This is a genomic window from Streptomyces sp. NBC_01142 (assembly GCF_026341125.1).
Taxonomy (GTDB): Bacteria; Actinomycetota; Actinomycetes; order Streptomycetales; family Streptomycetaceae; genus Streptomyces.
In genome coordinates this window covers 1-57,671 of record NZ_JAPEOR010000007.1, presented here as the reverse complement: position 1 = coordinate 57,671, position 57,671 = coordinate 1, and the positions used below count along the sequence as shown (strand labels likewise).

Genomic DNA, 57,671 nt, shown 5'->3' with positions numbered 1-57,671 from the left:
CGACGTGTTTCCCTGCTGCGGATGTGCGCCTCACTGTGCCGGGTGACACCTCCGGTATGCCGGGTCTGGTGCTGGACATGGCCCGGCTGGGGAGTGCTGAGCTGGCCCGTGATGATCTGGTTCGTGCGCTGCGGCCGCTGGTCACCGGGTATCGGTCGTGGCTGGCGGAGCAGGAGCGCCGCATCGATGACGATCCGGAGATTGGGGGGTATGCCGCTGCGGCCCGGCCGGCGTTTACCCGAGCGGAGGAAATAGCGGACCGGTTGGATCGCGCGATCGATCTGTTGCGGGACGATGGCATCGCGCGGGAGGCATTCCGTTTCGCCAACCAGGCGATGGCGTTGCAGCGTGTGCGCGGCGAAGTGGTGCGCGCCCGACTGAACGCGCCGGAGCTGTCGCTGGGCGGGTTGCTGCGCGAGAAGGACGTGCCGGCCAACCGCAGCTGGCGCCCGTTCCAGTTGGCGTTTGTCCTGTTGTGCCTGCCGGGGCTGACCGATCCGGGGCACCGGGATGCGTACCGCTCGGTGGACGACGGCGAGGTGCAGTTGCTGTTCTTCCCCACCGGCGGTGGCAAGACCGAGGCGTACCTGGGGCTGACTGCGTACACCTTCGCCATCCGTCGTCTCCAGGGCATCGTGGGGCAAGGTGATGAGGCGCGTGACGGCACGAACGGCGTCGCCGTCCTGATGCGCTACACCCTGAGGCTGCTGACGGCTCAGCAGTTTCAGCGGGCGGCGGCCCTGGTGTGTGCGTGTGAGTGGCTGCGGCAGGAACGTCTGGCGGCCGGGGATGGTCGCTGGGGCACGACGCCGTTCCGTGTCGGGCTGTGGGTGGGCAGCGCTGTCACGCCGAACAGCTATGGGGAGGCCAAGCGGCAAGTCGAGGATGCCCAGGACCGCGAGAATGCGCTGGGCGGCCCGCTGCAGCTCGTCGCCTGCCCCTGGTGCGGGTCGAAGCTGACCGGCACCAGTCTGAAGACCGACGATCTTAAGCGCCGGGTCCGGGTGTTCTGCAGTGACCCGGAGGGCGACTGCCTTTACACCGAACGGGGCTCGAACGGCGAAGGCCTGCCGGTGCTGACGGTCGATGAGGAGATCTACCGGCTGACCCCGTCGCTGGTGATCAGTACTGTTGACAAGCTCGCCCAGCTGCCGTGGAAGGACGCGGTGGCGCCGCTGTTCGGCCTCGTGGACAGCAAGTGCGAGCGGCACGGATGGCGCACGCCGACGTTCCGGGAGTTCTGCAAGAGTAGGCACCCGGCTGCGGGCGGGCTGCCCGCAGCCTCGCCGCAGCCCGCGATGCGGCTACGGCCTCCAGACCTGGTGATCCAGGACGAGCTGCACCTGATCAGTGACGCGTTGGGCAGCCTGGTCGGCCTGTACGAGACGGTGGTGGACCGGTTGTGCAGTCGCCCGGTCGGCGGTGTGCCGGTGCGGCCCGTGCTGGTTGCCTCCACCGCGACGGTGCGCCGGGCCCGGGACCAGGTCGAGCAGGTCTTCGCGCGCGGCCTGACCATCTTCCCGCCTCAGCTGCTGGATGCGGGGGACACGTTCTTCTCTCGTTCGGTGACCCCAGGGCCGGACACGCCGAGCCGCCGCTACCGGGGCGTGTGCGCGACCGGCGAGCGGCTGAAGTCGATCGAGATCCGCCTCGTCACCGCCCTGCTGGAGCACGGTCAGACACTGTTCGACCGCTACGGCGCCGCCGCCGACCCCTACCTCACGGTGGTCGACTACTTCACCTCCACCCGCGAACTCGCCGGCATGAAGAGGCTGGTGGACGACGACGTCGCCGACCGCCTCGCGAGCCGACAGGTCCGCACCCGCCGCCGACGCCCCAACGTCGCCGAACTGACCAGCCGCATGCCCAGCAGCCGCATCGGCAGCACCCTCGCCGAGCTGGAGCGGACCTTCGACCCGCGCTTCGACTCCTCCGACGCACTGGAGGAGTTCCGCCGCAACGCCGCCGAGGCCCGCGCCAAACTCGCCGGCCGCGCCCAGCCGCTCGACGTGCTGCTCGCCACCAGCATGCTGCAGGTCGGCGTCGACGTACCCCGCCTCGGCCTGATGGTCGTCACCGGACAGCCCAAGAACAGCGCCGAGTACATCCAGGCGACCTCCCGGGTGGGACGCGATCCCCGGCGGCCCGGCCTGGTCGTCACCCTCTACCAGTGGAGCCGCCCCCGGGACCTCGCCCACTACGAGTCCTTCGGCTACGACCACGCCACCTTCGGCATGCGCGTCGAAGGCCTGACGACCACGCCGTTCAGCGACCGAGCCCTGGACCGCGGGCTCAGCGGCATACTGGCCGCCGCCGTCCGCCACTCCTCGTACGCATCCCTGCCGAACATCGCAGCAAACAACGTTCCGCTCTCCGGGACTGCGGTAACCGAACTTCTCAACGCCCTGGAACAGCGCGCCGCCAAGGTGCTGCACGACGCCCCGCAGGCCGCCACTGTCCGCCAGGCCGCACAGTACCGGCTCGACTCCTGGGCCAAGAAGCGCACCGCCCTCAAGGCCGGGCGCCTCGGCTACGAGGAAGCCGCCGACGTCTCCGGGCTGCTGCGCAGCCCCGACGAGGAGGGCTGGGACCTGTGGTCCGCGCCGATGAGCCTGCGCGAGGTCGAACCGGAAATCGTCCTGCAGCTTGACCGGCGGGACGGCAGTCTCGATTCCGCGCCTGCTTGGCACTACGACCGCCCGCCCAAGGGAGGCTCCACGTGAAACTGAATGCTGGCGCCGTCCCGACCGGACGGCGTAATCCCAGCCGGATCGGCCAGGTTCGCCCCAGTCACCTGGTCACCACCGCCGGTGTCGGCTCGATTGTCGACCTGCCCACCATGAGCGTCATCGTGCGCAGTCTGGACGCCTGGAGCCCGGAGCGGCAGGAGACTATCCAGGAGCCACGGCTGCTGGCCGAGGTCCAGCGGGTCCTCGGTCAGCAGGTCCGGGCACTGCGCAAGGCCCCCTGGGACCCGTCCGAAACCGACGACCCCTACACCCGGGTCGGGGTACCTGTGACCCCGTTCCCCGGGTGGGTGCGCTGCCCTCGCTGCCACCGCCTCGGTCCGCTCGACCCGCCCGGCCAGTTCGATCTCGTGCACCGCTACGGGCGTCGGCCCGACCTCGCCAAGTGGGTGCACAGCCAGTGCCAGAGGCAGACGACCACTCGCGAGGTCAACAAGCGCGCCTGCGTGCCGGCCCGCTTCATCGTCGCCTGCGACAACGGGCACCTTGACGACTTCCCATACGTCGAGTTTGTCCACGTCAATGCCACCCAGCCGTGCGGTGGCGCCAAACTCGTCATGCTCGACAGTGCCAGCACGCTCGGGCCGCAGGTGACCGTGAGGTGCGCCGAGTGCGGTGCCTCGCGCAGCCTCCAAGAGGCCGCCGGCAAGACCGGGCACGAAAAGCTCCCTCTCTGCCGCGGACGCCACCCCCACCAGCAGCGGTTTGAGGCGTGCGGCTCCCCCTTGCGCCTGATGGTCCTCGGCGCGTCCAACCTGTGGTTCAGCGTTACGGCGAGCGCCCTGCATCTGCCGCAAGCGGAGTCCGTGGAGGACCTGGTCAGGGCCCACTGGAAGGTCTTCGGCCCGGCGCCTTCCCAGGAGTTCATGCAGATGATGGTCGATGGCATGAACGACCTGAGGAACCTGCGTTCCGTGCCGTCCGACGAACTGTGGGCCCTTATCGAGAAGATCCGCGCGGCCGGTGGCCCGCAGCCCGAAGAAACCTCCGGCGACCTGCTGGAGGACGAGTGGCGACTGCTCGCCAAGCCCACCACCACGCGGCAGGACGCCGACTTCCGAGCCACCCCGACCGCCACCCCCGTCGGCTACGACGACTTGCTTGAGCAGGTCGTCCAGGTCACCCGGCTCCGCGAGGTACAGGCCCTCGTCGCGTTCACCCGCATCGCCGCCCCTGACCGCCGCGACCTCATCCCCCACAACCGCGTCTCCCTCTCGCGCGGAGCCACCCAGTGGGTCCCAGCAGTCGAGCAGCGCGGCGAAGGGATCTTCCTGCAGCTGCGTGAGGACGCTGTGTCCCGCTGGGTAGGCAAGGTCGCCAACCACCCCCGGCTCATCGCCTTGCAAGCCGCCCACCAGCGGTGGTGCCAGAACCGGGACCAGCCGTACGTGCCCGGATTCCCCATCGCCCGGTTCGTCCTCCTGCACACCTTCAGCCACCTGCTGATGCGCCAGGTCGCTCTGGAATGCGGCTACTCCTCATCCAGCATCCGCGAACGGCTGTACATCGGGCGCCCAACCAAGCCGGCCGCCGGCGTCCTGCTCTCCACCGCCGCCAGCGACAGCGAAGGCACCCTCGGCGGCTTGGTCGCCCTCGGCAGCGCCCGCTACCTCAAGCGACTGCTGGACCAGGCATTCGAGGACGCCAGCCGCTGCTCCAGCGACCCGCTCTGCGCCGAACACGTCCCCGAGTTCCCATCCGACACGCTGCACTCTGCAGCCTGCCATGCCTGCCTGTTCGCGTCGGAAACCAGCTGCGAGACCAACAACAGGTGGCTGGATCGGGCGTTCCTCGTCGACATCACCCGTGATGGCCTGGCCTTCCAGCTATGACACCACCCGGATCACTCGAGGACCTCGCTGCCGAACTCGCCGAGCGGCTCCCGTACGACGACGCCAGGCAGCTCGCGCATGCCTGCCGGACGGGGTCGAAGGGGTCTGCGGGCGCTGGAGGCTCAGGTCGCCGGTATAGCCGTCCGCGCTGCCTGCCGCAGGCTCCGCTCCTACCTGCCCGGCGACACCGAAGGCCCCTACGCCGCAGGCCTGCTGCTCGGCGCCGCGCAGGCCAGACGTAGACAGCTAGTTGGGCACCGCGTGGATGTCGTGTGGACAGGGCCGGCCTCCAGCATCCAGACCTCCCGTCTGACCTCCGCCGTCGTCGGCGAACTAGTCGACTCCGCGAAGAGGGAGATCCTGCTGGTCAGCTACGCCAGCTACCCTCCAAAATCGCTCAGTACCGCTCTCACCGCAGCTGCCGCCCGCGGTGTCGAGGTGACGCTCCTGCTGGAGCAGCAGGCGGACAACCCCAAGTTCCAAGGGCGCACCGGCTTCTTCGACCTGCCCGCCACTCGGCTGAGCTGGCCGGTCCAGTACCGCGAAAGCGGCGCCTCACTACACGCCAAGATCATCGTGGTGGACCGTCAAACAGCCCTCATCGGCAGCGCCAACCTCACCAGCTACGCCTTCGAGAAGAACCTTGAGTGCGGCATCCTCCTGCGCGACCCCGCACACGCCAGTGCCATCGCCCGACATCTCGACTCTCTCCGCGAGACCGGGATCCTCACAGCATCAGGGGGGCAACAGACCTCTGCTTGAGGGAGATCCCGGGCCTTATCCCTGTCTTTGCATCTCATGGCTCCTTCTACCTGCCCGCAGGAGAGCAGGACCAGCCAGGCGAAGCAGGCCGCAAAGACCGTGACTTGGCCATGACCGGTCCCGGATCAGCGAATGACAGACACCCAGGGTGCCTCACCAGATGGGAACTGGCCCAGGGCCTCGCCTTATCTGTGATCATGCAGTGCCGAGGGCATTTCTGGTTAGGCCTGCCGATGAGACGGCCGATGAATACCCTCGAAGTCGGAGAGCTAGAAGGACGGTGCATGGACAACGGTGTTGGCCGCGACAGCGCGGAACGGGTAGCGCTGTCTGTGGGCTTGTCCGTGACTGCACAGCGCGAGGATGGCGTACCTGCGCTGGGTGCACTGGATCCGCTGGACCAGGCGCCCGCACGCGCCGCGTCGGTGTCCGAGGCGCTCGTCAGGTTCGGCTACACCGAGACGTGGCGGCCCGATGAGACCACAGACCTTAGTGAGAAAGTCCGCAATGCTGTCCGGTCCACCAGCACGCAGGCGCTCGTGGTTCACATTGTTGCGCACGGCAGGCTGGCCGAGACCGGCGAACGGGAACTACACGTCGTAGCGAGCGATGGAACAAACCTCGACGACCCGGTCTCCTCGTGGATCAGCCTGATCGAATCACACCCCGACAAGCCGCGGCCCCGGACGCTGTTCATTCTCGATCTGTGCAACTCCGGTGCCGCTGCGACACTGTCTTGGCAGCAGCAGATGCAGGTCGGTGAGCGCCGTGCCTGGGTGATCGCCGCCTCCGGGCGCGAAGACAAAGCATTCGGCTACCGGCTGAGCCGCGCCACGGCCATGGTTCTAGGGCACTACCTCGACGGCACTTTGGCAGTGGACTCGTCATACCAGCACATTCCGCTGCCGACTGTCGCGCACGAGATCGCCCGAGAAGTGGCGAAGCTCAGCGAAACGGAGGGCTTCGCTCAGCAGGTGGACGTCAGTCGCGTGCCGTTCACGGCTCGCATCGATCACCTGCCGTTTTTCCCCAATCCCGGCTATACCAGGCAGGAGAGCCTGTTGCCGGAAGTCGATGCTGGCATCGCCTCCATGCTCGACGAGGCCTTCGACGCGCGGCACTTCATGCTTCGTGGCGCCAGTGCGGAACCTTTGGACCGCGGCGACTCAGGTCAGGGGTATTTCCGCGGAAGAGACGCGGAAGTCCGGGCGTTGACCGCGTGGTTCAACGGCCAAGGGTCCGGTTTTCGTCTCCTGACCGGCAAACCCGGAGTGGGCAAATCGGCGCTTTTGGGTGTTCTTGTCTGCGCGGCCCATCCAACCTTGCGCGGCGCCACGCAAAATCTGTGGCACTCCCTGCCGGCCAAGCCGGGCCGTAACGAGCGGCTTGCTGTGGTCCATGCCCGACGCCGTGACCTTACGCAGGTCAGCGACTCCCTCGCCCGCCAGATGGGAGCAGCCGAGAAGGACCGCCCCGCTGACGGCTGGGACGCGCAAAGTCTGCTCGAGCTCGCGCAATCGGCTTCTGACGCCCCCTACACCGTGGTGATTGATGCCCTCGATGAGGCTGAAAGACCCGAGGACGTTACTCAAGCCCTGTTGCTACCGCTGGTCCGTGAGGCCCTCAAGGACTCTCCCCGGATACGGCTGCTTGTGGGAACCCGCTCGGATCGGCGCTTCGCCACCCTGACACAGTTTGCTGACGCCTCCGGAGGCTGGCTCGACCTCAACCATGTCCAGCCACACGACCTCTACGAGTCGCTGCAGGAGTACGTGGGGGCCCTGCTTGCGATCGACACCTCCTACGCAGCAGCGGAGGCTGGAGAGGCCGCAAGGGCTCTTGCTGAAGGCATCGCAACACGTCTGACAGGTGTCAACGCTCCATCCCAGGATGCTGCCGGTGAGGCCGAGCCGCTGGCGTGGGGAGAGTTCCTGGCTGCAGGCCTCTACGTGCGTCACGTTCTCTCCCTGCCCACCGAGTGCAACCCGGCACTCGCCCGAGAACTCGGGCTTGCAGCCCCTGTGGACCTGGCGGAGCTCCTCGAACTTGATCTCGTCGGCCGCGGTGACCAACCACACCTACGCCCTGTCCTGGCGGCCCTCGCCTACGCGGAAGGCCGCGGTATACCGGAACGAGCCCTCGCCCACGTTGCCCCCGCCTTCATGCAACGTGAATCCAGTGGCGGCCCCCTACCGACCGACAGCCTCCGCGAAGCCCTTGAGCAAGCCCGCTTCTACCTGCGCCGCGACATCGACGTCGACGGCACCACTTTGTACCGGCTCTTCCACGAAGGACTCGCAGAACGGCTTCGGGCCGGACCCTACAGCCGCCAAGGGCAGGAGCAAACCGGATGAGCACTGCCGCACCGCAGCCCTTCGCCGCAACCGTTTACGAACGGCTCCTTGAGTCCATTCCGAAAGCTGAAGACGGCAGTCGCGCCTGGCAGGTAGCCGACCCATACGTGCTGCGCCATGCGGCCCAACACGCCATCCATGCCGGCAGGGCTGGAGAACTGCTCCAAGATCCTGCCTTTCTTATCAATGCGGAGCCCGACACCGTCAGTGCCATTCTTCGCAAGGCAACTACCCGAAGCGAGCGGCTCAGCGCCGCGGTCTATCGCACGTCCTACTCGCTCCTCCGTACGCTTGCTCCCCAGGAGCGCCAGCACATCCTCATCCTGAACGCCGCCCGTTTCCAGGCCCGAGAGCTCGCTGCGGACCTTGCCCGTGGCGCCGGCTGGCGCCCGTTGTGGGCAACCGGCTCGCAGGTATCGGCATCAAACACCGCCGTCCTCATCGGCCACACCGATACGGTGAATGCGGTAGCCACCACCCAGATGAACGGCAGCCCCATCGCCATCACCGGCAGCGACGACACCACCGTCCGCGTCTGGGACCTCACCACCAGTCGCACCACCGCCATCCTCACCGGCCACACCGATACGGTGAACGCGGTAGCCACCACCCAGATGAACGGCAGCCCCATCGCCATCACCGGCAGCGACGACACCACCGTCCGCGTCTGGGACCTCACCACCAGTCGCACCACCGCCATCCTCACCGGCCACACCGACTGGGTACGTGCCGTGGCAGCCACACAAGTAGCTGGCACACCCGTTGCTATCAGCAGCAGCGACGACCACACGGTGCGCGTGTGGGACCTCACCACCGGCCAACCCACCGTCACCCTCACCGGCCACAACGGCTGGGTGAACGCAGTAGCAACCGCGGAGATGGATGACCGTCCCATCGTCGTCACCGGCAGCGACGACCACACGGTGCGCGTGTGGGACCTCACCACCGGCCAACCCACCGTCACCCTCACCGGCCACAACGGCTGGGTGAACGCAGTAGCAACCGCACAGGTAAACGGCAGTCTGGTCGCCATCACCACCAGCAACGACCATGCCATCCGCGTGTGGGACCTGACCACCGGTCAGCCGATCGGCGATCCCCTCACCGGCCACACCGACTGGGTCCGGGCGGTGGCGGTCACTTCGATAGACGACGAACCGGTCGCTGTCACCACCGGCAACGATCGCACCTTGGTGCTGTGGGACCTCACGACAGATCAGCCGATCGGCGATCCCCTCACGGGCCATACCGACGATGTGAATGCGGTGGCAACCACACAGGTGAACGGCCACCCAGTCGCTGTCACCGCCAGCAGCGATCGCACAGTTCGAACCTGGGATCTGGCCTCTGGGCAAACCACCGCCGTCCTCCCCAGCCACACCAGCCGGGTACGCGCCGTGGCGACCGCGCACGTGGACGGCCAGCCCATCGCCATCACCGGCAGCGACGACCACACCGTGCGCGTGTGGGACCTTGCGAGCGGCCAGACCATCGGCACCCTCACCGGCCACACCAAGGCGGTACTCGCCGTGGCCACTGCACAGATCGACGGCCAGCCCATCGCCATCACCGCTGGAGATGATCATTCCGGGCGTATCTGGGAGCTTGCCACCGGTGAGCCGATCGGAGAACTTCGCACAGGCCTAACCGACTGGGTGCGCGCGGTGACAACCACACAGGTGGACGGCCAGCCCATCGCCATCACCGGCAGCGACGACCACACTCTCCGCGTCTGGGACCTGGCCACCGGCCAGCCAATCAGTCAGCCCCTCACCGGCCACAAGGGTGCGGTAGTCGCCGTGGCCACCGCACAAATCGACGACCGACCCATCGCCATCACCGGCAGCCACGACCACACCGCCCGCGTCTGGGACCTGGTCACCAGCCGCACCACCGCCATCCTCACCGGCCACGCTGAAGGAGTACGCGCCGTAGCAGCCGCACAGATCGACGACCGGCCCATCGCCATCACCGGCAGCGACGACCACACTCTCCGCGTCTGGGACCTGGCCACCGGCCAGCCAATCAGTCAGCCCCTCACCGGCCACAAGGGTGCGGTAGTCGCCGTGGCCACCGCACAAATCGACGACCGACCCATCGCCATCACCGGCAGCCACGACCACACCCTCCGCGTCTGGGACCTGGCTGCGGCTTCCTGCCTTATGGCTCTGCACCTTCCCCACAAGCCAGTCTGCGCAACGATGACGCCGGACGGGATTGCCGTGGTGGGCATGGGCCACGAGGTCATCGCCCTCACTTTGGCACCCGTCCTTGGGAGAGAGTCATGAACAGCCCCGCGTCCCAGCCCCTCCGCATTGTCGCCGTCCACGGTGTGGGGAACCACGTCCCTCAGGCCACAGCCGATCAAGTCCGCACGAATCAAAGCGCCCTGTGGGCGCAGCATCTCGCCAACGGGCTGCAATTGCCTGCGAATCGCTTCAACCTCGAATTCGCCTACTACGCTCCGCTCCTCAACGCCGGCCCCACCGTGCAGGGAGCGGCCGACGCCGAGGAACTGAGCGACCCACTGGCCAAGGAATTGATGGCAGCGTGGCTAGACGAACTGGGCGCTCCCCAACCCGTTTCTCAAGGCGCTTTGACGCTACCCCTGCGGTATGCCGCCTCATGGGTGGCGGAGAAGTTCAGCCTGGATGGCCGGCTCACCCAGCTGTTCGTCCGGTTGTTCTTCCGCGAAGTCGCAACCTACCTCCGCGCTGATGACGATCAGGTCCGCGTGGCTGCCCGCGAAGAGGTGGCTGCTCGGATAGCTGAGCATCGCCCCCGTGTGGTCATTGCCCACTCCCTGGGCACCGTTGTCACCTACGAGGCCCTCCACGCGCATCCCGAACTCGACGTTGAACTGCTGCTCACCCTCGGCTCTCCGCTTGCCCTGCCCCACGCCGTTTTTCACCGGCTCCTCCCCCGTCCCACCGGTCCGTCCGCACCGCTCGGCGCCCGCCCTGCCGGTGTCACCCGCTGGGTCAACATCGCTGACCCCGGGGATCCCGTAGCCATCCCCCCACGCCTCGCCCGCGCGTTCACCGGCATCACCTTGGACCTCACCGACTCCATCCACACAAGCTATGGATTCCACCACGCCAAGAACTACCTCTCCTGCGCAGCCACCGCAGCAACCCTGGGCCCCTACCTGGGCGCTTGACGGTGCGGGACTGAGGTGGCAAGGCAGCAGGCGCCAACTCGACGCCGGCGCGCATTGAGCACTTGCCGCACGAGGTGCTGCAGTAGCCAACTTGGCGCTTGACCCCAGCCGCAGGGGACGAGACCGGAGTTTTCCCCGTCGAGGATGAACGCCCTTGGTGGTGATGTTGCTGGCGTGGAAGTCGCCGTGTGCGCAGGCCCATTCGGTGATCCGGGGGGAGGTGCCGGTGTATTGCGGTACGGCGCGGTCGATTCACCGCTGACGAACTACGGTCCGGTCCGTGGCGACGGTGCCGACAGCGTCCAGGCCCGTGCGGATGGGTTTGAACCAGGTACCCAATCAGGTCGAGTTCGCCGTGCAGGACCGCGATGCCGAATTGGAGGCGTCCCGGGCCGCCAACCGCGAGCTGACCACGGGCATTGAACCAGCGCGAATGAACCTCTGCGTGATATTCCTGCGCGACTGGGCACGTTCGCTCGTACTTCCTTCTCCTTGAGGAGAGGGACCCCCGCGTCAAGATTCGTCGAGTTCGACCCGCTGCTCTCTTTCGTCCGTCGTCACATTTCCGTCGGCGTCAAGGGTCTCCTCCGTCCAGCGGATGGTTGCTTCCCTGATCCGATGGTCCCCGTCCTTTCGGCGGAGGTACCCCTTGATCTGGTCGGCGGCCACCTCAACGGCGACCCCGACCGGTACCGTCAGCAGGAGCGACAACAGGTCGACTGCTCCTCGCGGCTTGTCCGACGGCTCATTGCGCAGGCCTACTCCGTCGTCTGAGACCGGTGCGTCTCGTGCATGGGCCGCCTCAGCGTCCGCCTTGATGGCAGAGTTGAGGTCGGCGGGCTCAGCGGTCTTTACATCCAGCCAGTAGTCCATCAGTGCTCTCCCAGCTTTGTCCGGTCAGGTGGTCCGGCCGCCGCTCGTGGTTGCCCTGGGGTCGCCCACGACGAACCAGGGGGACCACCAGGTGGAGCGTGCCGGTCGCGGGTGTTCACAGCCGGCGACGACGGCCTTGACGTCTTCGACGCGCAGTCTGGTGCGCATCGTCTGTCGCGCCCAGGCGAGCGCCGGACCGACCGCGAGCGGGTGGCCGGGGGTTCGCCACGGGCGGTCCGGGCTCTTGCCATTCAGAGCCGATACGAACAGGTCCGCGAAAAGCACGCCGGCCGCGTCCGGAACGGGCGCCACGCTGGCGACGGCGGCCCGGGCGCCGGTCACTACGATGAGCTGGCGGACGACTCCGAGAAACTCGTTGTTCTCCTCCCCCGAGAAGTCGCCCGCGCTGCATCCGGTCAGCAGCAGGATGTCGGCACCGAAAGTGCGTCCGGGCACATTGAGCAGGTCGGTGGGACGGGTCCAGGTGCCGTCGCAGGAGAGCAGCAGCCCATGTGGCTCAGCGTGGCACGCAAGGTGCAGCAGACCGGCACTGCATCCACGCTCCAAGAACCTGCCGCAGTCCGCGGTCACGAGACAGCCGGACCCGGCTTCATCGGCGAAGTGGTTCCGCCTGGTCGCCTTCACCTCTTGGTCCACGAAGCTGAGGGCGTCCTCGCCCCCTCCGTCACAGGCCACTCCCAGGTAGGCGGTGTCTTGCCCGGGCCGTGCGGCGCTCGGACGGTTGGTTCGCAGATGGCGCAGGACGCCCGCTGCAGGAACGATCGAGATCGTGTAGCGCTCGCCGAGCGTGAGGTTGGAATCGGTCTGACCTGGGCTCGGCAGCTGGTGCCATGGAAGGCCAAGGAGAAGCGAATCGGGAGAGATGATCAGCGTGTCAGTCTCCTCTGGGACCGACCCGATCAACCGATCCGCATCGGTGAACTCGTCACGGGGCAAGTCCTCGCCGTCGCGGCCGGCGGCGACGGCCTGTGTAGCGAATTCCGATGTGACGCCCGTGGCAAGCCCGGTAGTCACCGTGGCCCGGGTCACGATGGAGCGCAGGGGAGCTCCGTCGTTCCACCGGTAGCCGATGTACGCCTCGCCCGGTTCCAGGCAGGCCTGCAGCTGCTGCGGGGTTACCGGGGAGGTGCTGAGCAGTTCGATCCGCTCTGGGGTGTCGTGGGCAAGACGCTGGAACCGTGTGGCCACCTGTCGGTCAATATCCTCCAGCCCGCGTTCCTTCAGCCTGAGTTCCTGCTCCATCACTTGGACCTTGGCGTCGGAGCGTCTGGTGACCACTGCCGCTTTGATCATTCGTTCGAGATCGGTGTGTTCCTGTGCCAGATCTTTCCTGCGCGTCATCAGCTCCGACAGGGTGCTGTCGTCGGCAGCCAGGCGACTCCAGGTGTCGTCCTGCAGGTGCTGGTCCTGGAACGAGCGTGCCTTGGGTGCCTCACTGAGCAGCCAGACGAGCTCGCTCCACACCGGGTGCTCGCGCATGGTGGCGGCCGACCTGCTCACCTTGCTGGTCAGGACTCGGGCTCCGTTGGCGACGATGATCCGGTCGTTGATCTCCCGGTCCTTGGGTATTCGCAGGCTCGGCCGGGCCTGTTCATAGGTGTGCAAGGCCTCGACGGCGGTGGGCATCCATGCCTCGCCGCCGGTCTGCGTCAGCGCGACGGCAGCCGTCAACTCGACTGCAGCCGCCTCCACCGGGCGGTTCGCGCGCGTGAAGGCCTCTGCCGCACGGCGGAGGGCAGGTATGTTCCGCGGGTCCGGCGGGCCGCCGATCACGCCTGTCCGCAAGGTCTGTCCGGCCGCGAATTCAGCCAGCCCCTTCCCCCACCAGTCGCCGGCGGCGCCGAGGTGCTCGGCGGCTGTGCTGCAGGTGGAGTAGCACTTCTCGCGATACTCCGGGCGGACCAGTCCAAGCCAGTTGTACTCGTACGCAGCCTGATACCAGCACCGTCCCGCCTCCCCGACAAGGCCGTTCGTGGCGAACAGTTCAGCCGCGCGCTCGTACTCCGCCGCGCGCTCCTTCCGCAGGTCAATCAGGGCCGATGTGTCGCCGGACTGTACGAGACCCTCGACGGTTTTCTGGCCGCGGCCCAGACTCTGTGCCCGCTGGTAGCGACACTCCGCCTCCATGCGGGTATTTCCGGAACGCGCGTACTGGTCCGCCAGCTGAAGGAACCGGTCTGCACCCGTTCGGACGCTAGTCATCCAGCGTCGCCTCCAAGCCCTTCAGTGCCTCTCTTTCGAGGTCGTCAGCACCAGGCAGATCACGCACCACGGCCAGCACCTGCTCGTACTCCTCGGCCGCTAGTGCCATTTCCTTCAGAATCCGAAGATTGTGGGCGAGGGCTAGCCGGAAGGTCGCCTCAGTGTGAGGGTCTCCCAGTCGGCTGGCGGCGTCCGCTGCTTGCCGTGCCGGGCCAACGGATCCCACTGGGTCCCCTGCCGCCAGCCGTGCCTGCGTCTGATACCGGAAGGCCACCAACCGGAACGTGAGCAGCCGCAAGCTGTCCTTGTGATCGGTTGCAGCGATGATCTCGTTGCTCAGATTGGTGTGGGACCACCGGTTCAGGTCGGCCAACGCTTCGAGCTTGGCCGCCGAGGCCTCCAGCTCCCCGGCTTTGTCCTGGCAACGAGCGAATTGGCCGATGGCCCGGTCGAACCACGGGAGACTGTCCTCGTGTCGCCCCTCGGTCGTCAGAGCATGCCCGCAGCCTAGAAGCGCTTGGGCCGCCGGGGCCGTGAGCCCCTCCTGCTCCAAGATTTCCGCCGCGCGGCGGAGTTGCTCGAAGGCCGCGCCGCCACGGTCCAGTTGAAACAGATATCTGCCGAGGTCGAACCGGACCGCAGCTTCCTTGCCTCGGTCGCCTGCTTGCGTAAATTTCTCGGCAGCAGCCTCAAGAGTGGAAAGCAATTGATCGGTATGCGCACTGCTGCCGCTCATCTCGATCATCTCCGAAAGCGGCTGTACTGGATCATCGGCTGAATCGCAGCCGGATAAGTTCCCGCCGGAACCCGTCGCAACGCCTTCTCTCCCAGGCTATGCATACCGGTGGAAATCGTGCAGCACGAACGGGGTGGCTGCTCGCTCGGCGGGCACCAGGCTCCGCCGCACCCTCGCCGCCTCCTACTACGGGCGCACCAAGCAGGACAGGCTCACGTCCTCGACTTTGACCGGCAATTGGCACTGGCCGACACGTTCGCCGAAGTCGGCGAGCACCACCGCGTGGTAAGAGTAGGCATCAGCGGCCCCGTACGGATCGCTGCATTCACCGCCGCCCGCGGCTACGAACATCCGCCACACCAGCGGCTGCGCCACCCGAACCCACCTCCGCGCCCTGGCGACCGACCCGCGGCCCTGCAGGTCTACAAGGGCCAGACGCCCTGCTGCCCTGCAACCGCAACCCGTACAGGGCACTGAGCGGCCCCGCCCGCGGCCGCGGCACGTCGATGCGTACACGAGCTGGCCCTAAAGCGGCGGCTACCTTCAGCAGACCCTTCCATTTTCACACCCTCACTCCTCAGACCGCATCCCCGCTCGGCGGCGTTCTCGCGGAGTGTCCATCCGGCAGGACGTCGGGCAGTTGGAACAGACTTCGCACTTACACATGTGTGCCGTTGCGCTGCGTGCCTTGAACCGTGACATCGGCGATCTCCCCGGTCGGGGACTACCGCGCTCTCGATCTCCCCCTAAGACTTGTCCCGTAACTGCTGGTCACGGGTGAGATGATCTTCGGGTGTCTGGTGTGATCACGGCGTCGGAGCCGTCCTGGATAGCCCCGTTCACCGGGCTGAGCCCGCGTTCCTTCGGCAGGTTGGTGACCGCACTGCGCCGCGAAGGTGCAGATCCGGTCCGTAAGGGCCGCCCGTGGGGACTTCCGCTGGAGGACCGGGTTCTGCTCGTCGCGGCCTACTGGCGCACGAACCTGACAATGCGCCAACTCGCTCCGCTCTTCGGTGTATCGAAGTCCGCGGCGGACCGCATCATCGACCACCTCGGCCCGTCGCTGGCGCTCCAGCCCCGCAAACGGTTCCGCAAGGACACCGTGCTCATCGTGGACGGCACCCTGGTGCCCACCCGCGACCACAGCATCGCCGAGCAGTCCAAGAACTACCGGTACTCCACGAACCACCAGGTCGTCATCGACGCCGATACCCGCCTGGTCGTCGTGGTCGGCCGGCCCTTGCCCGGCAACCGCAACGACTGCAGGGCGTGGGAGGAGTCCGGCGCGAAGGCCGCCGTCGGCAAGGCCATGACGATCGCCGACGGCGGCTATCCGGGCACCGGACTCGTCATGCCACACCGTCGGCGCAAAGGTGAAGAACTGCCTGACTGGAAGCAGGCCCACAACAAGTCCCACAAACAGGTTCGCGCCCGCGTGGAGCACGTTTTTGCCCGCATGAAGACCTGGAAGATCCTCCGCGACTGCCGCCTCAAGGGCGATGGCGTCCACCACGCCATGCTCGGAATCGCCCGCCTCCACAACCTCAACCTCGCCGGATAGGCGGGCGGCCGGACCGGCCACCAGCCACGCCCGCACCCACCCAAGATCATTTACGGGACAAGCCTTAGCTCTAAAACTGACGGACGTTATTGACAGTGTCGAGCACGAGCAACCGTGCGCATGGACTTTCGACGACGAGATGGCGGACGAGGCGCTGGCGAGGGTCGGTTCCGTCGCCTGGATGTTGGAGGAGGGCTGGGAGCGGCAGCTCACCGCGCAGGGCTGATGGAATGGTGCCCGCTGCCGGTCGAAGTCGGCCCAGACCCGTGCCGGTTCCCCAGCCGTGCCGTCGCTACGTGTGATGAGCCGGGCCAGGTGGTCGGCGGTGTCGTCTGACTAGACCGAGCGGTTCGGATTGCGGTTGATCTCCGCGGCCACATCGCTGATCTCGTCCTCGGCGTACGCGGTGCGCACGCCGGAGACCGTGTACCCGGCGGCCCGGGCGAGATCCTCGAGTCGGTAGGGGCGGGCGCCGTGGAACTCCCGTCCGTAGGCGAGCAGTCGGCGGATACGGGCGTCCGCCGACTCCCTCTGCGCCCGGGCATCGTTCAGCGCCAGCAGCAGAGGGTCCATCTCCAGGCCGTCGCTTGCCGCCTCGAGGTGGAGGGCGTCGTCCTTGCGCTGCTGCTCGGTCTGTTCACACGCGTCGTCGTAGCAGTCGGCCGGCGTGACACTGCCCGGCTTGGGCATGGGACTGCGCAGGGCGGCGAGTTCGTCGATGAGATGCATGATGCGATGATCGCAATACTCTGGCAAGAGGTCGGCCGGATGCGTCGGGCGCACCGTCCAACTCGTCGACGGTCAGCTCTTCGTTCGCCTTGCGATGGAAAGTCACGATGCAGGGTTCGGGAAGAGTGACGGGTTTCCGTCGGGGTGGTTGTGGATCCAGGACAGGCCTCCGAGGTCCAGGCATCCGCGGGTACGGGTGACGGCGACGTAGGCGAGACGCGCTTCGCTGTCGTCGACCGGGCCGGGAATCGGGCGGCCGTTGGCGTCCTGCTGATCGGTGTCCTTGGGCGGGGTGAAGTCGTCGGCGATTTTGACGGTCCCCCATTCACGGCCTTTGGCGCGGTGGGCGGTGGAGACGGTGACGTCGGCGTGTGTCTCGGGGGTGAGTTGGTCGACGGCGGCGAGGACTACGTCCGGGCCGTGCTGGTCGATGAGGTCGACGAACGGCTTCAGATCGCCGCCCGCGGGGTCGTGTTCGGCGTAGTCCTGCAGTTCGCCCCAGGAGGCGAAGAGGAGGAGTTCGGGGTGCCAGGTACGGCGTCCTTCTTTTAGGTCTCGGGCAGCGGTGGCCAGGGCGCGCAGGCTCTCCCCTCCCCCGGCCAGTGCCACGCGTTGGCCGGCGGCGAGATAGGTCATGACTTCGGTCATGGCGCCGATGTTGGTCCGGCACAGCACCGCGTCGGGGTCCTCAACGGGGGCGAGTGAGGTGGAGATCGCGTCGGTGCCCGCGAGGCGGATCGGGGCGTCGGCGATCGTGAGCCATCGGTTGGCCTCGTCGGCGAGGCGGGGGCCGAAGCGGAAGGACTGCGACAGGGACAGGGCGTGGCCGTCGAAGCCGGCCATGACGTCGCGGGCGCCGCGCCAGCCGTAGATGGCCTGGGCCGAGTCGCCGACCATCACCAGCTGGGCGTGGGCGCGTTGGGCCGTGAAGACCTGTTCGAGGACTGGGTTGGTGTCCTGTGCTTCGTCGAGGAGGAGGAAGTCGGCGTCGATCTTCGGGTCCGACAGGGCCCAGATCTTCAGGTAGTGGTCGTGGTCGAAGCGCACGACGCCGTCGTCGGGGTGCTGGAGGTCGGCCCAGGCCTTCTGGGCGAACGGCAGCACCACCTGGGCTAATTGGGTGTGCAGGTCTTTGTCGTCGAGTCCGCGCAGGCGCGGGACGTGATGTCGGGTGAGCGTGCGGTCGGCGGAGTGGCAGAAGCGGGCCACTGTGCGCAGCACGGCGTTGGACAGGGCCTTGGGCGTCACGTCGCGTTCGCCGATACGGACAGCTTTGGTGATGCCGAGGGCCATACCGGTCTTCCAGCCAGCCTGACGGGGCCCGTTCAGGCGGCGGGCGTAGCGGTGGCCGATCGCGGCGAATGCGAGAGCGTGGGCGGTCTTGCACGTCACGGTGGCGGGGAAGCGGGCGGCGGCATCGTTGGCGATGGCTTTGTTGAAGGCGATGTAGCGCCCGCGGCGCCGGGTGGCAGAAGCGAGCAGGACGAGGGTGCTGGTCTTGCCCGTTCCGGCGCCAGCCTGGAGGGCCAGGTGGTCGCCGGCGCGGAAGGCGTCCGCGGCCGCGGTCTGTTCATCGGTCGGATTCAGCACTGTCGCGTTCCAGAGTGGGTGAGGGTGCGGCCGACGGCCGCCAGGAGCTGGTCTGGGCTGGTGTGGGCCAGCAGGGCCCTCAGGGCGTGGTCGAGGCGCGCGGCTTCCTGACGGGCGTGGTGTGCCAGGGCGTGGTGGATGGTCTGCTGGAGGAAGACGCGGGGGCTTTGGGCCGCCTGCTCGGCGGCACGGCGGATGAAGGCGTCGGCGGTGGAGCTGAAATTGATGGCGAGAAGGACGCTGCCCTCGGTGTCCGGGTAGTGGGTGGTGAGAACGTCGAGGGGCAGCAGTGATTTGAGGCGGTGGTGGGCGCGGCTCAGGGCCCGGTCGGGGTTCTTCGCCTTCGCCACGGTCATCAGACGGGTGCGGTCACAGTTGGCGGCGAGCGGCATGATGCGTACAGCACGGGCGAGTTCAGCTTGCGTGGCGGGCCGGGTCAGGGTGATCTCAAGAGCGTGGTGCGGCATGGTCACGCCTCCGTGGCGTATGCAAGGACTGCTCCCTCTGCCGGTGGCGGACAGCGGCGTCGGACGGGCGCTGTCCCGCCGGTGGAGAGCGCCTCACCCGGCCAGGTGCCCTGGCTGGAGGCTGCGTTCACGGCCGTTCCCGGCGGCCTTGGGCGGTGGCGGGGAGGCGGGCGTGGATGTGCTGGTGGTGGAACAGCGGGTCGAAGACCTCCCAGTCTGCGAGCGTCAGGTCGGGCGCGGCAGAGGTGCCAGCGTGGGAGGGGCAGCGCTGGGTGCGCCAGCGCAGCTGCTCCGCATAGGGCACGTGGGTGAGGTCGTAGACGGCCATGTCGGCTGCGGACAGGGCCAGTTGTCCGCGGGCGGCGGTGGCGGGCATGAGCCTCCAGACCCCTGCGGGTGCGTCCGGAGCAAGGATTCGGTGGGGGCAGCGGTGGCGCAGGCGGGTCTGGGCGACGCACTGGATGTCATCGACCGGGCGGGCAGCGAGATAGCGGCCATACAGGATCTGCAGCACGGGCCGGGCCGGCCGGCACACCGGCACTTCCGCTGCTGGCGGGTCACTGGGCGAGGGCGGAGTGAGGGCGCCGGAGTCGAGCAGGCGGCGGGTGCCCACCGCGAGGCGGCGGCGCAGTTCGGCCAGTTGCGGCGTCAGCAGCTCGGTGGGCTCACGTGCGGGGCACAGGACGGAGTGCGGGATACGGCACCACCGGGTGCCGTCGCCCGCGGCGTGCGCGATGCCGGAGTCGACGTGCCAGCGGCAGGAGACCGGGACCGCGGCTGCATCGAGCTCCTGCGGATGCAGGCCGACGGGTCGCCCATGGGAGCGGGTGTACCAGTCGATGCGGTTGCCGCAGTCACGGCAGCGTTGAGCCTGGGCGGTGCGCAGGAGCCGGCTGGGGCTGTCCGCGGCAACCCGCAGGGAACGCAGGCGTCGGGGCGTCGTGGGGGTGCCGTCCCAGCGATGGCCGGACGGGGTGGTGAGGGAACACATGGCCGCGAAGGTGACAGGCGACGCGCCGCAGGCACGGCGCCCGCGCCGTCAACGTCCCACGAACGACCCAATCTGCGGGAACTGGTGCGCGATCCATCGCACGTGCGCGCGATGCCGGTGACCGGATCGGGTGATCCGTCGAGAGCAGTACAACCGGGGCTAATCGGCTGCTTCGGCTGGGGGTGTGTGACCGTCGCAGAGGGTGCTGAAGAGGTGGTCGACGGGCACGCTGAGGGCGTGGGCGAGGGCGTGCCAGGTCTTGAGAGATCCGATGGTGCGGCCCTGCTCGATTTCGATGAGAGTGCGCCTGGCCAGGCCGCTGCGGCTAGCCAGTTCGTCATAGGTCCAGCCGCGCTCGCTCCTCAGCCGCGCCAGCTCCAGACGCAGCGCGGTGAGGTTCGGGTCGGGCGGGAAGATCGTCACCCCACCATCCGACGGTGCAGACACCTGCCCTGTCAGTGCAGACCTCTGCCCTATTTCCGCAGGTGGCCACGCCCAGCGGCAGGGCAGAGGTCTGCACTACGGTGCGGCCAACACCGCTCCCCTCGTCGGGTCGGCGGGAAGCGGGCTCTGGCCCCGCGCCGAAGTCAGGAGGAACGCGCGCCCCATGAGGCTGTGCACCATGCACCCCCCGGTGCCCCGCACCTGGACGGTGGAACTGCGCCCCCAACGCGGCGGACCAGTGCTCTACTGCCCCCGCTGCTCACCCGGCGGCCAAGCCCTGCAGGCAACCGCGGCACGGCCCACAGCCCTGGCGCACCTGGCCCGGCACGCCCGCAGCGACGCCCTTCCTCCCCATCTGCGCACCTGCCAGTGCCACGAACGCGGCTGCCGCTGGCACCCCCGCCACCGCGGCTGCACCGGACCCATCCTGCTCGTCCTCACCCGCGAACAGGGCGGTCGCATCTGGCGCCTGGCCGACATCTGCGCCTCATGCGCCGCCGCCACCCCCCACGCAGCCGTCGTCCCTGACACCGCTCTCGCTGCCCAGTCGACGCAGCATCTGCCAGAAGACGAACCAGGCCAGGGCCGGAGGCGCGCCAGGCGGCAACGTGGCCCGTCCGAGCAGGTCCGCGTCCAGGACATGCTCAGCTACCTCGCATCCGCACTCCCCACCGGCACCAGCCCCGAAGCCCGGCTGCTGGCCGTGCAGTGTGCGTTGCGCGCCGACCACCGCGGGCAGGTACGTCTCCCCGCCGGACTCCTGCGCAGCATGCGCCTGGCCCACGACCCCACGCCCTGGCATGAGTTGGAACGCCACCGCTGGTTCCACCTTGGGTCGCAGCAGAGCACCGGCTGCGCGCACGACCAAACCTTCACCGCCCAGCTGGTCGACGCCCTCAGCCGGGCGCCCGGCCGACCTGACCGTCTCCGGGCCGCCGACTGGGCACTACGCGTCACCTCCGCAGCACCGCTGAGAATGCTGCCCGCCAGTGCACGGCTGACCGCACTGGCCCTCGGGGCACACCGCTCCCCCGCCCACGCACGCACCGGCGTTGAAACCGACCGACTCAGCCGCGCATGCGGCACCACACCCGCAGACCTCAGCCCACTGCTCGATCAGCTCGTCACGGCCGGGACGATCAAAGCGTGGGCCTGTGACCCGCACACCGAAGAGCTCCACTGGACCCCCTCGCGCCCCGCGGTACGCCCTGCCGAATGAGGCCGGCTCACCGCAATGCTGGCGTGGCCACTCCCGGATGCCCGGGAAACAGCTCCCTTGTTGCCGGGATCACCGCCCGCCGAAAGTGCCCGTACTGGAGGTGAGCCATGAACAAGCTCGCGGGAAACCAAGAGGCACGCCCGATCCCGAACACGACTCCCCTGCTGGCGAAGCTGGCGCAGAAACGAACCGCCTGGAGCCTGTGGATCGCCACGGCCGTCATGGCGGCAATGGCTGTGGCTTTCGCGATTCCCAGCCGGTCGATGCCCCACCCGGAGTGGCACCCATGGGCACTCACCCTGGTGGAGCCCGTCATGCTCATTGCCTACGCCTTTCCAGGTTTCGTGGTGGCCAGGCGCCGACCACAGAGCCCTATCGGATGGCTGCTGTTGTTCTCCGGGTTCGGGGCAGTCCTCGACTCCCTGGGGGAGGCTTACGGGCTCTACGCGATTCCCCGAGGCATGCCGGGGGGTGTCTTGGGCGCGTGGGTGGCGAACTGGGCCTTCGCGTTCTACCTCTTCCCGGTCTATTTCCTGCTGCTGCTCTTCCCTGATGGGCGATTGCCGTCTGCACGCTGGCGGACACCTGCTGGCATCGTCGCCGCCTGCGGGGTGGTGGTAATGCTGTTCGCGGCCTTCGTGCCGGGCCCGATTGACCGTGACTACTTCCCGACGGTGCCCAATCCGGTCGGCACATCAGTGCTGTCGTTCGCCGCCCGGAATGAAGGCGTGTTCTCGTTCCTGCTTGTCGCGTGTCCGTTTCTACTAGCGGGCGCCTCCCTACTCCGGCGGTTTGGCGCCAGTGGTGGGGTGGCGCGCCAGCAGATCAAGTGGATGGCGTTCGCGGTGCTGGTGGACGTGGTCATGGTGGCCCTCGTCGTGACCTGGAACCAAGGTGTGGTGGGATCGATCGCGGTCGATTTGGCCAGTGTGGCGCTGAGTGCGGCCATCGCGGTCGCGATCGTGCGCCACAATCTGTTCGATATCGACCGGATCTTGAGCCGGTCCCTGCTCTATGCAGGGCTGACGGGTTGTGTGGCGGGGCTCTACATCGGGTCCGTGAGCCTCTTCGGGCTTGTGCTGCAACACTCGGCCTCCGGGGTTGCCGCGCTGCTGGCGACCGGTGTGGTCGCCGTTGCGCTGCAGCCGCTGCGTGACGTGCTGCAGCGTCTGGTCAGCCGGCTCGTGTACGGACTGCGGGACGACCCGTATGCGGCACTAGCCAGACTCGGCCGCCGCCTGGAAGCAACCACCGATCCGAAGCAGGTACTGCCGCAGGCCGCGGCGACGGTGGCGCAGGCGCTGGGCCTGCCGTATGTGGTGATTGAACTGGATGAGGCGACGGCGCCGGGCGACGTTAGGGCACCGGCAGCCGTGTACGGCGTCGAAGCTCCCGTCGCGCTGCAACTCGCCCTGGTGCATCAGGGCGAGGAGGTCGGCACGCTGATGGTGGGGGCGCGATCGGTCGAGGAACGCTTCTCGGCTGCGGATCTACGGCTGCTGCGGGACGTGGCCCGGCACATCGCGCAAGCTGCGGCGGGGGTTCGGCTGTCACTGGCGCTGCTGCGCTCCCAGGAGCACGCCGTCGCAGTACGGGCGGAAGAGCGCCGACGCCTGGCCCGCGACCTCCACGACGGCGTCGGGCCGGTCCTCACCGGCGCAACCTGGACCCTTCAGGCCGCCACCGCCAAGGTGCGGACCAATCCCGACGCCACGTACGACCTGCTGAACACCGCGCTGGTCCACATCCGGCAAGGGGCTGAAGATCTGCGCCGGCTCTCTATGGGGCTGCGCTCACCCGTTGACCAGCTGGGGTTGCGGGAAGCCGTCCTCGCCTACACCGACCGGATGTCTCTGGCTGTCCATGTAGAGCTGCCGGAGGAGATTCCCCGGCTTCCCGCGGCAGTTGAGGAAGCTGCGTACTGGATCCTCGTGGAGGCGGTGGCGAACGTACTGCGGCACGCGGACGCCGCCAACTGCTGGGTACGCCTTGAGTTGGACGACGACACGGTGACGATGACCGTCACTGATGACGGGCAAGGCCTGCCCACGCAGGTGCGCCCCGGCGTCGGGATGGGGTCCATGCGCGAGCGCGCCGCTGAAATCGGAGGCGAGTGCGAGATCAGCGCCGGAGACCGCGGCGGCACTGAGGTTGCGGCGCGCCTGCCGGTCAGCCTGCCCGGCGCAGAAAACCCCAACTACGAGGAGAAAGGCAGGACCGACTGATGGAACAGATTCAACCGGATCGTGCTTGCCGGCGACGACTTCGCGCGGCACGGACAGCAGGTGGATGGATTCGGTTCAGGAGCTCCCACCCGTCGGCAAGCTGAACTGCCCCTGAGCCGGTGACGGGCACGGTGATGCTGACTCACCCAAATCCCGGATACCCGGGATCCGGCTCCCTTGTTGCCGGGATCACCGCACATCGAAGTTGACCGTACTGGAGGTGAGTCATGAACGAGTTCACAGGAAGACAAACGGCACTCACGGCCCCGCACACGACGCGACTGATACGGCTGGCGCAAGCACGAACCGCCTGGATCCTGTGGGGCGCCACGGTGGGCGTGGCGGCTCCGGCAGCGGTCTTCGCGGTCCTGTCTCGAGCTACGCCACGCCCCGATTGGAATCCCTGGTGGCTGATGGTAATCGAGCCGGTGACCAGTGTGCTGCTCGCCGTGCCAGGACTCGTGGTGGCGACGCGTCGGCCACGCAACCCCGCTGGCTGGCTGCTGCTGGTCGCGGGATTGGGATCGGCCACCGAGTATCTGACCCATGCGTACGCGCTCTATGCGATCCCCCGAGATCTGCTAGGGGGTGCCCTGGCGTTGTGGGCGACCAACTGGTCCTTCGTCGCCTTCGATTTCTCAATCTGCTTTCTGTTCCTGTTGTTTCCGGACGGCCGGCTTCCTTCCGCGCGCTGGCGGATCCCTGCCAGATGCGTCGGCGGGTGCGGGATCCTGGTCCTGCCGGTCGGCGCCTTCATGCCTGGTCCGATGGGCGCGGGCTATTTCCCTTCGATGACCAACCCGGTAGGTATCCCGGCGCTGACCTTCACCGTGACGTACGTGGGTGCCGTGTCGGTACTGCTCATCCTGTGCCCGTTCTTGCTCTCGGCTGCCTCGCTGCTATTCCGCTTCCGTAGCTCCCCTCAGGTCACGCGGCAGCAGCTGAAGTGGGTCGCCTGGGCCGTGATGATGGCTGTCCTCCTGGTCATGGTGCACGTTGCGCTGCTGGATGCCGCAGCTGAAACGATCGCGATCGTCCTAGTCCCCGTGGTGCTGAGTGCGGCCATCGCGGTTGCGATCGTGCGCCACAACCTGTTCGACATCGATCGCATCCTGAGCAACTCCCTGCTGTATGCGGGGCTGACAGGCTGCGTCGTCGGTCTCTACATCGGACTCGTGAGTCTGTTCGGGTTTCTTCTGCAGCGTTCCGCTTCCGGTGTGGTCCCGCTGTTGGCGACCGGTGTTGTAGCCGTCGCATTGCAGCCGCTGCGCACCGTGCTGCATCGTCTGGTCAGCCGGCTCGTGTACGGATTGCGGGACGATCCCTATGCGGCGCTGGCCGGGCTCGGCCGCCGATTGGAGGCGACCATCGATCCGAAGCAGGTACTGCCGCAAGCGGCAGCGACAGTGGCCAAGGCGCTGCGCCTGCCCTATGTGCAGATTGAACTGAATGAGGCGACGGGGCCGGACGCCGCCAAGGCACCAGTAGCCGCGTACGGCATCGAAGCTCCCGTCGCGCTGCGGCTCGCACTGGTACACCAGGGCGAGGAAATCGGCACGTTGCTGGTGGCGGCGCGGTCGGTCGAGGAACGTTTCTCGGCCGCGGACCTGCGGCTGCTGCGGGATGTGGCCCGGCATATCGCACAAGCCGCGGCGGGGGTGCAGCTATCTCTGGCCTTGTTGCGCTCGCAGGAGCGCGCTGTCGCCGTGCGGGCCGAAGAGCGCCGCCGCCTTGCCCGGGATCTACACGACGGCGTCGGCCCGGTCCTCACCGGCGCCACCTGGACCCTTCAGGCAGCCTCCACGATGCTGCGGACCAACCCCGACGCCACACACGACCTGCTGGCCACCGCACTCGTCCACATTCGCCAAGGCGCCCAGGATTTACGACGTATCTCTATGGGCCTGCGCTCGCCGGTGGACCAACTCGGACTGCGCGAGGCTGTCCTGGCCTACACCGACCGCGTATCCCTGACCCTCCATACAGAGCTGCCACAGGAGATTCCCCGGCTCGCCGCGGCAGTTGAAGAGGCCGCGTACTGGATTCTCGTAGAGGCGGTGGCGAATGTGCTGCGACATGCAGAAGCCGCCAACTGCTGGGTATGCCTTCATCTGAGTGCTGACGCGCTCCTGATGACAATCGCGGACGATGGGCACGGCCTCCCCTCACGAATGCGTCCTGGTGTGGGGGTGGGATCCATGCGGGAGCGCGCCGCGGAAATCGGTGGCAGCTGCGAGATCCGGGCGAGGAGGAATGGCGGCACCGAAGTCGTCGCACGCCTGCCACGCGACCTGCCTGGCGCGCAGGACGCCGAGCTCGCAACGAAGGGCAGGTCCGTGTGATGGAACAGGTCATCCGAGTCGTGATCGCCGACGACCACCCCTTCGCCCGCTACGGCCTGCGGGTGTTACTGGACTCAGATCCCGACATCACCGTCGTCGCCGAGGCATGCGACGGCCGTGAAGCAGTGAGCCGCGTCCTTGAGTTCCACCCCGATGTCGTCGTAATGGACGTGCGGATGCCCAACGGCGATGGTCTGTGGGCCACCCAGGAGATCCAGCGCACCCGACCGGGAACGAAAGTCCTGGTGCACTCGGAACACGAAGCAGACCCCAACGTGATGGCTGCCATGCGCGCCGGCGCCTCCGGCTTCCTCCTCAAAGGAGGAGAAGACGTCACACAGCTCACCCGCGCCGTCCGCGACGTAGCGGCCGGCGCATGGATCTTCCACCTCTCCGACACCACCCGCATGCGCCCCTGGTTCGACCAACTGCGCACCGCCCGGCGGGACGGCGCCTTCCCCCAACTCACCACACGGGAAAGGGAAATCCTCAACACCATCGCCATCCCCAAGCAGACCACCCGCACCGCAGCCACCCGCCTCGGCATCAGCCACAAGCGGGTCGAGAACGCCCTGACCGAGATCAAGTCGAAGCTCGGAGCAGCCGACCGCGCGGACCTCATCGCTCTGGCACGCGCGGCAGGCCTCGGCACACAGCCTTGAGCCGGCACTCCCGCTGGTTCGGTAAGGCGCTCCCGTGACTGCGGGAATCCTCCGACTGCACGCTGGTTTCAACGGATCCCGCAACTGAGGGGTCCGCGGCGGAAGGGGAGGGACAGATGCACCAGGAGCAGCCGCAGTCCCGTATCAGGACCGGCACACCGCGCAGGCCCCGGCACTGGGGCAGGACAACACGACTATGGACACCCGTGATCAGCACCGTCATCACCACAGCAGCCGCGATCTACCAAGCCTGGCACGGCCAACCGCCCGGCTAACCCACACCGGACAACTCACCACGACACTCCAAGCAAGGCCCCACCTGGACACCCCTGCACGGGCCCCGGTGGGGCCTTCGCTTATACACGAGCCCGACAGAACCAGACCTGGCAGGAACCTGCCTGGACGCCAGTACAGCAGAAATCCGCCAGACCACGGGGCTTCGACCGCGACGCCTACCCGGTCAACCCCACCCCGCTCAGTGACCCAGGGTCGGGACTGTAAACGAACGGCTCTGTCGCATTTTCGGTGGTGACGAAGCGTGCATCTAGGCGAGCAGGATGCGGTGGCGGAGGAGTTCGCAGCTTGCCCGGCCGGACATCTGTCGCTTGATCAGTTTCGCTTTGTGTTGACGCCTTCGGTACCGCCGTTGTGGAAGGGGTGGGGCCGCTACGAAACTCGGGACATGGGAATCAGTAGTCAAGTTCGATGTAGTCGATGTCGGTGAAGGCGACTTGGAGGTCGTGGGCGCGGCGGCCGCGGTCTTTGAAGTAGATCTCCTGCAGGCCTTCAGCGGCGATGTCCCGAAGCTGCTGTTCGGTGGCGCCGGTGGCCTGGGCGTCGAACAGTCGGGCGGCGTAAGCCGGGGGCAGGGCCTGGGTGATCAGGCGGATGCGGGCGTCGTCGGTGGTGCCGGGGGCGGCGGTGTAGCCGAAGCGTGCGCGGGTCTCGATGATGATGCCGCCGGTGGTGGCGGCCTGTTTTTTTGCCTTGTCCCGTACGCGGGGCTGCCAGCGGCTACGCACCTCGGCGGCCAGGCGGGCGGCGAGCTCGGGGCGGGGGTGTTTGATCTGGCCTTTGAGGTAGCGCTCGACGGTGCGCTGGGAGATGCCGAGGAGGTCGGCGACCGCGCGGGTGCCCTTTTCGCTTTTGACGAGGTAGCGCATCTGGGCCGGTGCGGTCTTGGGGATGGGCCGGGTGAAGTGGCTGGTCGCGGCTTTGTCGAGGCTGTCGCCGAGGACGCCCATCGGTGTTCTCCTATTCTCCGTCGACGGCGGCGTCGGTGCCCTTGATGTGGCGGGCGATGTTGACGGCGGTGTCCGGGGATTCGAGGAGGGATTCGGCCCAGAGCAGGTCCTGGGTTCCTTCGTGCTTGACCATGCCGGGGCTCACGCCGAGGCGGAAGCCGCCGGGCAGCGCCTTGCCGTCCTCGGTGCGCGGGAGGAAGTCCAGCGGGCTGGGGCCGTTCGAGACGTAGACGGCGCAGTCGGATAGGACCGCGACCGGATACAGGCCCACGGCGGCGAGTTTGAGCATTTTGCGGTGCATGTTGATGCGGGCGGCGGCGATGACGGCGGCGCGGATGTCGGGGCGCCAGGTCGGCCGGTTGAGGGCGGGCCACGGCTCACCGGGTCGCCAGCCGCTGCCGCGGGGGCGTTCGCGGAGTTTGCCGATGCCGCCCTTGACCGTGGCTTTGATCGCGGACAGTACGGCGGCCTGGCCGGGGTCGGTGTTCTTGTGGCCGGTCATCGCGGTGAGGAAGTCGGCTTCGTCCATGCCGGGGGTGACGCCGCACTGTTCCATGGTGGCCAGGTAGGCGTCGCGGAGCCGGGTGTACCAGGCGTCCAGGTAGGGGCCGGTTTCGCGCCGCACGTAGGCCTCGATAGGCGTGATGTGGTAGCCGAGTTCGGCGGCGTAGGCGACGGTCGGTGTCGCATACCAGGCCGGGCCTTCGGGCCGGATGCCAGTCGGGGTGAAGGGGTTCGGCAGCCTGGGATCGAAGTCGATGTGGGAGAGGTCGACGAGCCAGGAGCCGGGCAGCGCCTTGTCGAACACCGGCTGCTTGACGTGTTCGGCGGGTCCGAGGCCGACGGTCAGCCGGTTCGCCGCGGCGGCGAAGGCCATGTTGACGTCGATACCGACCACGAACCGCTTCGCGCACTCCTCGTCGGTGAGCGGCCGGAACCAGTCGCAGGCCTCTTCATCCAAAACCTGGTCCGGGGTGCGCTGATGATGAACCGGGTAGAGGCCAGCGAGGACCGGGTGGCCGTCCGGGGCCTCCGGCGGTGCCGGATCCACGGGGACGGTGAGAGCACCGGGGTTCGGAGCGGACACCCACGTGCCGGACTCCTCCTCCTTAACCGCGCGAGTCGGCGGCCGGAGCGCTGTCATCAGCTCCAGGCCGGTGACGGCACTCGAGCCGAGCGGGGTGATGACCCGGGTCGCGTAGTCGACCAGAACCGAGGCGAGTTCGGCAGACGGCAGTCGTGTCGCGCTCCCCCAGGCCCGTTCGTCGAGCGCGTCCCACGGCAGAACGGCGAGCTGCACACACTGACGCTGCCCCGACTGCGCCGGCCGGTAGACCCGCGCCCACGGGCCGAAACCGCGCTTCGTCAGCTTCCACCCCGCCTTCGCAATCCGCTGCACCACCGTATGGTCCTCGGGCAGCCGCAGGCTCCGCCGATCCTCCAACACCACCGGAAGCCCCAGCCGTTCGGCAGCCGAGGCGCTAAGGACGATCAGCGGGTCGGCGTCCTTGCCGTTGCGGTGCAGCCGCGGCGCACCCAACTTGGCTTCGCGCAGGACCCATTCCACGAGTGCCGGGATGTCCGTCGCCGGGCATTCCAGCACCAGGCCCCCTGCGCAGTAGGCGCTCCCGTCACCGTCCAGCACCGCGAGCGGACCGTGCGCAAACCGCGGATCAACAGCGGCAACAGCTGGGTTCGCGGCGTTCTTCTTCGCAGCCGGACGACGTGATGAGCGCGAGGCCGCGGGGATCGGCGGCTCTTCCGGGCGCCGCGCGGGCGTCGGGGCCACTGGCACGGCCGGCCGTGGTCCGGTCGCAGGCTCGGAAGCCACGGCCACAGGCTCGGCCTGCGGGGGACGAGCCGCTGGATTGGCCGGGGCTGGCGCTGGCGCTGGCACGGTGGGCGGAGGCACAGGATGACAGGCGGACAAGCCCTCAAGGAGGCGGATGTAGGCAGCTCGCTTCGGCGGCCGCGGCTCGGTCCGCCCCGACTCCCAAGCAGTCACCGTCTCCCGCCGCACCACGAGCGCCCGGGCCACCTGATCCTGACTCAAACCCGCCGCTTCCCGCAGCCGCTTACGCTCCCCCGGCTCCGGCAACGGGTCCTGCGCCGCCTGCTCGAGCAGGGCATCAACCGAAGCAAACAACTCATCCTGCTCGTTGGGCACAGGAACCACCTCCGATACCCAACCCTACCCCAAGCGCACATCGAAACACACTTCAAACACACGCCGCTAAGGGTCTGAGTTGTGCCTGTGCGGGGAGCCGAGCAGCAACGGGCATTCCCCTCAGCCGTGCCTGAGTGCACGGGGGTTGGGGCCCAAGAGCCGGTGGAAGACCGCTGGCATGAACGCATGGGGGACTCTGCTCGCAACGGTGCTCGGTGCTGCCATCGCCCTTCTGGGGCAGCACTTAACCAAACGCAGTGAAGCGCGCACGAGGACGACCGAAATGTTGCTGAACGCATGTGCTCACGTGGTCGCCTCAAGCAGTGACCTGCAACCGGATCTGGGAGGAGCACGCGCTGCATCTTGAGGGCCGGGTCGTCGAACGGGACCTGGCAGGGCACCGCCTGGCATCCGCACGCGTGGAGATTCTCTCCGTCGACGCCGGGCTCGTTGCGGCGTTGCGTGAGGTCAATGAGGCGGGCAAGGCCCTGGGGGCCTATTGGCGGCGCGGAAACACCGAGGAGGCCGAATACCAGGCCCGCCGCGACCGGTACCGCGCAGCCATGCACGCCTTCACCGAGGAGAGCGGCCGCACGATCCGCAGCCTCTCCGTTCATTCTTGACAGACCTGCCGCTCGCCGTTCATCCGCATCACACAGGGACTGTCAGTGGGTGCTGTTACCGTCCGCCGTCGTGGACTCCAGGGCTGCGGACGGGGCGGGCTGGGATGCGAGCGGAGACCGAGCGGCGACAACATCCGCTGTGGCTGCAGTTGATGGTGCTGAGCGAACCAGGGGCGGTGCGTCTTCTGCGGGACAGCACCCGCCTACGCGCTCGACCACGAGCAGGCGGTATGCGCAGACGGGCCCGATGCCTGGTGGAACCTCGTCCCTACCCGCCGGGACTGCAACCTCTGGAAGAACGGACGCACAGCGAAGATCTGGGTGCGGGACATGAAGCTGGTGCACCAGCGGCCTGAAGTCTTCTCCGGGCGCGCCATGCCCGCGGAGGTGTACCTGGGCATCGAGAGCCGTGTGGGGCAGACGCAGCGGGAGATACGCGGCTTTGCCCGGCGAGAGTGGTTTCGCCCATCACTACGAGAACGAGTGTCGGCGTACACATCAACGTGCTCAGCCGCGTACGGATGTACGTGCTCAACTCCTGGCCAGGCTGATCAGGAGAATCTGATGGGAGGTTGCGCTCTCAGTGACGGTCTCTGGTCGCCCGGTGAAGGGTCGAGTGGATGAGGATGGAGACCAGGGCAGCCAGGTCTGCCGCGCCAGCGGCGTCGTCCGCGTAACGGGTGCTCTGCAAGGGGCCGGCCTGATCTAGCCGAACTCCCTCCAGCTCTAGGACATAGGCGAGGGTGAGCATGGCAAGGCGGGCGTTGCCATCCGGGAAGGGGTGAAAGAAGGCCACGTCCAGGTAGGCCCTGGCCGCACGGGAGGCCAGGGGGACTCTTGGGTCAGCGCTCTCGCGCAGACAGTGCTCAAAGTCCTGCTGGGTGTGCGGCGTAAGTGCGTAGCGTTCCCGGCCACCCTTGGCGAAAGCATCGCCTTGCCGGAACGACACCTCAGGCATGCCAAGGACAAGCCGCTGCCATTCAGCCAGAAGCACGCAGGTGAGGGGGCGCTTACGAGAAGCGTCTGCGCGCGACTGAGCCAGCGCCGCGAGCAATTGGTCCCCTCGAGCCGGATTCGAGTAGCGGCCCCCCGCATCGCACCAGATGCCGAGGCCGTCCACGGCCGCCTCGACCGGGGCCGGCGTCTCACCGACCGCGGAAGCCCAGTCGATCTGGTTCCTGACATGGCACCAGGCAGCCAAGGCGTCAGCGGTCACGGTAAGGCTGCTCACCGGTCAGGCCGACGGCAAGATCCTCTCCCACGGCGTCGACCAAGGTCCGCGACGGTGCCGTCCAGCTCTTGAACCGTCCACCAATCGCGGCGTCGACCGCGTCCTTCGCGGTCTCCGGCCCCATGCCCGTGGAAGAGAGAAACCACGTCAGCACCGTGCGGCAGAGCCCGTACCAGCCGCATTCGGCACCCGTGCGGTCCACGACCACCGTCACCAGTCGGGTAGCCGCCCGTTCCAGGTGCCAGCTGTGGTCCTCGGCATCCGCCCCGGCGGGCGGCGCCAACTGCGCGAACCGCTCGGCCAGTTCCTCCAGCCAGTCGCGCCACTCCAGCAGCGACGCGACCACCTTGGCGGCCGTCGCTGCGGACTCGCCCACGGAATGGGAGGTGCAGCACCAGCTGGTGACGACGCCACCACCACCGCCCTCGCCGACCGCCCAATGCCATCCGCAGGCCCATCGGCCGTATCGGGCTGCCAGAAGCGCCGTGACCTCGGTGGTGAAGCTATGTCTCTCTTCCCACCCGGCGCCGGAAGGAGGAACCATCGAGGCGATCACTGTGGCAACCTGACGGCCCTCCTCATCGTCCCAGTCGAAGGCAATGAGGTCGGGATCGACGACGGACCACGGCAACCAGGCCGGAGCGAGCTCGTAATTGACGGTCGTGACGTTCCTCCAGAATCGGGCAGGGCAGGACAACTGAGCGATCGTGCCAAAGGCTCGCAGCTTTGTCACACAATTTTCCGGCGCCACCGATCTACGCTCTTGGCGCACAGTGTGACGCTGCCGGGCCATCTGCTCCGCGCGATGCGGCGACAACCAGGCCGGGCACGTTCACCTGCACGGGGCCGAGCACTTTTAGGTGTACGCCGACAACGAGGTGAGGCCGCGCAACAGGGCCGCCTTGTTGGCGTGGGTCGACTCCTGCCAGCGGGAGTTGCGGCGATACCTGCACCCTCCGGGGGAGAGCCCGGCAGTGGACGAGCATCCGCAGGACGTGTGCACCAGGCGCATCTGCTGCGGCTACCGCCACCCGGATGGAGGCGTCACGCTGGTGTTCCTCAGTCCTGAGGAACACCGCCGCCTCAGTCCGCGGCGTTATGAGGAGGGGATGCACCCGGGAGATCTCCTGGGCGCGCGCCCTGGTCCGCGCTACCTGACAGCCCAGGCGGCAAGGCAGGCCTGACCCCTGCCGTCCGTCAGCGCCCTGATCCCAGGACCACATGTCCGGTCGGGTCTGCATGGCGGAGGCCTATCGCCCCAGTCTCTTGGCCGGAGCAGGACGATGGGCCTCCCTCAGACGCGGAAGGACTCTGCACCCGTCTGCGCCCGGGACCGGCTTTCCGCCTGCCCCGTCGAACTGTTCAACGATCCCGCCACGGGAAGCGTTTAGCCGGATGTATGTGAGCTTCTCCACGTATCCGGGGATCTGGACGCCGGGTGTGACCGGCCGCACACTCCAAAGAGACAGCATCAGCGGGGCTTTTTGCCGCAGTCCTTGGCCGGAGCACGGTGAAAGGCCCTCTCAGACCCAGGAGTTCACCGCCATGCGTCATGCCCTGCGTTCCCTACTCCCCTGCCGCCCGCCTTCCCACGGCAGGTTGCGCCCCGACCGCCCTTCGATGTCGCCCGCCCCGGTCCGTGTGGTGATCGTCGTCGTCCTGACGCTGACCGCCGCGGGCACGGTTGCCGCCGCCCCGGCGCTCGCGGGCGTCCTGGCCGCCCTGGCCCAGGCGGGCGCAGCCCTCTGGATGGCGCTGCAGTCACCAGCCGTCCCCGTGCCCACGCGCTCCTGATGTCGCAGTCGCACCCGCCGGTGCCCCGCCCCTCGGGCGGGGTGCCGGACTACGGACAACTCGCAGATGTCCGCCAGTGGGTGGAGCGTGCACAAGCCGGGGACAGCGACGCCTTCGGCCTGCTCTACGGCATCTACTGCGACACGGTCTACCGCTACGTCTACTACCGCGTCGGCGGGAAAGCCACGGCCGAAGACCTCACCAGCGACACCTTCGTTCGAGCATTGGCACGCCTTGACTCGTTCACCTGGCAGGGCCGGGACTTCGCAGCGTGGCTGGTGACCATTGCCCGCAACCTGGTCACCGACCATTTCAAGTCGGGCCGCTTCCATCTCGAGGTGACCACTGGCGAAATGCTCGACGCCAACGAGGTCGAACGCAGCCCTGAGGAAATCGTCATCGAAAGCTTCGGCAACAGCGCAATGCTCGAAGCGCTCAACCGGCTGCCTGACCGCATGCGTCAAACGGCCTGGCTGTGGGCGCTCGGCACGCCCACAGCCGTCATCGCCCGTCGGCTGTCCATCACGCCAAGCACTGTCCGCGTCCACCTCCACCAGGCACGGCAACGCCTCGCCGCGAACCCCGCCCTCCGGGGTCTGACAAGGCAGACGGCCCCGCCACAGAGGGATGCATAGGGAAGGCTCAGCACGGGAGAAGAGCAGCCGCCGACGGGCAGATTCTCCGTCGAAGGCGGCTGCGGCTCCGGTCGGTGCCGCAGCAGGCAGCTCGCGGACAGGCCCGTGCTTCAGGGGGTGCACCATCGACACGTGCTTAAGCTGCCGCGGCGCGGCGACCTGATGCCCGCCGCGGGGGTTTATCAGACAGGCGCAGGAGTTGGTGGAGCGGGTGCCGTGCTCGGCCCAGATACGTAGCCGGTCCCGGTCGACCCAGTGGATCCCGTGCCGCTCGCCCCAGATCTTCGCGTCGCGGGTGAAGGTCCCGTTCGTCACCCCGAATGCAATGTCGGCACGATGGACGGGGCCTGCCGTTCCTTTGACCTGATACATGACGTGGGAGCCGACCTTGCCGCCGACGGGCCCTGCACCCGGAACTGCCACACCCGGGCCCGTACGCTATTCACCTTCGTGTTCCTCTCCGCGTTTCCGGCACGCCGCGCAGTGCACCCATCGGCTGGCGCTCGGCTCCCCTTTGGTGTGCAACTCCCCCGTGCAGCCGGGGCATTCACATGATTCCGGTGACATAGTTGGCAGCGGTCGCGTCCGCCGCCCGTGGTTGGGGGGACGCACGCCGGGGGGAAGTGGCCGACATGTCGCTCCGGCAGAGAGCAGACCGTTGAGGAGCTGCGCCTCGGTGCCGGACGACGGTGGTGCTGGAACGGACCACGCCGGGGGCATTTAGCAGCAGGTCAGTGCGGCGATACACGCCAGCAAAGACCGCGGCCTGGCGGTTGCCCCTTGTGCTGCGAACACGCAAGCCGGTCGCCCAGGTGAAGGCGCCGCCGAGCCCGTGACCTTCCCGCTCAGGCTGCCCAGGGGTGGTTCGGCCCCCGATCGGCCCGTTGGCGCCGACCCCTCCTCGCAGCGGGGCCGATCTCCGTAGATTCACGCACGTCATTGATCAGGGGGCCGGGGGCTCGGGGGCGGGTTGGCGGACGGTGGATCGGTCAGGTCCATCGCATGTCGAGGGTTTGCAGAGCGTCCAGTTGTTCGCGGGTGAGCTGGGCAGGGGCGTGGCGCCGTTCTCTGATCCAGCGGCCCAGGTCGAGGGGGTAGCCGTCGACGGTGCACGAGTAGTTGCGGGGGACGTTGAGGTGCTGGTGATAGCGCCAGAAGGTGCGGGCGGCGCGGAGGCCGCGGGCGAAGGCCCAGGCGGATGCGCCTCGAGGCCGGCGCAGTAGGAGGGCGAGGGGGTGGTCGAAGGGGAGGGCGCCGAGCAGGTTGTGCTGGGTTTCGGTGAGGGTGCCCAGACGGTCGATCTGGTCGTCGAGCCAGCGAGTGAGGGGGCTATCGTCGCTGTCGGGGCTGAGGTCGGGAAAGGTGAGGTCGCCGCGTCGGGCGGCCTTGAGCGCCTTCGCGTAGGTGCGTTTCCACTCTTCTTTCCATCTGGCGGCCCACCAGGGGTAAATGTCGTTGAGGGCCCGGTGGTAGCAGTACGGGAGAGCGCGTTGGTGGGCTTCTCGGCGCCGGTCGGCGACCCACCGGCCCAGGGGAATGCCTGCGTGGTGTTCGTTGGTGCGGGGCGCGAGGTGGCCGTGCTGGGCGGTGTAGTCGCGGGCGATGTCGAGTTTGTATTCGATGCTGCGGGGCGGGTGCTGCCAGCTCATGCCGAGGGCGGTCAGGCGTTTGATGCGGTCGGGCAGGAGCATGCGGTTGGCGCGTAGGGAGCGCTGCTGGCCGATCCACCAGCCCAGGTAAAAGCGGTCGGAGGTCATGTGTCGGCTGGCGACGTCGAGGTTGCCGTGTTCGGTGTGGTAGTGCTGGGCCTGTCCGAAGCCCATCTCCCAGACCTGGTTGGGGGCATCGACGTGGTTGAGGCCCAGGACGGCGAGGATCTCATCGACGCGGATGGGGTGCGCTGCGAGTTCGGGCTCGGTGGGATCGCCGTCCCCGTTGAGGTATTCAACGCGCTGGAAGACGTGCTCGTCATAGACGCTGAGTTCGATGAGGACCTGATAGATCAGGTGAAATCGGGTGCGCCGGGTGGCGTGCCCGATGTCCTCTCCCGGTGCGGTGTAGACGGGGATGATGATGGTGGAGATCTTGCCGTCGCCGGGGGTCTGGCGGAGGGTGCGGCCGACGGACTGGACGATGTCGATGGTGCTGGTCTTGGGGTGGGCAAACAGCAGGGAGTCGATGGCGGGGATGTCGATACCTTCGGCGCAGCAGCGGCAGTTGGTCAGGACTGCCCGGCGCGGCTGGGTGTCGGCGGGGTGGGTGGAGAGCGGGGCGGTGCGAAAGGCGGCGTAGTTCTGGTAGCGGACGAAGGAGTTCTGTCTGGAGTTGACGGTGTTGATTTGGAGCCGCGACGGGTTATGGCCGGGCATGCGGGCGGCGGTCTGCGGCAGTGTTTCGGCACAGGCTTCGGCGGCAGCGATGCAGGGGTGGAAGGTGAGGGTGCGCCTGAGGTCATAGCGCTGCTGGGCCACCAGGAGAGCGATCTGGGCGGCGGCGGCCCGCAGTGCTTCGGCGCTGTAGCTGTTGACGCCGCCGCACAGGCTGCGGCGTAGCTCTTTGTCAGTGATCGTGATGACGGCAATGCGGTAGTCGGCAAGCAGGCCTTGCTGGATGGCCTCGGCCATGGAGAGGCGGTAGACGACAGGCCCGTACAAGCTCTGGTCATCCATGGAGGCGACTTCGACGTCGAGCCCCCCGTTCGCAACACTTCCGCGGTCGAACTTGCGGAACGTGGCGGTCATGTAGAGGCGGTGGCGGGCGGGCAGCGCATCGTTGTCGTGGACGACTCCCCAGGCTTTGTCGAGGCGGCCTGCGGTGTGGTGAGCCTCGTCGGCGACGACGACGTCCCAGTCCGGCAGGTGGTAATTGGCGTGTGCCTGGACGACTTTGTACAGCGACTGGTAGGTGCAGAACACGTTGAGAGGGCCGTCGATGTCTGCGGCGACCTCAGCGAGACTCTCGGGCGTGTTGAGCACCGTCATCGTCTTGGCCAGGGAACGGCTGAGGGCCTCATCAGGCGAGCAGATGCCCAGGTAGCGGCCGGGGCGTCCTTCCCTGTGCCAGAGGGCCGCGGTCTGTTCCAGCAGCGCCTGCGATGGGACCAGGACGAGAGCCCGGCCATGGGGCGCGGTCTCTTGTACGGCGTGGAGACCTACGTGGGTCTTGCCGGTTCCGGTGGCCATGGTGCTGGTGACGCGGGTGGTGCCTTCGGCGAAGCTGGTGACGATGGCGTCCACGGCCATGTCCTGGTGACCGCGCAGCGGTGTCTTGAGTCCGTTGAGTGTCAGGGTTGCCACGCGTTGTCCTCCCCCGGGTGTCATGGCAGTCCTCGCTCCGAGGGTGAGGAGGTTTTCGAGGTGCCGGGGCCGGGGCGGGGCAGGTTCACTCGAAGGTGTTGTCGGGTCTTGACGGCCTGTATGAAGCGGCACGAGTGTCCTGGTGGGGCGTGCTGTGGCGGGGAGGAAGTCCCATGGACTTGACGGGGTTGCTTGGGCCGAGCCGTCCGCTGCCGGTGCAGGTGCGGCCGGTGGGCGGGGAGTCGACCGGTTCGTTCGTGCGGCGGCTGGGGCGGGCCAACGGCCTGAACCTGGCCTCGTTCCTCGACCGTGTCGGGCAGGGTGAGGCGTCCCAGGATCCGGAGCAGGTGGAGAAGTATCCGCAGTACACCGAGATGAAGGTGAACGCGGAGGGCCGGACCTATCTGTCGGTGCTGTCGGGCCTGGATGTGGGGCTGCTGCAGTGGGCGTTGCCGTCACTGGCGGATGACCTGCTGCTGCCCGGTACGGGGCTGGCGGTGTGGCAGTGGCCGTGGGAAGCAGAGGGCGGGCATCTGGTCCCGTGGTGCGCGTTGTGCGGGTACCGGCGGCAGGTCAGTGAGCGGGTGTGGTTGATGTCGGCGGACAGCTGGCAGGTGTGCGGCCGGCATCTGCGGTGGACGGATGACTCGCGCAGCACCGATCCGGAGGCCGTGTCGCTGTCCTCACTACCAGCGTGCGTGGCAGTGCACCGGGACAGGCTGCGTCTGCAGGGCAAGTTCAAGTCGGCCGGCGAGGAGTTGTTCGCCGATGCCTGTCAGGTCATGTACCAGTGGTGGACGTATGCGCCCGACACGCTGGTGTGGGTGCAGCGTGCCTGGACGGCAGGGCTGGAGGCCCGTTCGGCGCGTGCTGTCCCGCTGGTCGTCTTCCCCGAGGCGGTCAAGTTGGCCTGGCTGATGCTGCGATTCGAGCAGGCGGGGCTGCGCACGCCCCGGGACAGGGGCAGGTGGCTGGTTCGGGTGCAGCGTCAAGCGGACGTGTGGGATGTCGACTTCGCCGCGGGCAAGAACGCGCTGTTGCAGTGGCTGGAGCGCCACAGCCGTCCTGCCGCGACGGGTGCGGAAGCCGCCACGGCAGGGCGGCGCCGGCTCGCGCTGGCAGAGCGGCACAACCGGATCGCGGCCCGTGCGGGCTCACTTCAGCAGCGCTCGTGCATGCCTGGCGCATGAGCCTTCAAGGGGGCCGCCCACGAAGAATCGTTCGATCGAGGGCGTGGCCGGCATAGGACTCTTCCCCGCCACCGTACGTGCAGACGATCGCGCAGGCAGCATTCGATCGGAGCAGTCCTGATGGCCGAGTTCAGTCGTCTCCTGCTCGACCCTGCCCGCTGCCCGCTGCCCGCTGAAACTTCCCGCCCAGTTGGCTGGCCGGCTGCTGGAGACATGCGCGCTGCGCCGCGTTGCGGGGTGGACGGCTCTTCTCCCCGTCCGCCGGGGCACACCTCTCGGCAGAAATCCGCTCAGGGAATACCGCAACTTCGTCGCGGATCTGTCAAGAGCATGCCCTCGAACGGAGGACGCTCGCTGCTTATCCGCTGTGCGCTGTCGGCCAGCAGTCACCCTGGGCTGAGCGGGGAGGGTGCCATGCATGACGTACGGGTGTGCTACCTGGATAAGCGTGAGCAGTTGGTGTCGGCGGCACCCGCTGCTCTGGTGGGGGTGGCGCTGGAGGAGCGGCGTCCGCCGAGCGAGCCGGTGGCCTTTCACGGTCGTCCCGGGAAGCTGTCCGACTGCTGGTGCGCCACGACCGGCGGGCATGTGGTGTGCGGTTCGCTGCGGCGCCGTCGGGTGGCGCTGGAGCTGGACTTCGATCCGGAGATCGCCTGGATCGGCGGGGAGCCGGTGGAGCTGCACTGGCAGGGCGCGCAGGGCAGACGGCGCTGGCGTCCGGATTTCGTGGTGCGCACGGTCACCGGGGCACGCCAACTCGTGCTGGTGGAGCCCGAGAAGGGCGGTCCGCAGTGGCGGGAGGATCTGGAGGTCGCACGTCAGGTCGCGGTGGCGGCCGGTTGGCAGGTGTCGGTGCGGCGGGTGCCGGAGGGGGTGCGCCTGGCCAATCTGGAGTGGGCGGCCGACTACCGCCAGGCGGTGCCGGTGGCGGCCGCGGAGCGGGAGGCGGTCGAGGAGGCCTTTCGCCGCGAACGCCCCATCGGTGAGGGGGCGCGGGACAGTGGCATGCCGTACGCCGCGGCGCTTGATCTGGTGTACCGGCTGGTGTGGCAGCGCCGTCTGGAGATCCGCTGGGACCAACCCCTGATGCCCAGTGCCACGGCCTGGCGTGCCGGTGGGGCGGCATGAGCGGGCCGGGCGCATTCTCACCAGGGCAGGTGCGCCTGGGCGACCGGGTGCCATGGCTGGGCAGGACCCACCAGGTGGTGGCGTTTCAGGGGTCGAACGTGGTGCTCCTGGCCGAGGACACGTCCACGCCGGTGGAGGTGCTGTACACGGCCATGGTCTCCGCGCCGGGCTTCGCCGTCGTGGATGGTGACAACTCCCCCGTTGCGTCGGCCCCGATGCCCGCCTTGGATGATCCGCCGTCCAAGGCCCAGCGCAAGCAGGCCAAGCGGTGGCATCGGCACATGAAGGAGCTCGACACCGGCCTGCTGCCGGGCAGCAGCCAGGCCCGGCCCGGATACGAGCCTGGAGAGACGACGCTGGCTGAGCGTTATGCCTGCAAGTCACGGGAGTTGGCGGCCGCGGGCATTGAGATCAGCGCCAAGACGCTGGAGTCGATGCGGCTGAAGTGGAAACGGGCGGGCGAGAATCCGCTGGTTCTGATCGAGCGGCGCCCCCGCGAGGTCGGGCATCGCACGGACCCCCGGGTCATCGAGATCATGCGGGAAGTGGTGATGGGCCACGGCCGCGGCTCAGGGGTGGACATCCAGACCATCTGGGAGGAGGTGCTGGATGTCGTCCAGGACCGCTTCAAGACGGAACTGGAGGATCCGCGGGAGGCGCAGCGGCTGCTGCTGAAGCGGGCCACGTTCTACCGGCGGATGGAGGACACCGGGCTCGCCGAGTATCTGTCCGCCCCCACGCGGCGGCGCGCGCAGCAGGCGAGCAAGCCGCCTCCCCCGTATCGGCCTTCCCACGCGCGGCGGCCGGGCGAGGTGGTGCAGATCGACACGTCGCCGCTGAAGGTGAAGGCGATCGGGGACGACGCCCAGGTGATCTCGGCCGAGCTGACCTCGGCGATCGATGTGGCGTCCCGGTCCAACTGCGCGGTGATGGTCGTCCCGGTGGTCACCGGGGAGGGTTCGCCGGGCAAGCGGATCGGGGGCCGGGCGACCAGGGCGTACGACCTGGTGCTGCTGCTGGCCCAGTGCTTCGCCCCGCTTGCCTGGCGTCCGCACTGGGATCCGCTGGCGCTGGCCGCCAACTCGGCGCTGCCGTTTGAGGATCTGCGGGACGCGGATGAGCGGTTCGCGCGCGCGGTGGCGGCGCGTCCGGTCATCCATCCCCGTACGGTGATCATCGACCAGGGCAGCCCCTACCTGAGTGAGCATTTCAAGTACGTGTGCGACATGCTCGACATCACCATCGAGTACGCGCGCAAGGACACCCCGACCGACAAGCCGCTCAAGGAGCGGTTCTTCCGCACCCTGGGCAGCCGGTTCAGCCAGCACGTGGTGGGCTGGACCGGCAAGGGTTTCGCTCACCGAGGGCTGGGGATCGACAAGGGGCCCCTGTATCCGATCAACACGCTGCAGGACCTGGCCGAGCAGTGGGTCGCCCTCGACTACCAGCAGCGACCGCACAAAGGGTTGCGCAGTCCGTTCACCCCGGGCCTGGTCTTGTCGCCGAACGAGATGTACGCGCAGTTGATGCCCATGACGGGCTACCGGCCGCGGCCGATCACCGCAGCCGAGGCACGCGAACTGCTGATCCCGGCCTGGGTGAAGATCAGCGACAAGGGCATCGAGATCGAGAACCGCACCTATCAGAGTTCGGACCGGCGAATGCGGCTGCTGATCGACCAGCGGTCCGGGATCAACGAGCACCGTGACCGGTTCAAAGCCCGCTACAACCCCTACCACCCCGAAGTGGCCTACCTCTTCGACCATCTGTACTCGCAGGAGTGGATTGACTTGGAGTTCATCTACCGAGGGCTGCTCGAGGACGGGTGGACGCAGGACCTATGGGAGCGGGCCACCGCGGCGGTCGTGGACAACGAAGGCCGCAAGGACGACCAGTTGGCCATCGTCAAGGCGATGCAGGCGCTGCGCCGTTCACTACGCCAGGGCCCCAGCAAGGCGCAGAGGAACGCCCCCAAGATCCCGTTCCAGGGACTGAAGGTGGACGCAGAGCCCGAGCCGGTGGTGGACCCGTACGCGGGAGTGTCCATCGACATTGAGGCGGTCACCGCCTACCCGACCCTGCCCATCGCCGGCCGGGAGACCCACCGGCCACCGGTACCAAACGACACAGACGCTTCGTGAGATTCAACCGCCCACCGACCGTGCCCGATGAGGGCACGGTGGCCCCACTCCGTCCCCAAGGAGGACACTGTGGCAACCTCCACCGCCGCACGCGCCGAGCGGGAACGACAGATCCTGGACCATGCACGGGCCGCACCGATGGCGCCACGCTGGATCTTCGCCCTGCAGGGCTGGAACGCCTACGTCCACGAGATGGTCGAGCGTCCCGACCTTGCGGACTCCGCCCCGCTCGGCACCCCGGTCACCTCCGACGACCCCCGCCTGCGCTACCACGGACATCTGCTACTGGTCCCCAATCCCGCCTTCGATGCAGCTCTGTTGAAGGCGCACCGGCTGCTGCTGGTCAACCGCAACCGGCGCGAGGGGCTGATGGACCGGGTGATCGACGGGCCCCCCGGCACCGGCAAGACCTTCCTACTGCGGGCCATCGGCCGGGAGTTCCAGACCAGTATCGAGGAAGTGCACGACGACCGGATCCCCGTCGTGCACATCATGGCCCCGCAGGATGCGGACAACATCGTGAACTGGGTATGGGCGATCGCCGAGTTCCTGGGACTGGCTCCGGCGCCGCTGACCGAGGACGAGGTGCGTCAGCCCAGGCGCCCGCCCGATCTCTCCCAGTCCGTGTGGCACATCCTGGAGCGGCGCTGGACCCAACTGCTGCTCGTAGACGGTATGCAGCGGGTGCACCCGGATCAACTCGTCCCGGTACTGCACTACTTCGACCACCTGCGCGAGGAGCTCGGCATCACGACCGTCTTCTGCGGCACCGGTGCCCGCGAGATCGTGCGGGCGGCCCGCGTGAAGGCGGACGGACTCAGCGAGGCGCACCAGGGCCTGAGCCTGCGGGCGCCGGTCATTACCGGCGAAGACGGCAAGAAGCACAAGGTGCTCCCTCAGGCGGATCCCAGCCGGCTACCGGTGACCTGGCTCGACCCCATCCCGCTGTGCGACGGCGACCAGGAGACCTGGCCCAGCGTCCTGCGCGGCTTCGAAGAGGCCCTCTGTCTGCATCAGCTCTCTCCCCATGCACTAGTTGGTGAAGCCAAGTACCTACACCTCCGCACCGGCGGCTATCTCAGATTGCTGTCCCAGCTCATCTGCCAAGCAGCCATCACGGCCATCGAAGACGGCATCGAAGACATCACCCTGGAGCTGCTGAAAGACATCGACGTCGGCGGCTGACCACGGGCATGCAGGAGGGTTCGCCCGCTGTTCCCCCGTACTACTGCTCGGCACAGTGACGGGCCATGCCGGCACCGTCCTCGACGTCTCCGACCAGCAGATCCGTTGTGCTCGTGTCGAGCCCGCTTCCCTTGGCGAAGATTTCTGTCCGGGCGCCGGAACTCGTCAGCCACTGGCAGGGGTGGCGGCATGCGGCCCCAGGCCTGCCAGGTCCATACAGAACTCCTCGCCGTCCCTGACCCAGTCCTCGCCGTCCCACCTGCTGTGCGCAGCCTGGGCAGACAGGTCGGCCAGGACATCTCCCGGTCGGCGACAACGACGTGGCAGTAGGGCACAGCGCGGCTCACCGCCCGTCGATGTCGTGCACCGTGTTGCGGTTCCATTTCCTGGCCGCGTTGCGGAACAGCTCCACCTTCACGTCGACGGCAATGCGCACCGACGGGATGCGGTCGGCGAAAGCGACCATGCGGTGTCGGGATGCCTTGGGGTGGGCTGGATCGGCTCCTGTGGCCCGCAGCAGATCCAGCCGGTACTCGGCGCACAGGTCGCGAAGGAGTTCGTGGTGTTCGTGGATGATTTCGCGGGCCTGGACGCGCACACGCAGCTCCGATCTGCTGATGGGGTCACCGGCCAGCAGATCGGCGAAGAAGGTTCCCAGTCGACTCTGCTCTGGCTGACCTTCTCGACTTCCTCGGGCCGGTAGCCGAGTTGCCGAAGCCGGGATGTCGGCGTCTTGCGGCCCCGCCAGCAGTTGGTACTCGGTGAACTGGGCGGCCCAGCGCAGGAAGTAGGTCATTCCTGGCATTGAGGCCGGATCGACGGGACCGGATGGCCCGCGCAGTTGCGGCTTCAGGCGCGTGCCGGCGTGCGCCCAGCCCCACCCGATGCCCAGCGGTTGGGGAGGTGTGGGCCGGAACGCTGGCCAGCCGAAGCTCAGATGCATGGCCTCCAAGAACTGATGACGCAGCAGGATCCTGCCGGAGCAAAGGGTTCGGCAGCGCGAGATCGACGCCATCGTGCGGGCGAGGTCTGCCCTCTGGCGGGGGTGAGTGATCCGGGCCGTCTCGTGGTAGTGGGTGACGGACAGGGGGAAGGCGACGCCAGCTTCGCTGGCCTGGCGCACCGCGGCGAGCACCTGCAGGTCGGACGGCTCGCGCGGTTGACCGATCGCCGCGGCCGCCAGACGCACCCACACCCATTGTCCAGGTAGACCTAGGGAACGGCCGTCTTCAGGCTGGCTGGTTGTGCGGCCTGTGCCATCGCGGTCCTGCCTGTCTGGATCGTTGCTGGTGTACGCGTCGGTGAGGCTGCGTTGCCTCTGTACGGGGTGATGGTGCCATCCCCCACTGACATGGGCCCGCGCTTTCCTGCCGGTGGCCTCAGCCAAGGCTGCCGTGCATGCTCACGGCCGCCGTAGGGGCTGCGGGCAGGTCGTCTGGGTGGTGACAGCTGCGCCTGGGGCCGGTTCGATTGTCAGTGGCCGCCGTTAGGGTCGATCTGTGATCAGGGAGTACTACCCGCGGGCGTGGCAGCATCTGGACAATGCGCGGCGGGCCAAGGTGGCGATGGCGCGGTTGTGGAACACGCTGCTCGAGGGCGAGCTCGTCGAGGAGGGCGTGGTCACGCATCCGGACGGGTCGGGGGTCATCACGGCCTGGCTGGCTTGGCCGCCGGGCGGGCAGGCGGAGCTGACCGAGCTGTTTGGCGGGTGTGTGCAGGAGCTGTGGGCGTGCCTGGATGCGCTGGTGACGGAGTCGGTTGAGGCATTCAGTGCGCTGCGGCGGCTGCGCAGGCCGGAGTGTCCCCGGTTCTTTCCGGTCGCTGATTCTCTCGAGGGGTTCCGGGAGTCGCTGGCCGAGTCGTGCATGGACGGCGCCCTGCGGTCGCACGTGGCGATGGTGGAGGACTGCCAGCCCTTTCAGGACAGCGATGGCGACGAGGTCATCGACCGGATCCGCCGGGGGCTGGGCCATCTGCTGGAATGGGAGGCGGCGCTGGATGCCGGGGCGGTGATGGGCGCGTGGGCGACCCCGGTCGAACCGCAGGTCCGTGCCGCAGCGCCCGCGGTGGTCGAGAGCGTTAGCGCGGTGGAGCCCGGCGCGCTCGGCGAACAGGAACATGTCCTGGCCCGCTACCGGCTGAGCTCCTACCAGAGCGGGTGTGCTGTGACCGCGCGGGCAGGCACGTATGTCGACCTGTGTTTCACGGAGGGGTTCGTCCCGGCCGATGACGAGGACACCTTCGTCCGGCGGCTGTCGCTGGTGATCGAGGCGGTCACCCGGTTCGCCGTCTCGTTTGCGTGGCTGTCCAGCCAGGTGCCGGGCAGCCGGCGCGTGCTGTCTGCCGGACACGCCGCCCCCGGGGATACCTGGATCGCAGCCACACGCTCGTCGAGGCACTGGTCCGCCGAGGAACTGGCCGCGCTGGCCTCCTCGGATATCGGCCTGGGACGAGTCGAGGACGCCGACACGCTCACGCTGATGGTAAGCACTCCGAGCGGGGTGTTCGAGCGGGTCGTCCCGCACGCGACGCCCTTGCGCAGCCACGATCGGCGGGGCACGGCCGCGGAGATGGCCGTGCAGGATGCGGCGGCCACCTGGGGCCTGCCGGATTTCGTGATGGCCCCGAGCGTGGAACGCAAGGGGCGAGGCGTGCGGGAGATCAGCGACGGTCTGCTGGTGGTCGGCGACCAGGGTGTCGTCGTGCAGATCAAGGCGCGCGAGGGCGAGCCAGCCTCAGCAGAGCGGGAGACGTCCTGGGTCCTGAAGCAAATCACTGCGGCGGGCAAGCAGATCCAGGGCACCGCCCGCCGACTGCGGGCAGAGAGCGTACACATGGTCAACGGACGGGGCCGCCGCGTCCGCGTCGACGGACCGGCCATCGACTGGGTCGGCGTCGCCATCATCGAACACCCTGATCCCCCACAGGAGTGGACTGTCGCGGAGCAGCACGGACACACGCCGGTGATCGCTCTGCTGCGACGCGACTGGGAGTTCTTGTTCAACCAGCTGCGCTCCACCCACGCCGTGGTCGGCTATCTGCACCGGGTCGGCACGTCGGCGCCCGTTCTGGGCGGCGAGCCGGAGCGTTACTACGAGCTGGCCGCCGCGGACGCCGAGGCAGTACCGGGAGCGGCGGACCCGTCCTGGACTCGGCGCGGCGGACAGCCGCACAGCGTGCCGCTGCTGCCCGCCGCCCCGGCCGGCAGTGACGACGACGAAGCCCACACCATGGTCCGCATCATGCTCGAGGACGCGGCCACCAGCCCACTGGACCCGGACGAGTGGGATATCCGGCAACGCGTCCTGGCCTGTCTCGACAGCCTGCCGGTCGGGTACCGCACAGATCTGGGCCGATTTCTGCTGGACGCGCTGGCCGCGGTCGCCGAGCCTGCGACAGGCACCACGGTATGGCGGATGCGCACCTTCATCGCCGGACCTGATCGGGATCAGCTTGGCTTCGCCGTCTGTTCCGCCCTGACCGAGCACACCCGCGCCGCGTTCTCCGCCTGGCTTCAGCTGCGCCATCACGAACGCGGCGAGCATGCGGCCCTCGCCCAGCTCACGTCGGTCGGTGTGCTGCTCACTCCCCGCGCCGACGGCTACCGGGAATGGGACACCACCATGAGCGCCATCAGCGGCGACCCGGAACTGACCGGAGAGGAACTACGCGCCTATCAGGATCTGTTCAACACGCCCAACGGCCCGGCAGGCACAGCCTCGAGGCCATCGCCCTGACAAGACGGCAAGACGGCAAGACGATCATGCCGTACGTTCCCCTTCCGGATGGCTTGCTCGGTACCGCCCGCGCATCGCATGCACCACAACAGTGCCGATTTCTCGGGGAGTTGTGACATCTGGCTGGTCACAGGGCTGTCGCTGCTTCCATGCCGTGCGCCGCGCACGGTGGTGCGTGAGAAGGCTCGCCGCCCCGGCCGCGGGGATGGGTAGAGCGCCGGCCAAGGTAGGCATTGGCTGGCGCCCGCCGCGGCGCAGCTTGTGGACGCCGCACGCGCTGCGGTCGCCTTCGGCCGTTCTGTGATCGGCCGGGCTGCCACTGTGGTCAGTGGTGTTCGTGCAGCCGGGTGAGGAACTGCCGGACGAGGGCGTCGACTTCGTGGTCGGCGTTGAATCCCTTGAGCAGGATGCGTTCGATGTGGGCGATTCCGCTGTTGCGCCAGGCTCTGTCGAGGGTGGCGTCCGCGGCGAAGTGTTCGTGGTGATGGGGTTCGTCGACCTCGATGACGCCCACCCGGCCGGAGGCGGTGACGAGGAAGTCCGGGGCGCAAGTGCTGCCGCTGCCGACCCGGGCCCTTGGCAGCGGGAAGATGGCGATGGTGGAATCCTGCGGCAGCTGTGCCTGTGCCCGCTTCAACGCCTCGTAGACGAGCATGTGCTCGCGGGAGTCGAAGGCGAAGCCGTCCCTGCTGAGGGTGGCGGCTGCCTCCTTGGCACGGGGCGAGGGGTACTGGCTGGGGGATGTTTTGTTGATCAGCTTCTCTTGGAGACTCTGCCGCCAGTCGTCACCGGTCTCGGGGAGGGCCGGTATGGCGCTGACGTTGTCGACCAGCAGGTCGTGACGTGCCGCCACGTGGACGAGCAGGGGCTGGATGGTGGCGAGGACCTCCTGGGTGAAGCGGGCAACGAGGTAGAGCGGCACGATGAGGGCGACGTCTTCGCCTTCCTCGGATCGGTCGCTGGGGACATGGTCGATGTCTTCCACGTCCGCCAGCAAGGCGGCGGCCTGGCTGTTTCCGTCCTCGTAGAGCAGGAACGCTGTCTGGGCCAGGACGAGATGCAAGATGGTCGTCAGGGTCTCGTCCGGCTCCGGTGACGTGTCGGCGGCCGGAACGGCACCGGGCGGATGCGCCTGCGTGGGACCTTCAGGGCTGGGAGGGTCGGGGGGAGACGGGGCCTTGCCTTGCACCAGCAGCTCTACGGCGGGCGGAGGATTGAGAAGCTCTGCGAGCACCTCATCGAGCACGCGGCGACAATCCGAGTTGATCAAGGTGTCGTATGCTCCTGGGCTGAACATGTTGAGCGTCAGCGTGGTGCCGTCGTAGAAGAGCACGCTCGCGTTCTGGCTCAGCAGGATCCAGGCGAACCGCATCCGCTCTTTGATGACTTGCAGAAGCTGCGGCCACAGCTCCTGCGTGTCTGCCGTCCGGTCCGCCATGGCATCCTCCCCGTGTGCTGCCCCACCAGCAGCGTAGGAAGAGACACTGGCCGCCAGAGGCGGATCGCTGCTGCCGTTACCCGTATGCATGACCTCCCCCGCACGGAGGGGCCTTGGACTTGCCGATCGAGAACTCGCCGCATCCGCACAACCTCGACCGGGTGGCCCGTCGGACCAACTCGTCCGCCCCCGGTTAGAGATGCGGCAGCTCGCGCCGTACTGAGCGGCCGTCGCTCAATCGGCGTGCTGTTGTAGAGAATCCTGCGCCCGACTGGGGGGCTCCGCGAGAGGATGCACTGGGGCGGTGGGCAGTACGCCGTGGGGCACCGTGGGCGCCTGGTTCCCGGTCCGGCCGAACCGCAGCATGGCTGTGGGGGTTGGATGGCAGTGGACGCTGTGGGAGCGGGATGAGCGGGGGGACATGGCAACGTGGTTTGAACGTATGGCAGCGATTCCTGGTGTGCGGTTCGCCGGGAGCCCTGGTGTCGTCCGCGAAGCGCTCGCAGCGGCACGTGTCCGTCCAGAGGTGTCGTACGGCTCGCTGATGTGGCCGTCTGCTGAGGGCAGTACGTCGGCAACGCCGGCCAGCCGGCATGTGCCGGTGGAGGCGAGCCGAGCGGACCTGGTCACCCGGGTCTGGGAGGCGCTTGAACTTCCCGGTGAAGCGATGGACTACCACTTCGTCCTCCAAGGCGCGGTGGACCGCTTGTGGAGCGGCAGACGCTCCTACCCAGACGGGCTTGAGGTGCTTGAGGTGTTCGCGCTGCTGGACTTGGAGTTGATGGAGGCTGCCCCGCAGGCGGTCTCCTTTGACACCGGCCCCGTCCCGACCTCGTTCGTGCACGTGACGTCCGTTCCCCGGCTGGTGATGCTGCTGGAACGCGAAGGCGCCTTCACCGACGCCCTCGAAGTGGCGCGACGGCTGGCCCGTTTCGACCAGGGTGAGGATGCGGTGGCCCGTCTCTCGGAGAAGATTGGCGCGCTAGCGGCCGAGGCGACGACTGGTGGGGCGGCATGAGTGCCGGGCTGGAGCAGCTGATCCCCTCGGCGTCCTACCTGGAAGAGGCCTTCCTGCGCTGGGTGCTCACTCCAGCCGCGCAGCGGGGCATCGTGGCGCATGTGCACAGCCAGCATCCGGTGACGGTCAACGAGCGCACCTACCGGCTGGACTATCTGATCGCAGGCGAGTCGCTGCACCTGGCCGTGGAGTTGGACGGCTTCACCTTCCACAGCGACCGTGCCGCCTTCACCTACGACCGGCTGCGGCAGAACGACCTGGCGGCAACGGGGCTGACGGTGCTGCGGTTTTCCTACGACGCGGTGCGCCTGGACACCGCACGCTGCGTCGCCCAGTTGCAGGCGATGCTGCGCCAGGATGCCGTGCTCTCGCCCCTGGTCATCGCCGCGCCACACGTCGAGATCCCGGCGATGGTGGGCGATCCCCTGCGGGCGGCCGATCCGCCTCGGGGTGCCCAATCGCCGACCGATGAGGCCTACTTCGCCGGTGTGCGCGCTCGGGTTGTCCGGGAGCCGTTGCGGGCCTGCCAGGACGAGGCCTTGGCCGCGCTGGCCAACTACTACGCCTCCGGCGGCCAGCATGCGGCCACGGTGATGGCGGTCGGGGCCGGCAAGACCGCACTGGGGGTGGCGGCCGCGTTGTCGTTCACCAGGCGGCGGGCGCTGGTGGTGACGCCGGGTTCGGTCATCCGCGGCACCTTCGCCAAGGCCCTCGATCCCGGAATTCCCGGCAACGTCCTGTACGGGCTGGCGGGCGGCCCCCTGCTGCCGGGTGCCCAGCCGCCGGCCACACTGGTGCTGGACGCGGACGACGAGCAGATCAGCCAGGTGAGTCGGCAGCGGCTGCTGGCTACGGACGTGCTGGTCACCAACTTCCACGCGCTGGGCACCGGCGACAAGGACGGGGACCTGCTGGCCAAGCTGGAGCCGGGCGATGTCGACTTCATCGTCGTTGATGAGGCACACATCGCGGCCAGCGCCTCCTACCAGCGGCTGTTCGCCCACTTCCGGGATGCACGCACGCTGTTGATGTCGGCGTGCTTCCAGCGCCTGGACGGCAAGCCGATCGACGCCGATGTCGTCTACCGCTACCGGCTGGTCGACTCCATCGCGGACGGCTCGGCGAAGAACCTGCGCGTGCACCGGTTCGCCCCGGACGCGGCGACGACGGTGTACGAGGCGGTGTGGCCCGACGGACGACGCGAGCAGATCACCGGCCGCGATGCGCTGCTGGCCGCGTTGGGCAACGAGCGGAGGATAGCCCGCATCACCGCGCAGTCCGACGCCTCGATCCGGCAGGTGATGATGGTGACGCGGGCCTGTCTGGACGCCCAGGCCAAGCTGCTGGCCCCGGTCAAACCCCGGGCGCTGTTCGCGGCGTTGGGTGAGGCCCACGCCCGCCAGGTCGCCCGGATCGCCGAAGAGCACGGCATTCCCTGCGCCACGCTGCACCACAGCATGTCGCCTTCGTCGATCAAAGCCACCCGGCGGCGCTTCGAGTCGGACTCGGGTGATCTGCAGGGCATCGTGCAACTGCGGATGCTTGGCCAGGGCTACGACTTCCCGCCCATCACCGTCGTCGTGCCGGTGCGCCCCTACGGCAGCTTCGGCGAGTTCTACCAATTCATCGGTCGCGGCGTGCGGGTGTTGCGCCACCCCGGTCTGGCAGCCGATCAGCAGTACCTGGACGTGGTCTGCCATGCCGAACTCGGCCTCGAGGACCATCTGGAGGCCATGTGCGCGGACAACGACATGGATCCCGCGCTGCTGCTCGACGTCCCCCTGATCGACACCAGCACGCTGGAGGCGAACTTCACGGACGGTCACGACCTCGGTGAAGGGGACTCTGACAGTGCGCTCCCGGGCGGAGTTGACGCGTTCGTGCTGTACGAGCAGGGGCGTGTCGAGCAGCGGGTCGTGCATGACCTGGACCGGGTGGAGGCCCGGCGGGCGGAGCGGGAGATGCAGCTGATGGCCCAGCGCTACGCCGTCTACGCACAAAACACCGCGACTCCGATGCCGTTTGAGCAGTTCGTCGACTACATGCGGAGGCTGACCGGTGGCCAGTGACCAGCCGCGCTGGTGGCACCCTGTTATCGATGCGTCCCCCGAAGGGGCGCTTGCTCTGGAGGCAGCTGCCGGGCAGCAGCAAAGGTTCGCTCAGCTCGACACGCTCGCCGCCCGGTTGCTGTCTGCAGCGCTCCACGGCCAACCCACGGTCTCGGTGGTCCGCGGCATCGGGCCGCAGGCCGCGGACAGCGTCGAGGTGGTGGGGCTCAGCTCCCAGGAAAAGGCGTGGTGTGCTGAGACATTCGGAGTCCAGGAGCAGCAGCGGCGCGGGGCCTGGTATCTGCCGCAGAAGCTGTCGCTGAATGCCGGGGCGGTGAACCTGCCGCATCTGGTGCGCCAACGCCCGGCCCATGCCCTGACGTTGGCCGCGGACAGCTCAGCTGGCGTGAGCCTGGTGGCCGGGGCGGCCGATGCGGTGTTGCTGTGGGCCGTGCTGGTCCCGCTGTTCGAGACACTGATCGAGCCGATCCGGGTGCGGGCGGCGGGCCCGGCGAAGACAATCGACGACCAGCGGCGGCTGTGGTCCGGCATCGAGGAACGCTACCGTCTGCTGGGCATCGCCGACGATGCGCTGGAGGCCTTCCGCTTCGGCGGCGGCTGGCACCGGTTGGACCGGCCCGGACAGCAGCACGCCCGCCTGCGCCTGCTGGACGCCCTGACCGCCGTCGATCCGCTGCAGTTGGTCACCCGTCATCGCACTCTGCAGCTGCAGGCCCTGATGACCGGCTTCGCGAAGAAGACCAAGACCGGCACCGCCCTGGCGCGCCGGGTTCTGACGCGCGCCCTGCAGCCGGTCGTCTCCGGCTACTTCGCCGGCGACTGGCTGGCCGTACTGGACTACCTTCAGGCGCCGCCGCACCCGGACGAAGAGGTCATCACCGCGCTGCCCGAGCCGCGGCTGTATGTGGGGATGTCCGCCCAGGCGGCCGGCATGGCGGCAGAGGCGGGCATTCCGGAGGACGAGATCCACGCGATGCTCGCGGCCTTCCTCGGCGGCCCGACCTCCCTCTCCCCCGTCGAGGAACGCGTGGCGGCCCTGCGCGAGTGGTGGACAACCTTCGACCAGACACACGCCGCCCAACGACCCGGCATGCGGCCGCTGTGGGGACTCGTTGATGACAACATCATGTTCTTTGGGCCGGACGAGCACGGCTTCACTCAGCAGCTGTACCGGCAGGTGCTGCCTGCTTCCGTCAACGAGCAGGTGGACCGGCTGTGGCAGTCGGTGACCTTGCAGCGGCACGCTAAGAGCATCGTCAGCAATCCCCGCCCCCACCAGCTGATGGCCGAAGCTCTCGGCCCGGCCCTGGAGTTCTGGCACGGCGTCGCGCTCACCGCCTGGTTCGTGTGCGAAGGCCCCTACTCCCGCGCGCCCCTGTCCGGTGTGGCCGACTACTACAGCCGCACCCTCACCGCGCTGACTGCCGCCGACTGTCCGGTGTCCCAGGACTTGTTCGAGGAACTGCGTATCGCTGAGCAGCACCTGGGCCCCGAAGAGATGATCGTCAAGGAGCGCACAGAGCTCCCGGTGGACACAGCCATCGGCTCCTTCACCATGACGTCAACCCTCAGCAGCGGCAGCCGCCGCGAAGGCTTCGAACGGGTCCGCGACATCATCACTCGCCATCGTCGTGCCTGGGCCGAGCAGTACCTCGACACCTACCTGCAGCAGCGCTGGCGCACCGCCGTAGAAGGTGTCGCCCAGGCGCACCACCGGTTCGTGGCCGCGAAGGGCCGTCCGCCAACCCTGATCCACTTCGCCCAGTTCGCCACCGCCGCAGCCAATCAGTGGACCGGCGGCGACCTCGGCGCTCTCTACACCGCGATCGGGGAACCCGCACCCGCCCAGCAACTGCGCCCGGCCCGTCTACTGCCGAGTGACGGCTATGACGTCGCCCAGCGCGTCTACGCCGCGCTCGGCGGCACCGCCGTCGACAACGACCTCCGCATGAACCAGCCCGAAGAAGCCCGACGGCAGTGGCAACTCAGCCGCCTTGCCGTCGAGAGCCTGCGATACCTGCAGCTCCACGAAGCGCTCGGACAGCCCCCGACGGCCAAACAGTTCGGCTCTTCACGCCTGGCCTGGCCGTGGCCCGGAGAAGAAGCTGAGGGCTGGCCGCTCTTCCAGCGCACCCTCGCCGCTCTGACCAACACCAGTCCACCCGCAGGTGAGCCCGCCGCAGGGACGGCCGAGGCCGCCCCCGGCCCGCTGGACAACACCAAGCACGTGCTGGCCAAGGGGGCCAAGGCCCCGCTCCGCACCGAATCGGTAGCGGTGCGCCTCATCGCCACCGGCGTGCCGGTCGATGTCTCTGCTGTCCTCCTCACCAGCCACGGCAAGGTACGCAGCGACCACGACCTCGTCTTCTACAACCGCCCGCACCACGACGGAGTCCGCACCAGCGGCGACACGGTCACCGCAGATCTGCCTCACCTTCCCGACGACGTCCACACCGTGGCCGTCATCGCCAGCATCGACCTCGAGGCCCAGCCCACCGCTTCCTTCGACCAGCACACCACGTGGCACGTCGAGGTCTCCCAACCCACTGGTGGAGAACTCGCCTTCACGCCTGCCCCGTTCGTCTCGGGCGAGACCGTCACCATCGCCATGGAGATCTACCGGCATGGTTCGAGTTGGAAAGTACGTGCTGTCGGCCAGGGCTACGACACCGGGCTCGCCGGCCTGGCCGCGGACTACGGCATCAACGTCGAACCCTGACGGCAATGTCAGTGCCTGTCGCTAGGGTCAATCCTGTGATCAGTGACCAAGAGAGCCAAACGCACCGACCGGCAAGGAGGCACGGCGGAAGGCAGTCCGTCGCTCGTCTCCGGCACGGGAGTGCGATCGTGACCGAAAGCCACATCGTGCGATGGGTAGTGCTGGAACTGCTGTGATCGCAGGAACCGTCCTTCATCCCGTGCCCACTGGTTGCCGGGGTTCGGGAGCTGCAAGAGGTGGCGCACCGTAAGAGAGGGATGGACATGTCGCATGGGCGGAAGGTCATGGTGACGGTTGCTGCTGTGGCCGTGATCGTCTCAACTCCCGCTTTCTGGCTGCTTGATGGGCCGGATGCCGGGCAGTTGGTGGGGGCTTCGGTCCAGGGCGCCACAGGGGTGTGCGCCTTGTTGTGGACCTGGATCCAGCCAGCCGCACGGGCACGGGACACCGTCACACGGACGGGACGGGCTGAAGCGTACGGCGGAGGAGAGGCCCACACCGGCATTCGCCGTCGCCATGGAGGCAGCGGAGCGGGGAGTGTGGAGCAGAGCGGGGACGCGATCGCCCGCGGGCAGGGAAGCAGGGCCGGCACCGGCATCGACTACACCGGCTAAGGCTGCCATGGCGGCGGGGTGGATGGTGAGAGGGGCCGATGAAACGGTTCCGGGTGAGGCGCCCGACCCGTGCCCAGGATGGCACCGAGCAAACGGCGCCGCCCGTCAGTGTCAGCGAGAGCGGTGATGCCGTCGCCACGGATGGCGGCGATGCGCTGAGCGGCTACAGTGGCCCCGGCCCCCAGGCGGATGGCGGGGCCGTGCAGGTGGAACGGTCAGGCGATGCGATCGCCTCGGCCGCCCATGCGGTGGCCATCAGCGGCCATGTAAGCCAAGTGCTGGTCTCCGCTCCCCCACCGCGCCAGCCGTTGCACTGGCCCGTCCGGTTGGGCTCGGTACCTGTGCTTGCGTCTGCGTTCCAGGACCGGTCTGCGGTGCGCGATCGGATCGATCAGGCCAGGGCCGGCCATACCACGGTGGTGCTGGCCCAGGTCCTGTCCGGCGGCGGAGGCGTGGGCAAGACCCAACTCGCTGCCGCCTATGCCCACCAGGCCCTGGAGGACGGCATCGACCTGGTGGTGTGGGTCGACGCCAGTGACATCGAGCAGGTCATCGCACGTTACGCGCACGCCGCACACATCGTGGAAGCGGCGGCAGAACACCTTCTGGGCAAGAGTGCTGAGTCCGACGCCGGACTGTTCCTTCAGTGGCTGGCGACCACCCGACGCCCATGGCTGCTCATCCTTGACGACCTCACCGATCCAGAAGCCATGCAGAAGTGGTGGCCGCCGTCCTCCGCTTTCGGTTGCGGCCGCGTCGTGGCGACAACCCGCCGCCACGACGCGGTGCTGTCCGGCGGCGGCCGAGCCGTGGTGAACATCGACACCTACAGCGCGGACGAGGCCGGGGCCTATCTGCACGAGCGGCTCGACTCGGCACATGCCGCCCATCTCATGGACTCTCAAGCCGGGGAACTGGCCGCGGCACTGGGCTACCTGCCACTTGTTCTGTCGCATGCGGCCGCCTACATGGTCAACGAAGACGTCCCGTGTGCGGAGTATCTGCACCGCTTCAACGACAGCACGGCACGCCTGGACGACCTGCTACCGCGCGCGGCAGACACCGAGGGCTACGGGCGGCAGGTCGCCGCGGCCCTCCTGCTCTCCTTGGATGTCGCGCAAGCGAGCGAGCCCGTCGGCCTGGCTGTTCCAGTCATGCGTCTAGCCGCCGTTCTGGACCCGGCCGGACACCCCCGTTCCTTGTGGGCCAGCGACGCCGTCGCCCGCTACGTCAACACCCAACGCACCGCACTTCCCAACGGGGTTGCTGCCGCCGTTGATCCCGACCAGGTGCGGGCAGCCCTGCGACTTCTGCACCGCTACGGCCTGCTCTCCGATCACGCTCAGGCCGGTTCCCGCGCGGTGCGGCTGCACGCCCTGACCGCACGAGCCGTACGCGAGTGCACTCCCGATGCCACGGTGCCAGCGGTCGTGAAAACCGCCGTCGACTCATTGAGGGAACTGTGCGACGAGGTCCCCTGGTTCGACCGTGAGACGACAGCCGTGCTGCGCACCAACATCGACAGCGTCGATGCATGCGCCGGAGACCTGCTGTGGAAGGGCGAAGGCCACTACCTCCTGCGCTGGACTCTGCGCAGTCTGATCAGTGTCGGCCTCGCCACCGCAGCTGTCCCCTACGGGCAGCGGCTGACCGGCATCAGCGAACAACTGTTGGGCCGCACTCACCCCATGACCCTCATCACTCGACGCGATCTCGCATGGGCCTCCTTCCTCGCCCGCCATCACAAGGACGCCTTCACACTCCTACAGGAGGACTTCCCCCACCAGGACGCGCGGCTGGCCCGTGAACGACAGGGACCCTCTCTAGCTGCCAATGGGCGTGTCCATGCCGTCGCACTGCTGGAGGACACCGCTGCTGTCCGCACGCGCCTGTTGGGTCCTGAGGACCCCGCAACCTTGGAATGCCAAGTCGACCTCGCCGTCCTGTACTGGTCGCGAGGCGACAGGTCGAGGGCCACTGCTCTGCTGGAGCAATCCCTCATCGGCTGCCAGATAACCCTCGGTGCCCACCATCCGTACACCGCCTCGGTAAACGACCGGCTGTCCCTCTGGCGAGAGCAGCACAAGCGGCGCTGGTGGAGCCGCACGCGCTGCCGGCCCCATCCGATCCGACCAGCGAGGACTGGCGACTCAGTGACGTGACAGGCCCCGGCGAGCAGGACCAGATCGTCGAGGTCCAGACCCCAGCGCTCGTCGATGTGCGGTCGCTGTAAGGCACAAGTCCCCCACTCCGGGCACAACTAGGCCCCGAAGCCTGGCCCACGGCTGCTTCGGCAACCGCGCATCCCCATAGAGGTTCTCAAGGCTGTCAGGGAATCTCAGATAGATCGAGGGACCGCACCTCAGACCCTGCAAAACCCCAGGCCACACGTACACGCTCCGTTAGATACGCAGCTCATCAGGCGTCATCTAAGAAGCAAGATCAATCTCATATCCAGACAGGGACCAGAGCCGAGAGAACAGCAGAGGATCTCACGCGCCTCTGACAAGACGAGAACCCACACC

The 57,671-nt window shown here is 67.9% G+C and carries 39 protein-coding genes and 1 pseudogene (1 of these 40 running past the window's edge); 24 read left to right on the top strand and 16 right to left on the bottom strand.

What is annotated here, in order from left to right:
• From drmA to OG883_RS45225, 7 genes are all read left to right on the top strand, one after another.
• Positions 1-2,723, top strand: the 3' portion of a protein-coding gene (drmA, locus tag OG883_RS45255; protein ID WP_266554597.1) for a DISARM system helicase DrmA. 856 nt of this gene lie to the left of the window's left edge; the window shows 2,723 of its 3,579 coding nt (coding positions 857-3,579); the start codon falls outside the window, past its left edge; it ends in the stop codon at positions 2,721-2,723.
• Positions 2,720-4,579, top strand: coding sequence for a DUF1998 domain-containing protein (gene drmB / locus OG883_RS45250; protein ID WP_266554596.1), 1,860 nt, complete (start codon positions 2,720-2,722; stop codon positions 4,577-4,579). The genes drmA and drmB overlap by 4 nt, the downstream gene beginning before the upstream one ends.
• A gap of 78 nt (positions 4,580-4,657) precedes the next feature.
• Positions 4,658-5,341, top strand: a complete 684-nt coding sequence (gene drmC, locus OG883_RS45245) for a DISARM system phospholipase D-like protein DrmC (RefSeq protein WP_266554594.1) — start codon at positions 4,658-4,660, stop codon at positions 5,339-5,341.
• A gap of 284 nt (positions 5,342-5,625) precedes the next feature.
• Positions 5,626-7,695 carry an ATP-binding protein gene (locus OG883_RS45240; RefSeq protein WP_266554592.1) on the top strand — a complete coding sequence of 690 codons (2,070 nt, stop codon included), beginning with the start codon at positions 5,626-5,628 and terminating at the stop codon, positions 7,693-7,695.
• Entirely contained in the window at positions 7,692-9,983 is a 2,292-nt protein-coding gene (locus OG883_RS45235; RefSeq protein ID WP_266554590.1) for a WD40 repeat domain-containing protein, read from the top strand. Before OG883_RS45240 ends, OG883_RS45235 begins: the two co-directional genes overlap by 4 nt.
• Positions 9,980-10,855 (top strand): serine peptidase, encoded by an 876-nt coding sequence (locus OG883_RS45230; RefSeq protein WP_266554588.1) that lies wholly within the window; start codon positions 9,980-9,982, stop codon positions 10,853-10,855. The genes OG883_RS45235 and OG883_RS45230 overlap by 4 nt, the downstream gene beginning before the upstream one ends.
• Positions 10,856-11,135: 280 nt before the next feature.
• On the top strand, positions 11,136-11,351 hold the full coding sequence (locus tag OG883_RS45225) for a hypothetical protein (protein WP_266554586.1): 216 nt from the start codon (positions 11,136-11,138) through the stop codon (positions 11,349-11,351).
• A 17-nt stretch (positions 11,352-11,368) separates the two neighbouring features.
• On the opposite strand, the gene OG883_RS45220 is transcribed toward OG883_RS45225, so the two are convergent.
• The 4 genes from OG883_RS45220 to OG883_RS45205 all read right to left on the bottom strand — a co-directional run bounded on the left by OG883_RS45220 (position 11,369) and on the right by OG883_RS45205 (position 15,062).
• Complete coding sequence (locus OG883_RS45220; RefSeq protein ID WP_266554584.1) at positions 11,369-11,728, bottom strand: hypothetical protein; 360 nt, start codon at positions 11,726-11,728, stop codon at positions 11,369-11,371.
• A gap of 24 nt (positions 11,729-11,752) precedes the next feature.
• Positions 11,753-13,951, bottom strand: coding sequence for a CHAT domain-containing protein (locus tag OG883_RS45215; RefSeq protein WP_266554582.1), 2,199 nt, complete (start codon positions 13,949-13,951; stop codon positions 11,753-11,755).
• Entirely contained in the window at positions 13,944-14,696 is a 753-nt protein-coding gene (locus tag OG883_RS45210) for a hypothetical protein (protein WP_266554580.1), read from the bottom strand. Before OG883_RS45210 ends, OG883_RS45215 begins: the two co-directional genes overlap by 8 nt.
• Positions 14,697-14,873: 177 nt before the next feature.
• Complete coding sequence (locus OG883_RS45205) at positions 14,874-15,062, bottom strand: hypothetical protein (protein ID WP_266554578.1); 189 nt, start codon at positions 15,060-15,062, stop codon at positions 14,874-14,876.
• Positions 15,063-15,480: 418 nt separating this feature from the next.
• Here OG883_RS45205 and OG883_RS45200 point away from each other — a divergent pair, with 418 nt between their 5' ends.
• Positions 15,481-16,248, top strand: coding sequence for a transposase (locus OG883_RS45200; protein ID WP_266534967.1), 768 nt, complete (start codon positions 15,481-15,483; stop codon positions 16,246-16,248).
• 336 nt (positions 16,249-16,584) lie between these two features.
• Here OG883_RS45200 and OG883_RS45195 read toward each other — a convergent pair whose 3' ends face one another.
• From OG883_RS45195 to OG883_RS45175, 5 genes are all read right to left on the bottom strand, one after another.
• Positions 16,585-16,977: a hypothetical protein gene (locus tag OG883_RS45195; RefSeq protein ID WP_266554576.1), complete on the bottom strand. Its 393-nt coding sequence runs from the start codon at positions 16,975-16,977 to the stop codon at positions 16,585-16,587.
• 102 nt (positions 16,978-17,079) lie between these two features.
• Complete coding sequence (locus tag OG883_RS45190; RefSeq protein ID WP_266554615.1) at positions 17,080-18,564, bottom strand: UvrD-helicase domain-containing protein; 1,485 nt, start codon at positions 18,562-18,564, stop codon at positions 17,080-17,082.
• Positions 18,561-19,034 (bottom strand): hypothetical protein, encoded by a 474-nt coding sequence (locus tag OG883_RS45185; protein WP_266554574.1) that lies wholly within the window; start codon positions 19,032-19,034, stop codon positions 18,561-18,563. The genes OG883_RS45190 and OG883_RS45185 overlap by 4 nt, the downstream gene beginning before the upstream one ends.
• A gap of 127 nt (positions 19,035-19,161) precedes the next feature.
• Positions 19,162-20,025, bottom strand: a complete 864-nt coding sequence (locus OG883_RS45180; protein ID WP_266554572.1) for a DUF6083 domain-containing protein — start codon at positions 20,023-20,025, stop codon at positions 19,162-19,164.
• Positions 20,026-20,184: 159 nt separating this feature from the next.
• Entirely contained in the window at positions 20,185-20,448 is a 264-nt protein-coding gene (locus OG883_RS45175; protein WP_266554570.1) for a helix-turn-helix transcriptional regulator, read from the bottom strand.
• A gap of 199 nt (positions 20,449-20,647) precedes the next feature.
• Between OG883_RS45175 and OG883_RS45170 the strand changes: the two genes are divergently transcribed.
• The 4 genes from OG883_RS45170 to OG883_RS45155 all read left to right on the top strand — a co-directional run bounded on the left by OG883_RS45170 (position 20,648) and on the right by OG883_RS45155 (position 26,917).
• Positions 20,648-21,688, top strand: a complete 1,041-nt coding sequence (locus tag OG883_RS45170) for a hypothetical protein (RefSeq protein ID WP_266554568.1) — start codon at positions 20,648-20,650, stop codon at positions 21,686-21,688.
• A gap of 107 nt (positions 21,689-21,795) precedes the next feature.
• Positions 21,796-23,913, top strand: a complete 2,118-nt coding sequence (locus OG883_RS45165; protein ID WP_266554566.1) for a GAF domain-containing sensor histidine kinase — start codon at positions 21,796-21,798, stop codon at positions 23,911-23,913.
• A 227-nt stretch (positions 23,914-24,140) separates the two neighbouring features.
• The gene (locus OG883_RS45160; RefSeq protein WP_266554564.1) at positions 24,141-26,255 is read left to right on the top strand and encodes a GAF domain-containing sensor histidine kinase; all 2,115 of its coding nucleotides are present in this window, start codon (positions 24,141-24,143) and stop codon (positions 26,253-26,255) included.
• Positions 26,255-26,917, top strand: coding sequence for a response regulator transcription factor (locus OG883_RS45155; RefSeq protein ID WP_266554562.1), 663 nt, complete (start codon positions 26,255-26,257; stop codon positions 26,915-26,917). The genes OG883_RS45160 and OG883_RS45155 overlap by 1 nt, the downstream gene beginning before the upstream one ends.
• A gap of 689 nt (positions 26,918-27,606) precedes the next feature.
• Here the strand turns inward: OG883_RS45155 and OG883_RS45150 are convergent.
• Together OG883_RS45150 and OG883_RS45145 are read right to left on the bottom strand one after the other, a co-directional pair.
• Positions 27,607-28,161 (bottom strand): XRE family transcriptional regulator, encoded by a 555-nt coding sequence (locus tag OG883_RS45150; protein ID WP_266554560.1) that lies wholly within the window; start codon positions 28,159-28,161, stop codon positions 27,607-27,609.
• A 10-nt stretch (positions 28,162-28,171) separates the two neighbouring features.
• Complete coding sequence (locus tag OG883_RS45145; RefSeq protein ID WP_266554558.1) at positions 28,172-30,328, bottom strand: DNA-binding transcriptional regulator; 2,157 nt, start codon at positions 30,326-30,328, stop codon at positions 28,172-28,174.
• Between the two features lie 323 nt (positions 30,329-30,651).
• Between OG883_RS45145 and OG883_RS45140 the strand changes: the two genes are divergently transcribed.
• Complete coding sequence (locus OG883_RS45140; RefSeq protein ID WP_266554556.1) at positions 30,652-30,951, top strand: hypothetical protein; 300 nt, start codon at positions 30,652-30,654, stop codon at positions 30,949-30,951.
• Positions 30,952-31,531: 580 nt separating this feature from the next.
• Here OG883_RS45140 and OG883_RS45135 read toward each other — a convergent pair.
• Together OG883_RS45135 and OG883_RS45130 are read right to left on the bottom strand one after the other, a co-directional pair.
• On the bottom strand, positions 31,532-32,167 hold the full coding sequence (locus OG883_RS45135; RefSeq protein ID WP_266554554.1) for a Fic family protein: 636 nt from the start codon (positions 32,165-32,167) through the stop codon (positions 31,532-31,534).
• Complete coding sequence (locus tag OG883_RS45130) at positions 32,157-32,933, bottom strand: hypothetical protein (RefSeq protein ID WP_266554552.1); 777 nt, start codon at positions 32,931-32,933, stop codon at positions 32,157-32,159. Before OG883_RS45130 ends, OG883_RS45135 begins: the two co-directional genes overlap by 11 nt.
• A gap of 869 nt (positions 32,934-33,802) precedes the next feature.
• Here OG883_RS45130 and OG883_RS45125 point away from each other — a divergent pair.
• Positions 33,803-33,976 (top strand): hypothetical protein, encoded by a 174-nt coding sequence (locus OG883_RS45125; RefSeq protein ID WP_266554550.1) that lies wholly within the window; start codon positions 33,803-33,805, stop codon positions 33,974-33,976.
• A gap of 56 nt (positions 33,977-34,032) precedes the next feature.
• Positions 34,033-34,611: pseudogene (locus OG883_RS45120) on the top strand (sigma-70 family RNA polymerase sigma factor); the annotation flags it as partial.
• Between the two features lie 989 nt (positions 34,612-35,600).
• Here OG883_RS45120 and OG883_RS45110 read toward each other — a convergent pair.
• Positions 35,601-37,907 carry a DEAD/DEAH box helicase gene (locus OG883_RS45110; protein WP_266554546.1) on the bottom strand — a complete coding sequence of 769 codons (2,307 nt, stop codon included), beginning with the start codon at positions 37,905-37,907 and terminating at the stop codon, positions 35,601-35,603.
• 173 nt (positions 37,908-38,080) lie between these two features.
• Between OG883_RS45110 and OG883_RS45105 the strand changes: the two genes are divergently transcribed.
• The 4 genes from OG883_RS45105 to OG883_RS45090 all read left to right on the top strand — a co-directional run bounded on the left by OG883_RS45105 (position 38,081) and on the right by OG883_RS45090 (position 43,551).
• Positions 38,081-39,097 carry a TniQ family protein gene (locus OG883_RS45105; RefSeq protein WP_266554545.1) on the top strand — a complete coding sequence of 339 codons (1,017 nt, stop codon included), beginning with the start codon at positions 38,081-38,083 and terminating at the stop codon, positions 39,095-39,097.
• A 414-nt stretch (positions 39,098-39,511) separates the two neighbouring features.
• Complete coding sequence (locus OG883_RS45100) at positions 39,512-40,225, top strand: TnsA-like heteromeric transposase endonuclease subunit (RefSeq protein ID WP_266554543.1); 714 nt, start codon at positions 39,512-39,514, stop codon at positions 40,223-40,225.
• A gap of 74 nt (positions 40,226-40,299) precedes the next feature.
• The gene (locus OG883_RS45095; RefSeq protein ID WP_266554541.1) at positions 40,300-42,366 is read left to right on the top strand and encodes a transposase; all 2,067 of its coding nucleotides are present in this window, start codon (positions 40,300-40,302) and stop codon (positions 42,364-42,366) included.
• A 69-nt stretch (positions 42,367-42,435) separates the two neighbouring features.
• The gene (locus OG883_RS45090; RefSeq protein WP_266554539.1) at positions 42,436-43,551 is read left to right on the top strand and encodes an AAA family ATPase; all 1,116 of its coding nucleotides are present in this window, start codon (positions 42,436-42,438) and stop codon (positions 43,549-43,551) included.
• Between the two features lie 343 nt (positions 43,552-43,894).
• On the opposite strand, the gene OG883_RS45085 is transcribed toward OG883_RS45090, so the two are convergent.
• A complete protein-coding gene (locus OG883_RS45085) occupies positions 43,895-44,740 on the bottom strand; it encodes a hypothetical protein (protein ID WP_266554537.1) in 846 nt (281 codons plus the stop codon).
• Positions 44,741-45,050: 310 nt separating this feature from the next.
• Between OG883_RS45085 and OG883_RS45080 the strand changes: the two genes are divergently transcribed.
• Positions 45,051-47,288 carry a hypothetical protein gene (locus tag OG883_RS45080; RefSeq protein ID WP_266554535.1) on the top strand — a complete coding sequence of 746 codons (2,238 nt, stop codon included), beginning with the start codon at positions 45,051-45,053 and terminating at the stop codon, positions 47,286-47,288.
• Between the two features lie 325 nt (positions 47,289-47,613).
• On the opposite strand, the gene OG883_RS45075 is transcribed toward OG883_RS45080, so the two are convergent.
• Positions 47,614-48,726, bottom strand: coding sequence for a hypothetical protein (locus tag OG883_RS45075; RefSeq protein WP_266554533.1), 1,113 nt, complete (start codon positions 48,724-48,726; stop codon positions 47,614-47,616).
• 304 nt (positions 48,727-49,030) lie between these two features.
• On the opposite strand from OG883_RS45075, the gene OG883_RS45070 reads away from it, so the two are divergent.
• From OG883_RS45070 to OG883_RS45050, 4 genes are all read left to right on the top strand, one after another.
• Positions 49,031-49,744: a hypothetical protein gene (locus OG883_RS45070; protein ID WP_266554531.1), complete on the top strand. Its 714-nt coding sequence runs from the start codon at positions 49,031-49,033 to the stop codon at positions 49,742-49,744.
• Positions 49,741-51,813 (top strand): DEAD/DEAH box helicase family protein, encoded by a 2,073-nt coding sequence (locus tag OG883_RS45065; protein WP_266554529.1) that lies wholly within the window; start codon positions 49,741-49,743, stop codon positions 51,811-51,813. The genes OG883_RS45070 and OG883_RS45065 overlap by 4 nt, the downstream gene beginning before the upstream one ends.
• Positions 51,803-54,532: a TerD family protein gene (locus OG883_RS45060; protein WP_266554527.1), complete on the top strand. Its 2,730-nt coding sequence runs from the start codon at positions 51,803-51,805 to the stop codon at positions 54,530-54,532. The genes OG883_RS45065 and OG883_RS45060 overlap by 11 nt, the downstream gene beginning before the upstream one ends.
• Before the next feature lie 988 nt (positions 54,533-55,520).
• Positions 55,521-57,308: a tetratricopeptide repeat protein gene (locus OG883_RS45050; RefSeq protein WP_266554523.1), complete on the top strand. Its 1,788-nt coding sequence runs from the start codon at positions 55,521-55,523 to the stop codon at positions 57,306-57,308.
• Positions 57,309-57,671: the final 363 nt, after the last annotated feature.

Excerpts from the sequence above, each read along its gene's own strand:
- drmC (WP_266554594.1), top strand. The coding sequence starts at position 4,658 with ATGCCTGCCGGACGGGGTCGAAGGGGTCTGCGGGCGCTGGAGGCTCAG.
- OG883_RS45240 (WP_266554592.1), top strand. The coding sequence starts at position 5,626 with ATGGACAACGGTGTTGGCCGCGACAGCGCGGAACGGGTAGCGCTGTCT.
- OG883_RS45235 (WP_266554590.1), top strand. The coding sequence starts at position 7,692 with ATGAGCACTGCCGCACCGCAGCCCTTCGCCGCAACCGTTTACGAACGG.
- OG883_RS45230 (WP_266554588.1), top strand. The coding sequence starts at position 9,980 with ATGAACAGCCCCGCGTCCCAGCCCCTCCGCATTGTCGCCGTCCACGGT.
- OG883_RS45220 (WP_266554584.1), bottom strand. The coding sequence starts at position 11,728 with ATGGACTACTGGCTGGATGTAAAGACCGCTGAGCCCGCCGACCTCAAC.
- OG883_RS45215 (WP_266554582.1), bottom strand. The coding sequence starts at position 13,951 with ATGACTAGCGTCCGAACGGGTGCAGACCGGTTCCTTCAGCTGGCGGAC.
- OG883_RS45210 (WP_266554580.1), bottom strand. The coding sequence starts at position 14,696 with ATGATCGAGATGAGCGGCAGCAGTGCGCATACCGATCAATTGCTTTCC.
- OG883_RS45195 (WP_266554576.1), bottom strand. The coding sequence starts at position 16,977 with ATGCATCTCATCGACGAACTCGCCGCCCTGCGCAGTCCCATGCCCAAG.
- OG883_RS45185 (WP_266554574.1), bottom strand. The coding sequence starts at position 19,034 with ATGCCGCACCACGCTCTTGAGATCACCCTGACCCGGCCCGCCACGCAA.
- OG883_RS45180 (WP_266554572.1), bottom strand. The coding sequence starts at position 20,025 with ATGTGTTCCCTCACCACCCCGTCCGGCCATCGCTGGGACGGCACCCCC.
- OG883_RS45170 (WP_266554568.1), top strand. The coding sequence starts at position 20,648 with ATGCACCCCCCGGTGCCCCGCACCTGGACGGTGGAACTGCGCCCCCAA.
- OG883_RS45165 (WP_266554566.1), top strand. The coding sequence starts at position 21,796 with ATGAACAAGCTCGCGGGAAACCAAGAGGCACGCCCGATCCCGAACACG.
- OG883_RS45160 (WP_266554564.1), top strand. The coding sequence starts at position 24,141 with ATGAACGAGTTCACAGGAAGACAAACGGCACTCACGGCCCCGCACACG.
- OG883_RS45155 (WP_266554562.1), top strand. The coding sequence starts at position 26,255 with ATGGAACAGGTCATCCGAGTCGTGATCGCCGACGACCACCCCTTCGCC.
- OG883_RS45150 (WP_266554560.1), bottom strand. The coding sequence starts at position 28,161 with ATGGGCGTCCTCGGCGACAGCCTCGACAAAGCCGCGACCAGCCACTTC.
- OG883_RS45125 (WP_266554550.1), top strand. The coding sequence starts at position 33,803 with ATGTCGCCCGCCCCGGTCCGTGTGGTGATCGTCGTCGTCCTGACGCTG.
- OG883_RS45105 (WP_266554545.1), top strand. The coding sequence starts at position 38,081 with ATGGACTTGACGGGGTTGCTTGGGCCGAGCCGTCCGCTGCCGGTGCAG.
- OG883_RS45100 (WP_266554543.1), top strand. The coding sequence starts at position 39,512 with ATGCATGACGTACGGGTGTGCTACCTGGATAAGCGTGAGCAGTTGGTG.
- OG883_RS45075 (WP_266554533.1), bottom strand. The coding sequence starts at position 48,726 with ATGGCGGACCGGACGGCAGACACGCAGGAGCTGTGGCCGCAGCTTCTG.
- OG883_RS45065 (WP_266554529.1), top strand. The coding sequence starts at position 49,741 with ATGAGTGCCGGGCTGGAGCAGCTGATCCCCTCGGCGTCCTACCTGGAA.